Genomic DNA, 57,671 nt, shown 5'->3' on the forward strand with positions numbered 1-57,671 from the left:
CCCCTCGTGGGTGTGGGGGGCCTAACCTCACTGGCGTGGGCGGGATTGGTGGTGAGGCGGCGCGGGTCCTTGTCGTGGATGACGACGAGGTGATTCGGCAGCTGATCGCGGTCAATCTGCGGCTGGAGGGGTTCGTGGTGAGCACCGCCCGGGATGGGGAGGAGTGTCTGCGGCTCGTGCACGAGGTGCGGCCGGATCTGGTGACGCTCGACGTGGTCATGCCGCATTTGGACGGGATCGGGACGGCTGCGCGGTTGCGGGCGGATCCGCGGACCAAAGGGTTGAAGATTTTGATGATCAGCGCCTGTGCGCAGGACGAGGATTTTTCCCGGGCGCGGGCGGTGGGCGTGGACGGGTATCTGACCAAGCCGTTTCATCCCGAGCAGTTGATTCGCCTCGTGCGGGCGTTGTCGCCGGAACTGTCACCCGAATGACCTACCCCGCCCGCCGGGCGGGTCGGTCGGCGGGTCGCCTACCCTTGTGCGCGTGACCCCCGCAGAGCTTTCGCAGTCAGTGTTGTCCGCGGTTCGTGCCGCCGTCGAGGCGGGCGAGCTCGCCGTTGCCGTGCCCGAGAGCACGACGGTGGAGCGACCGAAGAACCGCGAGCACGGCGACTACGCGACGAACATCGCGCTGCAGCTCGCGAAGCCGGCGAAGCGGGCGCCGCGGGAGATCGCCGAGCTGTTGGCCGCGCGCATCGCGCAGGTGCCCGGTATCGCGAAGGTCGACGTGGCCGGTCCCGGCTTCCTCAACATCACCGTCGACACGGCCGCCCAGGGCGAGCTGGCCCGCGCCATCGTCGAGGCCGGCGCCGACTACGGCAGCAACAACGCGTTCGACGGGCTGAAGATCAACCTCGAATTCGTGTCCGCCAACCCGACCGGGCCGATCCACATCGGCGGGGTGCGCTGGGCCGCCGTCGGCGACTCGCTCGGGCGGATCCTGCGCGCGTCCGGCGCCGACGTCACGACCGAGTACTACATCAACGACGCCGGCGTACAGATCGACAAGTTCGGCAAGTCGCTGATGGCGGCGGCGAACAAGCGGCCCGTGCCCGAGGACGGCTACGTCGGCGCGTACATCAACGACATCGCCGCCGACATCCTCGCCGAGCACCCCGACGTGCTCGGCATGGACGAAGCTCTCCAGGAGAAGATCTTCCGGGCCACCGGACTGCGGCTGATGGTCGCCGAGATCCAGCGCTCGATGGAGAACTTCGGCGCGCACTTCGACGTCTGGTTCTCCGAGACCACACTGCACGCGTCCGGCGCGGTGGAGAAGGCGATCGAGCGGCTGCGCGAGCAGGGCCACGTCTACGACGACAACGGCGCGATCTGGCTGCGCACCACGGACTACGGGGACGACAAGGACCGCGTCCTGATCAAGTCCGACGGCGAGAAGACCTACTTCGCCTCCGACGCCGCGTACTACCTGAACAAGCGCGACCGCGGCAACGAGGTCGCCGTGTACATGCTCGGCGCCGACCACCACGGCTATGTCGGGCGGCTCAAGGCGATCGTGGCCTGCGCGGGCGACGACCCCGAGCACAACATCGAGGTCATCGTCGGCCAGTTCGTGAAGATGATGCGCGCCGGCGAAGAGGTCCGGATGTCCAAGCGCGCGGGCAACATCATCACCATCGACGACGTCGTGGAGTGGATCGGCGTCGACGCCGCGCGCTACTCGCTGGCCCGCTCGTCCACCGACTCCACCATCACCCTCGACATCGACATCCTCACCTCGCACAAGAACGAGAACCCGGTGTTCTACGTTCAGTACGCGCACGCGCGGATGTCCTCCGTCGAGCGCAAGGCGGCCGAACGCGGCATCGTCAAGGGCGAGTTCAAGCCGGAACTGCTCTCCACCGAGTGGGAGTCCGACCTGCTCGGCATGCTCGGCGAGTTCCCGCGCGTGGTCGCCAAGGCCGCCGAGATGCGCGAGCCGCACCACGTCGCGCGCTACCTCGAGCAGTTGGCCGGCACGTACCACCGCTTCTACGACCACTGTCAGATCCTGCCGAAGGGCGAGGAAGCGGTCACCGACCTGACGTACGCCCGAATGTGGCTGGCCGAAGCCGCGAAAACCGTGGTGGCCAACGGCCTCGCCCTCCTGGGGGTGTCCGCCCCCGAGCGCATGTGACGGATCGTCACAACGCAACAGGCGACAGGTCGAAGGCCGGGCGGAAGTACTTGCCCGGCCTTCGGTCGTATCCGCCCCGGCGCACAGACGGACAGCCGCCGACGGACGCCCACCGACACCCGCCGACGGACGCCCACCGACCCCGCCGACGGACACCCCCGACACCCACCGACGCCCTGACTCCAAGGGGAGCACCACGACATGAGCCGCTCCGCCCACCCCGCCGGTCCCCGCCACGCGGACGTCCTGCCCGACGGCGCGCCGCCCGTCGCGCCGGAGGACCTGGCCCTGCTCGACCCGAAGATCTGGCCCACCACCGCCGCGCGCGGGACCGACGGCGTGGTCACCGTCGCCGGCCTGGACGTACGCGACCTGGCCCGCGAGTTCGGCACCCCCGCCTACATCCTGGACGAGGCCGACTTCCGGGCCCGCTGCCGGGACTGGCGCGAGGCGTTCGAGGGCGCCGACGTGTTCTACGCCGGCAAGGCCTTCCTCTGCCGCGCGCTCGTGCGCTGGATCGCCGAGGAGGGCCTGAACCTGGACGTGTGCACCGCCGGCGAACTCGCCATCGCGCTGTCCGCCGGCATGGACCCGGCCCGGATCGCCTTCCACGGCAACAACAAGTCCACCGACGAACTCGACCGCGCCCTGGACGCCGGCGTCGGCCGGATCGTGGTCGACTCCTTCGAGGAGATCAGCCGCCTCGCCTTCCTGGCCGACCGGCGCGGCGTCCGGCAAAAGGTGCTGGTCCGGATCACCGTCGGGGTCGAGGCGCACACCCACGAGTTCATCGCCACCGCGCACGAGGACCAGAAGTTCGGCTTCTCGCTCGCCGACGGGCAGGCCGCCGAGGCGGTGCGCCGGATCCGCAAGCTCGACTCGCTCGAACTGATCGGCCTGCACTCGCACATCGGCTCGCAGATCTTCGACACGGCCGGCTTCGAGGTCGCCGCGCGCCGCGTGGTCGCCCTGTTGGTCGCGGTCCGCGACGAGCACGGGGTCGAACTGCCCGAGATCGACCTCGGCGGCGGCCTCGGCATCGCCTACACCTCCGCCGACGACCCGCAGCAGCCCGCCACCATCGCCGCCTCGCTCCTGGACATCGTGCGCCGCGAGTGCGCGGCGGCCGGCCTGGCCGCGCCCCGGCTCTCGGTCGAACCCGGCCGCGCGATCGCCGGACCGGGCACGTTCACCCTGTACGAGGTGGGCACCATCAAGCCCCTGGAGGGCCTGCGCACCTACGTCAGCGTCGACGGCGGGATGTCGGACAACATCCGCACCGCGCTCTACGACGCCGAGTACACCGTGACGCTCGTCTCCCGGACCAGCGACGCCGCGCCGATGCTCTCGCGCGTGGTCGGCCGACACTGCGAGTCCGGCGACATCGTCGTGCGCGACGCGTACCTGCCCGCGGACCTGGCCCCCGGCGACCTGATCGCGGTGCCCGCCACCGGCGCCTACTGCCGGTCGATGGCGAGCAACTACAACCACGTGACCCGCCCGCCGGTGATCGCGGTACGAGACGGCGAGGCGCGCGTGATCGTGCGCCGCGAGACCGAAGCGGACCTGCTGGCCCTCGACGTCGGCTGAGCGGGACACCTCGTCGGGGGCCGCCGCTCGGCGGCCCCCGCACACGGACGAACATCACGGCAGCAAATCGGCGGGAGAAAATCCCGTCGACACCGAGTCGAGCCGCAAGAATTCCCGTCTCGGATCCTGGACCGCAGCCGGTTCGGGGCCTGATCCGAGCGACACTTGTCGGCACTGCCCGTCGCCGGAAACCCGCCGGGGCGGCAGACTCGGACAACCTTTGTCTTCGAGAAGTGAGGTCGGATGATGCGTACGCAGCCGCTGAAGGTGGCGCTGCTCGGTTGTGGTGTGGTCGGCTCCGAAGTGGCCCGCATCATGACGACGCACGCGACCGACCTCGCCGCCCGGATCGGGGCCCCCATCGAACTCGCCGGCGTGGCCGTCCGCCGGGCCGGGCGCGAGCGCGCGGGCATCGACCCCGGGCTGATCACCACCGACGCCGTCGAACTCGTCAAACGCGACGACATCGACGTGGTGGTCGAGGTGATCGGCGGCATCGAGCCCGCCCGCGGGTTGATCCTGTCCGCGATGGAGCACGGCGCCTCCGTGGTCTCGGCCAACAAGGCCCTGCTCGCCGAGGACGGCTCGACGCTGCACGCCGCCGCCGCGAAACACGGCGTGGACCTCTACTACGAGGCCGCCGTCGCCGGCGCCATCCCGCTCCTGCGCCCGCTGCGCGAGTCGCTGGCCGGCGACAAGGTCGAGCGGGTGCTCGGCATCGTCAACGGCACCACCAACTTCATCCTGGACCGGATGGACTCCACCGGCGCCGGCTTCGCCGAGGCGCTGGACGAGGCCACCGCGCTCGGCTACGCCGAGGCCGACCCGACGGCCGACATCGAGGGCTTCGACGCCGCCGCCAAGGCCGCGATCCTGGCCGGCCTGGCGTTCCACACCCGGGTGACCGCGGCCGATGTGTACCGCGAGGGGATCACCGAGGTCAGCGCCGCCGACGTGGCCTCGGCCAAGGCGATGGACTGCGTGGTGAAACTGCTCGCGATCTGCGAGCGCGGCGCCGACGGACAGAGCGTGAGCGCTCGCGTACACCCCGCGATGATCCCGCGCTCGCACCCGCTCGCGTCGGTGCGCGAGGCGTACAACGCGGTCTTCGTCGAGTCGGAGGCGGCCGGGCAGCTGATGTTCTACGGCCCCGGCGCGGGTGGCGCGCCGACCGCCAGCGCGGTCCTGGGCGACCTGGTCGCGGTCTGCCGCAACAAGCTCTCCGGCGCCACCGGACCCGGTGAATCGGCCTACGCGGCGCTCACCCCGCAGCCGGTGGGCATCGCCCGCACCCGCTACCACCTGAGCCTGGACGTGGCCGACCGCGCCGGCGTCCTGGCCCAGGTCGCCGCGGTCTTCGCCCAGCACGACGTGTCCATCGACACGGTGCGTCAGCAGGGCCGGGACGGGGATGCCACACTCGTGATCGTCACCCATACCGCCACCGACGCCGCGCTCGCGGCGACCGTCGCCGATCTGCGCGGTATGGACATCGTCCGTGACATCGCAGGCATCATGCGGGTCGAAGGGGAGTAGAGGACCGTGAGCGCGCTCAAGGAAGGCGTCCGCACCATGCAATGGCGCGGGGTCATCGAGGAATATCGCGACCGACTGCCGGTCTCGGCGAGCACACCGGTGGTCACCCTGCGTGAGGGTGGCACGCCGCTGGTCCCGGCCCAGGTGCTCTCCGAGCGCACCGGATGTGATGTTCACCTCAAGGTCGAGGGGGCCAACCCGACCGGGTCCTTCAAGGACCGCGGGATGACGATGGCCATCTCCAAGGCCAAGGAGGCGGGTGCCCAGGCGGTCATCTGCGCCTCCACCGGCAATACCTCGGCCTCCGCCGCGGCGTATGCGGTGCGGGCCGGCATGGTGTGCGCCGTGCTCGTCCCGCAGGGCAAGATCGCGCTCGGCAAGATGGGCCAGGCGCTCGTGCACGGCGCGCGCATCCTGCAGGTCGACGGCAACTTCGACGACTGCCTGACCCTCGCCCGCGATCTGGCCGAAAAGTATCCGGTCGCGCTGGTGAACTCGGTCAACCCGGTGCGCATCGAAGGCCAGAAGACCGCCGCCTTCGAGATTGTGGACATGCTCGGCGACGCGCCCGACATCCACGTGCTGCCGGTCGGCAACGCGGGCAACATCACCGCGTACTGGAAGGGCTACAACGAGTACGCCGCCGACGGCCTCGCCGCCCGCCGCCCGCGTATGTGGGGCTACCAGGCGGCCGGTTCGGCGCCGCTGGTCAAGGGCGCGCCGGTGCTCTCGCCGCAGACGATCGCCACCGCGATCCGGATCGGCAACCCCGCCTCGTGGGACCTCGCGATCGCCGCGCGGGACGAATCCGGCGGCCACATAGAGTCGGTGACCGACCGTCAGATCCTGTCGGCGTACCGGCTCCTGGCCGCGCAGGAGGGCGTCTTCGTGGAGCCCGCGTCCGCCGCGAGTGTGGCCGGATTGCTCCAGGCGGCCGAACAGGGCCGGGTCGACCCGGGCCAGCGGATCGTCTGCACGGTCACCGGCAACGGCCTCAAGGACCCCGACTGGGCCGTCGCCGGCGCGCCCAAGCCGGTCGTCGTGCCGATCGACGCCGCCGCCGCGGCCGCGCAACTCGGCCTGGGCTGACCGCACACCGCACCGCGCCGCATCGACCACGACGCGTCGGCCACCCACGAAGGCGGGTGGCCGACGCGCACGCGCGACGCCGACACACGCGCCACAACGACGCGCACGCCACAACGCCACGCGCGCCACGGCGACCCGCACGCGCCACGGCCGACACGCGCGACCACGACCACCACCGACTTCGGTACCGATACGTGTAACGCCCACACAGGCCGAGTCGCACCCGCGAAGCCGATACCCGCGCGGCCGACACTCCCGAAGTCGAATTCCCTCCGAAGCCGCGCGTCCGCGGAATATCCGCCGGGAAAGCCGCCGACCAAGCGTGCGACTCGGGAAAATTCGCACGTCGAGCGACCGGGCGGGACACACCCGAGCGAGCCCCACCACGGCTCCGTCGCGCCATTCGGCGGGCGTACCCGATGCCGCCACCGCCCGGGCGCTCCGCCGACACATCCTCCCGAAGTGCCTGGTCGGCGCCCCGGCCCGACCCGCGCGACGGCCGCCCGGCGCGGCCGTTCGGGCGCGCCGCCGGCAGGAACACCCGATCGGCGCACGACCGACGACAAGATCGAATCAGGTCGGCCCATGATCGAGCGTCGACCGCCCGCGATCCTTTTCGATCCCATTTCCGGTACCAATCCCACGACGCGGTGGTTACGGTGTCCCGCGAGGGAACGCACCTTCGGTAGGCTGATCACCGGACGCGACCTTCCACTCGTTCCGCGGCGCATGCCGCCCGAGTCTCGCGTCTGTTCCTGCCGTTCCGCAGCACCCGCGATTTCCCGAATGCGTCACCGGTTCGGACCGCCCCGCGAAGGTGCCCGGAACTCCACGAGGAGGAGTGTCCACGCGTATGGCCGGCCCCGCATTCCGTGCCGCCCCCGTCCGGGTTCGCATCCCGGCCACGAGCGCCAACCTGGGTCCCGGGTTCGACGCGTTCGGACTCGCGCTCGGACTGTACGACGATGTCGCGATCCGGGTCGCGGACGAGGGCTTGTCGATCGACATCGCAGGTGAGGGCGCCGACGAGCTGTCCCGTGACGAGAACCACCTGGTCGTTCGCGCGGCCCACGCCGCGTTCGAGGCGATGGGCGGCCGTCCGCCCGGCCTGGACGTCGTCTGCGCCAACCGCATCCCGCACGGCCGTGGCCTGGGCTCGTCGGCCGCCGCCATCTGCGCCGGGGTGATCGCCGCCCGGGCGCTGACCATAGGCGGCGCCGAGCGGCTCGACGACGAGGCCGCGCTCGCCCTGGCCACCGAACTCGAAGGCCACCCCGACAACGTCGCGGCGTGTCTGCTCGGCGGCTTCACCATCGCGTGGACCGACGAGGACGGGCCCCGGGCGGTGCGATCGAGCCCCGACCGGGGTATATCTCCCGTCGTGTTCGTACCTTCCACCCCGCTGTCCACCGAGGTCGCGCGCGGTCTGCTGCCGGCCAAGGTGACCCATCGCGACGCCTCGGCGAACGCGGCGCGCGCCGCGCTGCTGGTCACCGCGCTCACCTCGCGGCCCGACCTGCTCTTCGCCGCGACCGAGGATCGACTGCACCAGACATACCGGGCGCCCGCGATGCCGGCGAGCGCCGAATTGATCGACAAGCTGCGCGCACAGGGGATGGCCGCGGTCGTCTCCGGCGCGGGGCCGACCGTACTCGCCCTGGTCACACCGGACCGCGTGGACGAGGCGATCGGCACTGCCGGGCCCGATTGGGTGGTTCGGCAATTGGACGTGGACGGGGCCGGAGCAAGCGTCATGCCACTGGCGTGACCTGCGTACTCGCCGTTCGTTGGCAGTACGCCCGGTAGGTCGGAACCGGACCGGCGGCATACTCGGCGCAGCCGGGCGGCGGGTCGGCGACGACGGTGGATCCGTTCACTCCACTGCACTACCGCAGGAAAAATGGGCTGCGCCGGGGGAGCGATGGGGTGGGGGAATGTCTCTTGGGTCCGGTAGTGTTAGCGTCATCACCGCACCAGATCCCCCGCCCGCACAGGGTTGGGCGCGTTCGGTGCTCTGTGGCCACGATCCTTTGGGAGTTTCCCCTCCTGTCTGTCCTTCGTGACGAACGTGGCTCCCCGATACAGACCGGCGGGACCACCGCGCCGCGTCGAGCTCATCCCGGGGACCCGAGGGCTGTTCCTTCGCAGGAAATCGAGCCCCTACAGGAATACGAGCCCCCACAGGCATACATGAGCCCGATCCTCGCAGTACCGGGCACATTTTCGACGATTCCCGCCATCCGGCGGACCACCGCACCGGACCGCACTGGAAGCGGGACGGACAGCACAACCGGTCGCCGAGCCCCCTCAAGGCCGACGCCCGCTCCAGGGAAGGACCCTTCGTGAGCGACACCACCGAACTCATGGACGCAACGCCGCAGGCCGCGTCCGCCTCGGGTGACGCGGCTGCCACCGCGGACGCCCCCGCTCCCGCCACGCGGCGCCGCCGCTCGACGGGCACCGGCCTCAACGGCATGGTGCTGGCGGAGCTGCAGCAGGTCGCCACCGGTCTCGGCATCAGCGGCACCGGCCGCATGCGCAAGAGCCAGCTGATCGAGGCCATCCAGGCGAAGCAGGGTGGTTCGGACGCCGCTCCCGCCGCCGCTGCCGCCACGAAGCCGGCCCGGGCGACCAGGGCCAAGGCCGCCGCCGCCACCGCGGCGGACAACGGCGCGGCGCCCGCCGAGGCCCCCGCCGTCGCCGCCGAGGCGCCGGCCGCGGAGGCGCCCACCCGGACCCGCCGGGCCGCCCGCACGCGGGTGGCGGTCGAGACCGCCGCGCAGATCGAGATCCCGGAGCAGGCCGCCGCCGAGGCGCCCGCCAACGGGCGTGGGCGGCGTGAGCAGGGCGAGCCGACCGCCGAGGTCGCCGAGACCGGCACGCGCCGTCGTGGCGAGCGCACCGAGCGCGCCGAGCGCCCCGCCGAGGAGCAGGGTGAGCAGCGCGAGGGCGGCGAGCGCGAGGGCCGCCGCGAGCGGCGCGAGCGCGGCCAGAACCGGCGCGACCGCGGCGAGCGGGGCAACGAGCGCGGCGAGCGGGCCGAGCGCGGTGAGCGTGCGGAACGCGGCGAGCGTGGCGACCGCGGCAACGAGCGCGGCGAGCGCGGCAACGACCGCGGCGACCGGGCCGAGCGCGGCGAGCGCGGCAAGCAGCAGCAGCAACAGCAGCAGCAGGACAACGGCCCGCTGGACGACGACGACTTCGAGGGCGGCGGCCGTCGGCGTCGTGGCCGCTACCGCGACCGCAACCGTCGTCGCGGCGGCCGTGAGGGCTTCGAGACCAACGAGCCCGTGCTGGCCGACGACGACGTCCTGGTCCCCGTCGCGGGCATCCTGGACATCCTCGACAACTACGCCTTCGTGCGGACCTCGGGCTACCTGCCCGGCTCCAACGACGTGTACGTCTCGCTCGCCCAGGTCCGCAAGAACGGCCTGCGCAAGGGTGACGCGATCGTCGGCGCGGTGCGTCAGCCGCGCGACGGCGAGCGTCGGGAGAAGTTCAACGCCCTCGTGCGGCTGGACACGGTCAACGGCATGGAGCCGGAACAGGCGCGCCAGCGCGCCGACTTCAACAAGCTGACCCCCCTGTACCCGCAGGACCGGCTGCGCCTGGAGACCGACTCCAGCGCGCTGACCACGCGGATCATCGACCTCGTGTCGCCGATCGGCAAGGGCCAGCGCGGTCTGATCGTCGCGCCGCCGAAGGCGGGCAAGACGATGGTGCTCCAGGCGATCGCCAACGCGATCACCGTGAACAACCCCGAGTGCCACCTGATGGTCGTGCTCGTGGACGAGCGCCCCGAAGAGGTCACCGACATGCAGCGGTCGGTGAAGGGCGAGGTCATCTCCTCGACCTTCGACCGCCCCGCCGAGGACCACACGATCGTCGCCGAGCTGGCCATCGAGCGGGCCAAGCGCCTGGTCGAGCTGGGCCACGACGTGGTCGTGCTGCTCGACTCGATCACCCGCCTGGGCCGCGCGTACAACCTCGCGGCGCCCGCCTCCGGCCGCATCCTGTCCGGTGGTGTCGACTCGACCGCGCTGTACCCGCCGAAGAAGTTCTTCGGCGCCGCGCGCAACATCGAGAACGGCGGCTCGCTGACCATCCTCGCCACAGCGCTCGTCGAGACCGGCTCGCGCATGGACGAGGTGATCTTCGAGGAGTTCAAGGGCACCGGCAACATGGAGCTCAAGCTCGACCGCAAGCTCGCCGACAAGCGCATCTTCCCGGCGGTGGACGTGGACGCGTCCAGCACCCGCAAGGAAGAGATCCTGATGGCGCACGACGAACTCGCGGTGGTCTGGAAGCTGCGCCGGGTGCTGCACGCGCTCGACCAGCAGCAGGCGATCGAACTGCTCCTGGACAAGATGAAGAAGACCAAGAGCAACGGCGAGTTCCTCATGCAGATCCAGAAGACCACGCCGATGCCGAACGACTAGCAGGGCCCAGGCGTGGGGTCCGGGGGTCGCTCCCGGATCGGCACAGTCAGAAGACCACGCCGATGCCGAACGACTAGCAGGGCCCAGGCGTGGGGTCCGGGGGTCGCTCCCGGATCGGCACAGTCGGAAGACCACGCCGATGCCGAACGACCAGTCGATCCGACTGCTCGTCGTACGTAAGACATGGCAGCGCGTCCGCCGGGAGGGAATGCCGCGACCCCGGTCGTGGTTGGGCGGTACAGACCCTGATTTGGGTCCGGTCGCCCCCTCCTGGCAGACTGCTCTGTCGGCCCCGGTTCACGTGATGCCCATTCGGGCGTACGACCCGGCGCCCTCCCGAACCTCAAGGAGACTCCCGTGAAGCCCGACATCCACCCCGAGTACGTGGAAACCACCGTCACCTGTGGCTGTGGCTCGACGTTCACCACGCACAGCACCGCGACGAGCGGCCAGATCCGCGTCGAGGTCTGTTCGCAGTGTCACCCGTTCTACACGGGGAAGCAGAAGATCCTCGACACGGGCGGCCGGGTGGCGCGCTTCGAGAAGCGTTTCGGTACGCAGCCGGTGGCCGGCAAGAAGTAGCGACCCTGCGGCGCCGGAGGAGCGGTGGGCCTTGTCCAAGGTCCGCCCCGCCCCTCCGGCGCCGTTCGTTTGTCTCCGGAAGCCGTACTCCGGAAGCCGGTCCCGAAATCCCGTCCGGCTCCGGTAGCCCCGTCGTCACCGATCCCGCCGAGTTCGCGGCCACAACCAGAGGAGCCCCCAGTGTTCGAGGCGATGGACGACCTGCTCGCCGAGCACGCCGACCTGGAGCGGCAACTCGCCGACCCGGCCGTGCACACTGACCAGACGCGCGCCCGCACCCTCGGGCGGCGCTACGCCGAACTGGGGCCGATCGTGGATGCCTACCGGCAGTGGTCGAGCGCCGCCGACGACGTCGAGGCGGCCCGCGAACTGGTCGCCGAGGACCCGGACTTCGCCGCCGAGGCGGCCGAGGCCGAGGAGCGCCGCGAGGAGTGCGCGGAGAAGCTGCGCCGACTGCTCGTGCCGCGCGATCCGGCCGACGACAAGGACGTGATCCTGGAGGTCAAGGCGGGCGAGGGCGGCGAGGAATCCGCCCTGTTCGCGGGCGACCTGCTGCGGATGTACCTGCGCTACGCCGAACGCGCGGGCTGGAAGACCGAGATCCTCGAGTCCAACGAGTCCGACCTCGGCGGTTACAAGGACGTTCAGGTCGCGGTGAAGACCAAGGGCAACCCCGCGCCCGGCGAGGGCGTCTACGCCCGGCTGAAGTTCGAGGGCGGCGTGCACCGCGTGCAGCGGGTCCCCGCCACCGAGTCGCAGGGCCGCATCCACACCTCGGCGGCCGGCGTCCTGGTCCTGCCCGAGGCGGAGGACGTCGAGGTCGAGATCAACGCCAACGATCTGCGCATCGACGTGTACCGCTCGTCCGGTCCCGGCGGCCAGTCGGTCAACACCACCGACTCCGCGGTGCGCATCACGCACCTGCCCACCGGCATCGTGGTCTCCTGCCAGAACGAGAAGAGCCAGCTCCAGAACAAGGAGTCGGCCATGCGCATCCTGCGCGCGCGGATGCTCGCCGCGGCCCAGGAGGAGGCCGACAAGGAAGCCTCCGATGTGCGTCGCAGCCAGGTCCGCACGGTGGACCGCTCCGAGCGCATCCGGACGTACAACTTCGCGGAAAACCGGATTTCCGACCACCGCGTGGGCTACAAGGCGTACAACCTGGACCAGGTGCTCGACGGCGATCTGGATCCGGTCATCCAGGCGTGTGTGGACGCCGACATGGCCGCCCGGCTCGCCCACCAATAACGGAGACGAGATGAATCTGCTGCTCGCCGAGGTGGCCCAGGCCACCCTGCGACTGGCCGACGCGGGCGTTCCCTCTCCGCGCTTCGATGCCGAGGAACTGGCGGCGTACGTGCACGGCGTCAAGCGCGGCGCCCTGCACACGGTTGCCGACGGGGACTTCGACGCGCGGTTCTGGGAGGCCGTCGCGCGCCGCGAGGCCCGCGAGCCGCTGCAGCACATCACCGGGCGCGCCTTCTTCCGCTACCTCGAACTCGAGGTGGGTCCGGGCGTGTTCGTACCCCGCCCGGAGACCGAGGTGGTGGTCGGGTGGGCGATAGACGCGCTGCGCGCGATGGACGTGGCCGAGCCGCTCGTGGTGGACCTGTGCACCGGCTCCGGCGCGATCGCGCTCGCGGTCGCGCAGGAGGTGCCGCGCTCCGTGGTGCACGCGGTCGAGCTGGACCCGGGCGCCTATGCCTACGCCGAACGCAACGCGAGCGGGTCGCGGGTGATCCTGCACCGGGGCGACGCGCTCTCGGCGCTGCCGCTGCTGGACGGCACGGTCGACCTGGTGATCAGCAATCCGCCCTACGTGCCGCTGGAGGAGCGGGACGAGATGGCGCCCGAGGCGCGCGACCACGATCCGGAGCTGGCGCTGTTCTCCGGGCCGGACGGGCTCGACTTCATCCGGGTCCTGGCCAAGACCGCCTACCGCCTGTTGCGGCCCGCGGGGCTCGTGGTGGTCGAGCACGCGGACACCCAGGGCGGCGCGGTGCCGTGGATCTTCAACGAGGAGGCCGGCTGGGTGGACGCGGCCGACCACCGCGACCTGACCAACCGCCCCCGCTTCACCACCGCGCGCAAGGAAGGCGCGTGAACCGCGCGCCCCGCCCGGCGGCCGGACCCGCGCGGCCCGCATCACCCGCAGCACCCGTATTGCCCGCATCACTCGTACCCCCCGCTTCGCCCGTACCGTCTGTACCGTTTCTGGAGGTAAGTGCCCGATGAGCCGACGCTACGACTGCTCCGACGCGATGGACCGCGGGCTCGGGCTGCGGGAGGCGACCGGGTCGATCAAGCGCGGTGATCTGGTCGTGCTGCCGACGGACACCCTGTACGGCATCGGCGCGGACGCCTTCACCCCGCACGCGGTGCACGCGCTCCTGGACGCCAAGGGCCGCGGTCGCAACATGCCCTCGCCCGTCCTGGTCGGCTCGCCCAACACGCTGCACGGGCTGGTCACCGGCTTCCCCGAGGTCGGGTGGGAACTGGTCGACGCGTTCTGGCCGGGCGCACTGACCATCGTGGCCTTCCACCAGCCGTCGCTGATGTGGGATCTGGGCGATACGCGCGGCACGGTCGCGGTGCGTATGCCGCTGCACCCGGTGGCGATCGAGCTGTTGACCGAGACCGGGCCGATGGCGGTCAGCAGCGCGAACCGTTCCGGCAACCCGGCGGCGACCACGGTCGACGAGGCCGAGGCGCAGCTCGGCGATTCGGTGTCGGTGTACCTGGACGGCGGCAGTTGCCCCTCCACCGCGCCGTCCTCGATCGTCGATCTGACCGCCGGCCGCCCCCGGCTGCTGCGTGAGGGTGCCCTGTCGTTGGAGACGTTGCGCGAGGTCGTTCCCGACCTGGAGGGCGTGAATTGACCGCGCCCCCTCCGGTCGGCCGGCCCCTCGGGCACACCTACGGGCCCTACGGCTCCGCGGCCGACTCGTTCCGGATCCTGTTCGTGTGCACGGGGAGCATCTGCCGCTCCCCGATCGCCGAACGGCTGGCGCGGCTCGGCCTGCAGCGCCGGCTCGCCGCGGACGACGCGGTGCGGCTGAGCGTGCAGAGCGCCGGGACCTGGGGCCACGAGGGCGCCCCGATGGAGCCGCACGCGGCCGAGGTGCTGCTCGAATACGGCGCCGACCCGGGCGACTTCCACGGGCGCGAGCTGCTCGACGAACATGTCGCCGAGGCGGACCTGGTGCTCACCGCGACCCTGGACCATCGCGCGCACGTGGTGTCCATGGGGCACGCGTCGGGCCTGCGTACCTTCACGCTGAAGGAGTTCACCCGGCTGGTCGCGGTGCTGGAACGGGCCCCCTACCCCGAGCGCGACCTGGTCCAGCGCGGGCGTTCGCTCGTGCGGGCCGCCGCGGCGCTGCGCGGGCGGTTGGCCGCGCCCGATCCGGAGTGGGACGAGGTGGCCGATCCGTACGGCGCGCCGCTGAGCGTGTTCCGGGCCTGCGCCTCCGACATCGGCTCGGCGCTGGACCCGGTGCTGACCGCGCTCACCGGGCACCCCGCGCACACGCACTGACCGGCGCGCCCCCACGGGCCCCGGAGCGTTCGCGCGCACGGCCCGACAACGGCGCGGAATCGCCCCCGGAAGGCCCTGTCCGTGTCCGGACCCCCGCCCTATCGTGGAGAGGTCCCTGCGGCCTTGAGGAGCGATGCCATGGGCACTCCCGACGCCTCGTCAACTCCCTTCTGGGGACCGGACTTCCTCGCGCTGCGGCGAGAGGATCCGGAGATCGCCGAGGTGTTGCTCGGCGAGTTGGCCCGGCAGCGCGGCGGCCTCCAGTTGATCGCCGGGGAGAACTTCACCTCCCCGGCCGTGCTCGCCGCGCTGGGCAGCACGCTCGCGAACAAGTACGCCGAGGGTTATCCCGGGCGGCGCTACTTCGGCGGCTGCGCCGAGGCGGACCGGGCCGAGCGGCTCGCAGTGGGCCGGGCGCTGGCCCTGTTCGGCGCGGAACACGCCAACGTGCAGCCGCACTCGGGTACCGCCGCGAACCTGGCGGTGTACGCGGCGCTGCTGAGCCCGGGCGAGACGATCCTGGCCATGTCGCTGCCGCACGGCGGGCATCTGACCCACGGCTCGCGGGTGAACTTCTCCGGTCGTTGGTTCCACGCGGTGGCCTACGGGGTCCGCGAGGGCGACGAGCGGATCGACTACGAGCAGGTCCGGGACCTGGCCCGGGCGCATCGGCCCCGGCTGATCGTGTGCGGTGCGAGCGGGTATCCGCGCCTGGTCGACTTCGCCGCCTTCCGCCGCATCGCCGACGAGGTGGGCGCCTACCTGATGGTGGACGCGGCGCACTTCGCGGGACTGGTCGCGGGCGACGCGACGGCCTCGCCGATCCCCTGGGCCGACGTGGTCACCGCGACCACGCACAAGGTGCTGCGCGGGCCGCGCGGCGGGCTGATCCTGTGCCGCGAGGAGTTCGCCGAGCGGATCGACCGCGCGGTCTTCCCGTTCAGCCAGGGCGGCCCGCACATGCACGCGGTGGCCGCGAAGGCGGTCGCGCTGCGCGAGGCGGGCACCCCGGCGTACCGCGCCTACGCGCGCCGGGTGGTGGCCAACGCGCAGGCCCTGGCACAGGGTCTGCAGGCCGAAGGGTTGCGGCCGGTCACCGGCGGCACCGACACCCACATGGCGCTGCTGGACCTGCGGGGGATCGGGGTGAGCGGTCGGGACGCGGAGCGCCGCTGCGAGCGGGCCGGGATCACCCTGAACAAGAACGCGATCCCGTTCGACCCGGCCAAGCCGATGATCGCGTCCGGGATCCGGGTCGGCACGGCCGCGGTGACCACGCAGGGGATGACCGAGACGGACATGAAGGAGATCGCCCTGCTTCTGGGTCGGGCGGTGCGCGAGGACGATCCGGCGGTCCTGGGCGAGGTGCGGGCGGCGGTCGGCGAGCTGGTGGCCACACATCCGGCCTACCCGGGGCGGTGAGAGCCGGCGGGAGTGTTCACGCCGGCGGGCCCGATGAGACCTATGCGACCGACGGGCCGCAATCGCCCTCCGGGGTGGCTGGGATCAGGGTGTTTGTGGTTACGTGTGGGGCGACGGGCCGGTGGTGGCGCCACCGAGCTTGGTGCGATCGTCCCTCGCCGGTGCAGGTTCGGCGATTCTCCCGGTGAGCGGCGGCACGTCTAGTCTGATGCCCGTGCTGCCGCTGGGATGTGCCGAAGCCGGGGACGGTTGAGTCTTGCGCGAATACCTGCTCACGCTGTTCGTCGCCGCCGCGGTGACCTACCTGCTGACGGGCGCCGTCCGCCGCTTCGCGATCGCCGCCGGGGCGATGCCCGAGATCCGTGCGCGCGACGTGCACAAGGAGCCGACGCCGCGCCTGGGTGGGTTGGCGATGTTCGGCGGATTGTGCGCGGGCCTGCTGATGGCCCGGCATCTGCCGGTGCTCTCCGAGGTGTTCACCGCCTCGACCGACGTGCAGGCGCTGCTGTCCGGGTGCGCGCTGATCTCGGTGCTCGGGGTGATCGACGACAAGTGGGGCGTCGACGCGATCATCAAGCTGCTCGGCCAGGCGCTTGCCGCGGGCGTGATGGTCTGGCAGGGCATCGTGATCCTGTGGTTGCCGATCCCCGGCTACGGCCCGGTCAGCCTGACGCCGACCCAGGGCACGCTGCTGACCATCGGGATAGTGGTCATCACGATCAACGCGGTGAACTTCGTGGACGGCCTGGACGGCCTCGCGGCCGGGATGGTGTGCATCGCCGCACTCGCGTTCTTCGGATATTCGTACCGCTTGTGGTTCGGTTACGGTGTGTCGTCGGCCGCGGCACCGACGCTGTTCAGCGCGCTGTTGATCGGTATGTGTGTCGGCTTCCTGCCGCACAACCTGCATCCGGCGCGCATCTTCATGGGGGACTCGGGGTCGATGCTGATCGGCCTGATGCTCGCCGCGTCGGCGGTCACCCTCACCGGGCGGATCGACCCGGAGGCGATCACCGCGCAAAACGGCGGTTCGATGGCCTTCACCACGCACAAGCTGGTCCCCGTCTACATCCCGCTGGTGTTGCCGTTCGCGGTGCTGATAGTGCCGCTGATGGACCTGGTGATGGCGGTCGGCCGGCGCGGCTGGGCCGGGCGCTCGCCGTTCGCGGCGGACAAGGGACACCTGCACCACCGGCTCCTGGAGATCGGCCACTCGCACAGTCGCGCGGTGCTGATCATGTACTTCTGGTCCGGGCTGATCGCGTCGTTCACGGTGCTCATCTCGGTGCGGCCGGAACGGCGTCCGATCGTCTACGCGGGACTGGGGCTGATCGCCATCGGCCTGGTGTTCCTGATGCTCCCGCGGTTCAAGCCGCACGTGCCGACGGAGCTGCACAACGTGGTTCCGCCACGCTATCGGCGGCTCCGGCGCGGGAGGCGCGGCGCGAACGTTCCGGTCGACACGATGGTTCCCGGCGAATCAGACGGCGTACGGCTGAACGGAGCAACCGCCACACCCGCAACAGAGTCCTCGACAAATCCCACGGACCCCTCCCGACCTGCGCATTTGCCTGCGGGAAGAGGGGCGCGAAAGGGTGGGGCAGGGCTGTGAGCTTGTACACACGAACGGGTAAAGCTCTGCTCAAATAGTTTGTGATATCGTTCACGAACCAGGATCAATGGCCGATGAACCCCCAGCAACGAGGGTTCTGGTCCTTCACGGCCAATCCCGAGCGTTGCGTCGCCCCGAGCCCTGCTCGGACGACTGATCCGCCCCCTGCCCCCCACTGATGCCGGAGTCACCGACATGCAGGCCAACGACGTCCGCCTTCTCCGTGGTTCGGTCGTGCCCACGACCGCGGCCGGAGTGATCGCGGCAGTCGCGGCTTTGCTCGCGGCCGGTGGCAAAGGACTTCTCGGCGCGGTGTTCGCCACCGTCGTCGTCCTGGCCTTCTTCGTGATCGGCCAGGTCGCGATCGGTCGGATCTCGCGCGACAACCCCATGATGATGATGAACATGGCGTTGTTCACCTACATCGTGCAGATCCTGCTCCTGGGGTTGGTTCTGTTCCTGTTCAAGGACACCGAGGCGTTCGACACGAAGGTGTTCGGGCTCACCATCCTCGGGGCCACGCTGGTCTGGGTCGCCTCGCAGGTGTGGGTCTTCACCCGGCTGAAGATCGCCTATGTCGAACCGGATGGAGAGCGATGACATACGCACAGCGCCCTTCCGGGCCGGCGCGGTGTTCAGCCTCGCCGCCGGTACTGCTAATGTCCGGGGCGTCATGAGCGAGAGAGGCCCCCGTCCACCGGACCGAGAGAATCGGGCGATGGACGGTGCCGCATGGTCGAGTGTCGGTTATCTGCTGAGCGGCATGCTCATCTACGGCGGCATCGGCTGGCTGATCGACCGGTGGACCGGCCACTCCGCACTGTTCCTGCCGATCGGCCTGGTCGTCGGAATCGCTCTGGCCCTTGTTCTGGTCTTTGTCCGCCACGGCAGGTCCTCCTGACCGGGCCCTGTTGCGTGCCGCTCCGTGGCCCCTCGCCACGCCGACACATCGAGGTAGCCGAAAACATGCTTCACGACGAAGGAGTCGGTGGTGACTGCTGACGTCCAGACGCTCGCCAGCGAGAGCGGATGTCACCTGTTCTCCGGGTGCGGCTTCCCCTCGCCCGGGCTGAACGTCTTCGAGTTCAAGCCGATCTTCTCCATCGGGGCCTTCGACTTCACGAAGCCGATGTTGCTCGCGCTCATCTCGATGCTGCTGGTGATCGGCTTCTTCTGGAGCGCGTTCGCCAAGCCCAAGATGGTGCCGCGCGGCGCGCAGAACGTCGGCGAGTTGGGCTACCTGTTCGTTCGCGACAACATCTCGCGGGAAACGATCGGCAAGAAGGGCGACCCCTACGTCCCCTTCCTGTTCTCGATCTTCTTCTTCGTCTGGGTCATGAACGTGATGGCGATCATCCCGTTCGCCCAGTTCCCCGCGACCTCGCGCATCGCCTTCCCGGCATCGATCGTCGGCATCGTGTGGGTGACCTACCTGGTCCTCGGCATCAAGAACCAGGGCTTCGTCGGTTACTTCAAGAACATGATGTTCCCGCCCGGTCTGCCGAAGGCGATCTACTTCCTCCTCGCCCCGATCGAGCTGCTGCAGGGTCTGATCACCCGGCCGTTCACGATGGCGGTCCGACTGTTCGCGAACATGTTCGCCGGACACATGCTGATCGTGACGTTCAGCGTCGGCGCCTGGTATCTGCTCGGCTTCCACATCGGGGCGCTCTACTCGGCCACCTCGTTCCTCGTGGTCGTCGTGCTGACCGCGTTCGAGCTGATGATCCAGGCGCTGCAGGCGTACATCATCACGCTGCTCGCGGCGTCCTACATCTCGACGTCGCTCGAAGCCGAGCACTGAGAGACCCGCAGACCTTTCTCTCCTCGACCGTCGTCCGGTGGATCGTCCATCGGCCTCGAAAAAAGGATCAGTTCCCATGATGAACCTCGCCGCCGACGGCGTTTCTGGCAGCCTCGGTTCCATCGGTTACGGCCTCGCCGCGATCGGCCCCGGCATCGGTATCGGCATCATCTTCGGTAACGGTGTCCAGGCGATGGCCCGTCAGCCCGAGGCCGCCGGCCTGGTTCGCCAGAACATGCTGCTCGGCTTCGCCCTCGCCGAGGCGCTCGCCCTCATCGGCGTCGTCATGCCGTTCGTCTACGGCACCTGATCAACCCGCTACGGACGGAAGGTCCTCACACCGTGATTGACTTCGCCAACAGCGAGGAGAAGATGAACCCTCTTCTCCCGCCGCTCGACGAGATCATCATCGGTGGCGTGGCGTTCCTCATCGTTTTCGGTTTCCTGTGGAAGGTTCTCCTTCCCAAGATCGCGAAGACGCTGGCGGACCGTACGGACGCCATCGAGGGCGGTCTCAAGCGCGCCGAAGAGGCGCAGGCCGAGGCCCAGGCCGAGTTGGAGCGCTACCGCACCCAGCTCGCCGAAGCCCGTCGCGAGGCCGGTCGCCTCACCGAGGACGCCCGCGAGCAGGGTGCCGTCGCCATCGCGGAGATGCGCGCCGAGGGCCAGCGGATCAAGGACGAGATCGTCACCGCCGGCCACACCCAGATCGAGGCCGACCGCAACCAGGCCCAGAACGCGCTGCGTCAGGACGTCGGCAAGCTCGCCGTCTCCCTCGCGTCGCGCATCGTCGGGGAGTCGCTCGAGGACGAGGCGCGTCAGCGTCGGGTCGTCGACCGCTTCCTGGAGGAGCTGGAAGTCAAGGCTTCCGCCGGAGCGAGCTCGGAGAAGGTGCGCTGATGCAGGGCGCCAGCAGGGAATCCCTCGCCGCGGCTCGTGAGCGCCTGGACGCGCTCGCGACCGCGACCGGTACCGACATGGTCGCGTTGGCCCAGGAACTCCACTCCGTGGTGATCCTGCTCGACAAGAACGTGTCGCTGCGTCGGGTCCTCACCGACTCGACGCGCTCCGGGGAGGCCCGCGCGGCCTTCCTGGCAGAGCTTCTGTCCGGTCAGATCTCCGGAACCGCGGCGGATCTGCTCGGCGGACTCGTGCGTACGCGCTGGTCGCGGCCGACCGACCTGGTCGACACGATCGCCGAACTCTCGGTGTCCGCCGAGCTGATCGCCGCAGAGCGTGACGGCAGGCTCGACGAGCTGGAGGACGAGCTCTTTCGTTTCGGCCGGATCGTGGCGGGCGAGCGCGAACTGCGCTCGACCCTGACCGACCCGGGCGTGGCGAACGAGCGCAAGGCGGAGCTGGTCTCCGGTCTGCTGGAGGGTCGGGCCCAGCCCGTCACCCGGCGACTGGTCGCCAGGCTTGTCGCACACCCGCGCAGCCGTAATCTTGAACACGGGCTCGAGTCGTACGCGCGCCTCGCCGCCGATCGCCGGCGTCGCATGGTCGCGTTGGTCACGGTCGCCCTGCCCCTCACCGAGGAGCAGCGCACCCGTCTGGCCGCGGCGCTGGGCCGGATGTACGGCCGCGAGATCCACCTCAACGTGGAAATCGATGCCGACGTCATCGGCGGGGTCCGCGTGGAGATCGGTGACGACGTCATCGACGGCACCGTGACCACACGTCTCGAAGAGGCGGGCCGACGGCTCGCCGGTTGAGACACCGGACGACAGGGGTGTCGTCGACCATCCGGGAAAACCCCCGGACCGGACCGGCGATCCCCACAGCAGCACCGCGGTTCCGTACGACAAGCGACGGACAGCGGACCGTTAACCCCACCACCTAGGAGAGCAGGGACACCAGATGGCGGAGCTCACGATCCGGCCGGAGGAGATCCGGGACGCGCTGGAGCGCTTCGTCGCCTCGTACGAGCCGGAGACTGCCGCGCGCGAAGAGGTCGGTACCGTCACCGAGGCGTACGACGGCATCGCCAAGGTCGAGGGCCTGCCCTCGGTCATGACGAACGAGCTGCTCAAGTTCGAGGACGGCACCCTCGGTCTGGCGCAGAACCTCGACGTCCGCGAGATCGGTGTCGTCATCCTCGGTGACTTCAGCGGTATCGAAGAGGGCCAGAAGGTCCGTCGTACGGGCGAGGTTTTGTCGGTTCCGATCGGTGACGGCTACCTGGGTCGCGTCGTCGACCCGCTGGGCCAGCCGATCGACGGCCAGGGCGAGATCGAGTCCGAGGGCCGTCGTGCCCTGGAACTGCAGGCCCCCGGCGTCATGATGCGCAAGTCGGTCCACGAGCCGATGCAGACCGGCATCAAGGCGATCGACGCGATGACCCCGATCGGCCGCGGCCAGCGTCAGCTGATCATCGGCGACCGGCAGACCGGCAAGACCGCGGTGTGCCTGGACACGATCATCAACCAGCGCGACAACTGGCGCTCGGGCGACCCGAAGAAGCAGGTTCGCTGCATCTACGTCGCGATCGGCCAGAAGGGCACGACCATCGCGTCCGTGCGCCGCTCGCTCGAAGAGGCCGGCGCGCTGGAGTACACCACGATCGTCGCCGCCCCGGCCTCCGACCCGGCCGGCTTCAAGTACCTCGCCCCGTACACCGGTTCGGCCATCGGCCAGCACTGGATGTACCAGGGCAAGCACGTGCTCATCGTGTTCGACGACCTGTCGAAGCAGGCCGAGGCGTACCGCGCCGTGTCCCTGCTGCTTCGTCGTCCGCCGGGGCGCGAGGCCTACCCCGGTGACGTCTTCTACCTGCACTCGCGTCTGCTCGAGCGTTGCGCGAAGCTCTCGGACGAGCTCGGCGGCGGTTCGATGACCGGTCTGCCGATCATCGAGACCAAGGCCAACGACGTGTCGGCGTACATCCCGACCAACGTCATCTCGATCACCGACGGCCAGTGCTTCCTGGAGTCCGACCTGTTCCTGCAGGGCGTGCGCCCCGCGGTCAACGTCGGTATCTCGGTCTCGCGAGTCGGTGGCTCGGCGCAGATCAAGGCGATGAAGAGCGTCGCGGGTCGACTCCGCGTCGACCTGGCCCAGTACCGCGAGCTGGAGGCGTTCGCGTCCTTCGGTTCCGACCTGGATGCCACCTCCAAGGCTTCGCTCCAGCGTGGTGCGCGCATGGTCGAACTGCTCAAGCAGGGTCAGTTCGAGCCGTTCGCGATCGAGCTCCAGGTCGTCTCGATCTGGGCCGGTACCACCGGCAAGCTGGACGAGGTGCCGGTGCAGGACATCCGCCGCTTCGAGAAGGAGCTGCACGACTACCTGCAGCACAAGCACGCGGGCCTGCTGACCGGGATCGTCGAGACCGGCAAGCTGGAAGACGACACCGTGATGGCGCTCACCGACGCGGTGGACTCCTTCAAGCAGACGTTCACCAAGTTCGACGGCGAGCCGTTGATCCAGGACGTGGCGCCTGCCGGTCTGACGAAGGAAGACGTCGGCCAGGAGAAGATCACCCGTCACGTGGCCAAGTCCGAGTAAAGAACGGAGAACCCTGACCAATGGGAGCCCAGCTTCGGGTCTACCGGCGTCGGATCCGTTCCGTGTCGGCGACCAAGAAGATCACGCGCGCCCAGGAGCTCATCGCGGCGTCGCGGATCGTGAAGGCGCAGCAGCGCGTCGCGGCCTCCAAGCCGTACGCCGACGAGCTGACGCGCGCCGTTTCCGCGGTCGCCACCTTCTCCAGCACGCAGCACCCGCTGACCACCTCGGTGGAGCGGCCCACCCGGGCCGCGGTGCTGCTGGTTACCAGTGACCGCGGTTTCGCGGGCGGCTACAACTCGAATGCCATCAAGGCCACCGAGCAGCTGGTCAAGCTGCTCGAGGACGAGGGCAAGACGGTCGACCGCTACGTGATCGGGGCCAAGGGCATCGGATTCTTCCAGTTCCGCGATGTGGACCTGGCCGGGCAGTGGAAGGGATTCTCCGACCGCCCCGAGTACTCCGACGCCAAGAAGGTGGCAGGTGAGCTGATCGACGCGTTCGTGACGCCCACCGACGAGGGCGGTGTGGACGAGATTCACCTCGTCAGCACCGAGTTCGTCTCCATGCTCACGCAGAACCCGGTCGCGGTGCGGGTGCTCCCGTTGGCGGTCGAGGAGACGGACGAGCCGCCGGCCGGCGGTCCCTTCCCGCTCTACGACTTCGAGCCCTCGGCCGAGGGTGTTCTCGACGCACTGCTGCCGCGGTACGTGGAAAGTCGCATCTTCAACGCCCTGTTGCAGTCCGCCGCTTCCGAGCACGCGGCCCGCCGGCGGGCGATGAAGTCGGCGACCGAGAACGCCGAAGACCTCATCCGGACCCTCTCTCGACTGGCGAACAATGCCCGCCAGGCCGAGATCACCCAGGAAATCAGCGAGATCGTCGGTGGCGCCAACGCCTTGGCCGACGCGACCGCGGGGAGTGATTAGACATCATGACTGCCACTGTTGAGACGGCCGCTGCCACGGGCCGCGTCGCCCGCGTCATCGGCCCGGTCGTCGACGTGGAGTTCCCCGTCGACGCGATGCCGGATATGTACAACGCGCTGCACGTCGACCTGGACCTCGAGGGCCAGGGCGAGGGGGAGGGCAAGACCACGCTCACCCTCGAGGTCGAGCAGCACCTTGCCGACGGCATCGTGCGCGCGATCTCGATGCAGCCCACCGACGGCCTCGTCCGCGGCGCGGTCGTCACCGACACCGGCTCGCAGATCTCCGTCCCCGTCGGCGATGTCACCAAGGGCCACGTGTTCAACGCCCTGGGCGAGGTCCTGGACGTGGACCGGGCGACCTTCGAGGTCACCGAGCGCTGGCCGATCCACCGCCAGGCGCCGGCCTTCGACCAGCTCGACTCGAAGACCGAGATGTTCGAGACCGGCATCAAGGTCATCGACCTGCTCACCCCGTACGTCAAGGGTGGCAAGATCGGCCTGTTCGGTGGTGCGGGCGTCGGCAAGACGGTGCTCATCCAGGAGATGATCGTCCGTGTCGCCCGTCTGCACGAGGGTGTCTCGGTGTTCGCCGGCGTCGGCGAGCGCACTCGTGAGGGCAACGACCTGATCGAGGAAATGAAGGAAGCGGGCGTCTTCGAGCAGACGGCGCTCGTCTTCGGCCAGATGGACGAGCCCCCGGGCACCCGTCTGCGTGTGGCGCTGTCCGGTCTGACCATGGCGGAGTACTTCCGCGATGTGCAGAAGCAGGACGTGCTGCTCTTCATCGACAACATCTTCCGGTTCACCCAGGCCGGTTCCGAGGTGTCGACGCTGCTCGGCCGCATGCCCTCCGCGGTGGGTTACCAGCCGACGCTCGCCGACGAGATGGGCACCCTCCAGGAGCGCATCACCTCGACCCGCGGTCACTCGATCACCTCGATGCAGGCGATCTACGTCCCCGCGGACGACCTGACCGACCCGGCCCCGGCCACGACGTTCGCGCACCTCGACGCCACGACGGTGCTCTCGCGTCCGATCTCCGAGCTGGGCATCTACCCGGCCGTGGACCCGCTGGACTCGACGTCCCGGATCCTGGACCCGCGCTACGTCGCGCAGGACCACTACGACTGTGCGATGCGCGTCAAGAGCATCCTGCAGAAGTACAAGGACCTCCAGGACATCATCGCGATTCTGGGTATGGACGAGCTGTCCGAAGAGGACAAGCTCACCGTGCACCGCGCGCGTCGCATCCAGCGCTTCCTGTCGCAGAACACCCACGTGGCGAAGCAGTTCACCGGGCTCGACGGATCGGACGTCCCGCTGTCCGAGACCATCGAGGCGTTCAACGCGATCGCCGACGGCAAGTACGACCACGCTCCCGAGCAGGCGTTCTTCATGCTCGGTGGGCTGGACGACCTCGAGAAGAAGATCGCCGAGCTCAACAAGGGCTGACGATCGCCTGATCGACGAGGGGCGGTCCCGCACGGGTCCGCCCCTCGTGTCGGTTCCCGGTACCCGCCGCGTGGCGGGTGCCGGAAACCCGCCGGCGTTCGAGCCGGTTGGAGCCAGGCCCGTCCGGGCCACTATCCTTGGACACCACCCGCCCCTCGAGGGCGGAGGCGAAGACCCGCGTGTCTTCGACCCGACATGAGGAGCCACGTTGGCTGAGCTGCACGTCGAGCTGGTCGCGGCCGACCGCAAGGTGTGGTCCGGCGAGGCCACCATCGTCATCGCACGCACCGCGGACGGTGACATCGGCATCCAGGCCGGTCACCAGCCGGTTCTCGGAGTGCTCGAATCCGGCCCGGTGACGATCCGTCAGGCCGACGGTTCGGTCGTCATCGCGGCGGTCCACGGCGGGTTCATCTCGTTCGCGGACAACAACCTCTCGCTGCTCGCCGAGATCACCGAGCTGGCCGACGAGATCGATGTCGCCCGCGCGGAGCGGGCGCTCGAGCGCGCCGGCGCGGCGAAGGACGCGGGCGCCGAGCGGCGCGCGGAAACGCGTCTGCTCGCCGCCCAGCGGCGCTAGATCCGGTAGCGGCACCAGAGCCCGGACCGACACACGGCCGGGACCACTGCTCAACGCGCGAACGAGGAGGTCGATCGGGATGGTCCTCGTCGTGCTGAGCGTGGTGTCGGCCGTCGTCGTGGTATTGGTCGTCGGTGTCGCGGCGTTCGCGTTGCGTCGTCGACTCATCCAGCGACCGGGCGGCACCTTCGACTGTTCGTTGCGTACGCGCCCACCGGTATCCCCGGCCGGCGCAGCCGGTTCCACCGCCGCGGCGTCCCCCGGACAGACTCCGGGAGGCGCCGCGTCGTCGTCCCCGGAGGGTGCCGGAAAGGCACCGGCCGACGGCGATCCGGCCGCGCCGTCGGCCGATCCGGACCACGGCAAGGGCTGGGTCTTCGGGATCGCCCGCTACAGCGGCGACCGGATCGAGTGGTTCCGGGTGTTCAGCTACGCGCCGCGCCCGCGTCGGGTATTGCAGCGCGCGGGCATCCATGTGATCGGTCGGCGGGAGCCGGCCGGCCAGGAGGAGTTGGCGCTGCTCGCCGGCGCGGTGATCCTGGTCTGCGAACACGCCGGCGACCGGATCGAACTGGCCCTGAGCGACGACGCGTTGACCGGCTTCCTGGCCTGGCTGGAAGCGGCACCGCCGGGACAACGGGTCAACGTCGCCTAGGCTCCGTCCGACCGGTTCAGCGGTTGGCGCCCGGTACCCACAGCACGTCGCCGACCTCGCGGTTGGCGTGTCGGGCCAGGATGCTGTGTCTGTTCCGGGGGCGACCCCCGGACCCCACGCCCGCGCGAGTTCGCGTCAGCGGTTGGCGCCCGGTACCCACAGCACGTCGCCGACCTCGCGGTTGGCGTGCCGGGCCAGGATGAACAGTAGGTCGGACAGGCGGTTGAGGTATTTCACCGTCAGCGGGTTCATCGAGTCGCCGTGCACCTCCAGGGCCGCCCACGTGGTGCGCTCGGCACGGCGGGCGACGGTGCGGGCCTGGTGCAGCAGGGCCGCGCCCGGGGTGCCGCCGTTGAGGATGAAGCTGCGCAGCTTCTCCAGGTTCTCGTTGTATGCGTCGCAGGCCGCCTCCAGGGCGTCGATGTAGCTCTGCTCGACCCGCAGCGGCGGATACTTCGGGTCCTCGACCACCGGGGTGGACAGGTCGGCGCCCAGGTCGAACAGGTCGTTCTGGACACGGGTGAGCAGCGTGACGACGTCCTCGTCGAGGTTGCCGAGCGAGAGCGCGACGCCGATCACCGCGTTCGTCTCGTCCACGTCGGCGTAGGCCGCGAGCCGCGGGTCGGTCTTGGCCGTGCGCGACATGTCGCCGAGGGCGGTGGTGCCGTCGTCGCCGGTGCGGGTGTAGATCCGGGTGAGGTTGACCATGTACGCACCCTAACGGCGCGCCTGCGCCCGGCTTTGTCTCGGCTTGGTGCCGTCCGTAAGCGGGTCCCGGAATCAGTACGATTCTCCGATGGACAGGTTCCGGGTGACAGGTGGTCAGCGGCTCGCCGGCGAGGTGCGGATCACGGGCGCGAAGAACAGCGCGCTGAAATTGATGGCAGCCGCGTTGCTCGCGGAGGGCACCACGGTGCTCGAGGAGGCTCCCCGGATCCTCGACGTCGAGATCATGAGCGAGTTGTTGCGGCGCCTCGGGTGCGAGGTCGAGGGCGAGACCACCGGAACGGTGCGGATCGACGTGCCGGCCGCGCCGCGCTTCGAGGCGGACTACGACCTGGTGCGCAGCATGCGGGCGTCGATCTGCGTGCTCGGGCCGCTGCTCGCGCGCTGCGGCGAGGTGCACGTCGCCTACCCGGGTGGCGATGCGATCGGCTCGCGCGGTCTGGACATGCACATCGAGGGCCTGGTCAAGCTCGGCGCGACCGTGGAGAACTCGCACGGCGTGCTGATCGCCAAGGCGCCGAAGGGATTGAAGGGCACCACGGTCTGGCTGGACTTCCCCAGCGTCGGCGCGACCGAGAACATCCTGATGGCCGCGGTCCTGGCCGACGGGCGCACGGTGATCGACAACGCGGCCCGCGAGCCGGAGATCGTGGACATCTGCGCGATGCTCACCGAGATGGGCGCGCGGATCGAGGGCGCGGGCTCGTCCACCCTGGAGATCGAGGGCGTCGACGGGCTCAAGCCGGTGCGCCACCGCACCGTCCCGGACCGGATCGTGGCCTGCACCTTCGCGGTCGCGGCGGCGATGACGCTGGGCGATGTGACGGTGCGCAACGCGCATCCGGAACATCTGGAGATCGCGCTCGACAAGCTGACCCTCGCCGGCGCCGAGGTCTCGCACGTGCGGGACGGCTTCCGCGTGGTGATGGACCGGCGGCCGAAGGCGGTGGACGTGGTGACGCTGCCGTACCCGGGGTTCGCGACCGACATGCAGCCGTTCTTCGCGGCGATGAACTCGATCGCCGAGGGCTCGGCGATGATCACCGAGAACCTCTTCGAGGCACGGTTCGTATTCCTCCAGGAACTGCTCCGGCTCGGCGCGTCGATTCGCACCGACGGGCACCACGCGATCGTGCGCGGGGTGGAACAGCTGTCCGGCGCCCCGGTGTTGACCGCCGACATCCGCGCGGGCGCGGGTCTGGTGCTGGCCGGTCTGGTGGCCGACGGGGACACCACGGTGAGCGGGGTGCACCACATCGACCGCGGCTACACGGGCCTGGAGGTACAGCTCCAGTCGCTCGGCGCGAAGATCGTCCGGGAGCCGGAGCCGGAGAGTACCTCGCGTTTCTGACGGATCGTCAGGTGGGGGTGCGCGGATCCCGGGGCCGCTGCGGCTACGCTCCGGGCGAAGGGCGTTCGCGCGCGGACGCCGGCTCGGGATCGTGTACTGGAGAGGTTGCGCAGTGACCAAGAAGATCGCCGTCATCGGGGCCGGGTTGATGGGATCGGGCATCGCCCAGGTCGCCGCCCGGGCGGGCCACACCGTCGTGCTGCGCGATGTCACCGACGCCGCGCTGGCCCGTGGTCTGAGCGGGATCGAGGCCTCGTTCGAGAAGTTCACGGCCAAGGGCGCGCTGAGCGCGGAGGACGCCTCGGCGGCGCTCGCCCGGATCACCACCACCATCGACCTGGACGCGGTGGCGGACGCGGACGTCGTGGTCGAGGCGGTGTTCGAGAAGGTCGAGATCAAGCAGGGCGTCTTCCGCGAACTGGACCGCATCTGCAAGGCCGACGCGGTGCTCGCGACCAACACCTCGGCGATCCCGATCACCGAGATCGCCGCGGTCACCGGCCGCCCGGAGGCGGTGGTCGGCATGCACTTCTTCTCCCCGGTGCCGCTGATGAAGTTGTGCGAACTGGTCCGCGGCTTCAAGACCTCGGACGAGACGCTGGCCGCCGCGCGGGAACTCGCCGAGGAGATGGGCAAGACCTGCATCGTGGTCAACCGGGACGTGGCCGGCTTCGTGACCACCCGGCTGATCACCGCGCTCACCGTCGAGGCGGTCAAGCTGTACGAGGCGGGTGTGGCCACCGCCGAGGACATCGACATCGCCTGCCGGCTCGGTTTCGGACACGCGATGGGCCCGCTGGCCACCGCGGACCTCACCGGCGTGGACATCATGCGCAACGCGACGAGCAACATCTACACCGAGACCAAGGACGAGAAGTTCGCGCCGCCGGAGCTCCTGAACCGCATGGTGGCCGCGGGCGACCTGGGTCGGAAGTCGGGCAAGGGCTTCTACGCCTACTGAGCGGGTGGCGCAACGGGTGGTGCGCAATCGGCGCATCATCCGACCACTCGTCACCGGTACGAGTGAAGTCCACTGTGATGAGTGAGGATTATCGGGTTTTGGGTGTTCTGCTGGGGAGTCGAACCGTCATCGATCGGACGGACTCCCCAGGAGGAGACGATGCGCGTTTGGGGCGACCCGCGTGAGCTGCACTTGGAAGGCGTGCTCGACGTGCGGTCCACCACCGACGTCCGGTTGGCGCTGCACGACGCGCTGGACCACGGCGACGGCGATCTGATTCTCAACCTCACCCACGTGCCCATGCTGGACACCACCGGCCTGGGTCTGATCGTCGGCGCGCATCGGCGCGCGGGCCGACGCGAGCGCCGACTGGTGCTGATCGGCGTCAATCCCGACGTGCATCGCGTCCTGGTGCTGACTCGATTGCACCGCATCCTCACCCTCCGCCAACCCACCGCGGCCTGATGGGACGGTGCGTCGACCGGCGCCGACACACTGTCAGGCAGGCCGGGAAACGACTTGCGGGCTGTGGTCGATCACACCTGTCCGGAGCGGTTACCCGTCAGTACACTCCGTGGTAAGCAGGGCCGAACCAGGCGCGGTGACAGCGGACCAGCGGGGTTGCCCAGGCCGGTAGTCGCCGAGATCCGGTCGGCCCGGAACCTCCGGAGGTATTCCGTGGCGAGCCAGACGCCCTCAGCTCAGCCCTCGCAGCCGACCCCGGTCGAGCGCGACCGCCCCTGGGTCATGCGCACCTACGCCGGTCACTCCTCGGCCGCCGCGTCCAACGCGCTGTACCGCCGCAACCTGGCCAAGGGCCAGACCGGTCTGTCCGTGGCCTTCGATCTGCCCACCCAGACCGGCTACGACCCCGACCACGAACTCTCCCGCGGCGAGGTGGGCAAGGTCGGCGTACCGATCTCGCACATCGGCGACATGCGCGAACTCCTGGACGGCATCCCCGTCGAGGGCATGAACACCTCGATGACGATCAACGCGACCGCGCTGTGGTTGCTCGCGCTGTATCAGGTGGTAGCGGAGGAGCAGGGCGCCGACGTCGCCAAGCTCACGGGCACCACGCAGAACGACATCATCAAGGAATACCTCTCGCGCGGGACCTATGTCTTCCCGCCCGGCCCCTCGCTGAAGCTGATCACCGACACGGTCGCCTACACCGTCTCGCACCTGCCCAAGTGGAACCCGACCAACATCTGCAGCTACCACCTCCAGGAGGCGGGCGCGACGCCGGTGCAGGAGATCGCCTACGCGATGTGCACCGCGATCGCCGTGCTGGACGCGGTCCGCGACTCCGGGCAGGTGCCGCAGGAGCGCATGGGCGACGTGGTCCAGCGCATCTCCTTCTTCGTCAACGCCGGTGTGCGCTTCGTCGAGGAGATGTGCAAGATGCGGGCGTTCGTGCAGCTGTGGGACGAACTCACGCTGGAGCGCTACGGCGTGCGCGATGCCCGACAGCGCCGATTCCGCTACGGCGTACAGGTCAACTCGCTCGGGCTGACCGAGGCGCAACCGGAGAACAACGTCCAGCGCATAGTGCTGGAGATGTTGGCCGTGACGTTGTCCAAGGACGCCCGGGCCCGGGCGGTACAGCTGCCGGCCTGGAACGAGGCGCTGGGCCTGCCCCGGCCGTGGGACCAGCAGTGGTCGTTGCGGATCCAGCAGGTGCTGGCCTACGAGTCGGACCTGCTGGAGTACGGCGACATCTTCACCGGCTCGCATGTGATCGAGGCCAAGGTCGCGGACCTGGTGGCGGGCGCGCGCGAGGAGATCGACCGGGTACAGGCGATGGGCGGCGCGGTAGCGGCGATCGAGTCGGGCTACATGAAGTCGCAACTGGTCGGCTCGCACGCGGCCCGGCGGGCCCGGATCGAGGCGGGCGAGGAGGTGGTGGTCGGGGTGAACCGGTTCGAGACCACCGAGGAGAACCCGCTCACCGCGGACCTGGACGCGGCGATCATGAGCGCCGACCCCGACGCCGAGCGCTCGGCGATCGAGAAGGTCCGGGCGTGGCGGGCGGCCCGCGATCCGCAGGCGGCGGAGGCGGCGATGACGCGGCTGCGCGAGGACGCCCGGTCGTGGAAGGCGGCCGACGCGGTCAACCTGATGCCGGCCACGCTGGCGTGTGTACGGGCCGGGGTGACCACGGGGGAGTGGTCGCAGGCGCTGCGCGAGGAGTTCGGCGAGTATCGCGCGCCGACGGGGGTGTCCGGGGTGGTCGGCGTGCAGGATGGCGCCGGGCTCGGCGAGGTGCGGGGGGCGGTGCGCCGGACCGGGGAGGAACTGGGCGGGCGGCTGCGGTTGTTGGTCGGGAAGCCGGGGCTGGACGGGCACTCGAACGGGGCCGAGCAGATCGCGGTTCGGGCGCGTGATGTCGGGTTCGAGGTGGTGTACCAGGGGATTCGGCTGACGCCGGCGCAGATTGTCGCGGCCGCGGTGGAGGAGGACGTGCACTGTGTGGGGCTGTCCATCCTGTCGGGGTCGCATCTGGAGTTGATCCCCGACGTGCTCTCGCGCATGCGCGGCGCGGGGATCGGTGATGTGCCGGTGGTGGTGGGCGGGATCATTCCTGCCGCGGATGCGGCGTCGTTGTTGGCGCAGGGGGTGGCGGCCGTGTTTACGCCGAAGGACTTCGGGATCACGGAGATCATGGGGCGGATCGTTTCGGTGATCCGGGAGGCGAACGGGCTGTCCGCCTGAGTGGTGGGCTCGTGTTGTGGGCCGAGGTCGGCTTGCCGTCCTCAAGCGCCGGACGGGCTGGGGTTGGTGGGCTTGGGCTTGTGGTCGACTTTGTGAGGTCGGTGGCTTTCCTGTGTCCTCAAGCGCCGGACGGGCTGGGGTTGGTGGGCTCGGGCTTGTGGTCGACTTTGTGAGGTCGGTGGCTTTCCTGTGTCCTCAAGCGCCGGACGGGCTGGGGTTGGTGGGCTTGGGCTTGTGGTCGACTTTGTGAGGTCGGTGGTTTTCCTGTGTCCTCGAGCGCCGGACGGGCTGGGTTTTGGCCCGGCCGGCGCTTGGACGGTGGTCCGTGTTTTCGGTTATGGGATCGGGGTGGTCATGTCTGTGGTGATTTCTGTGGGGGTCAGGGCTCGGTTGTAGATGCGGATGTCGTCGATCAGGCCGGCGAAGTGTTCGCCCCAGATGGTGTTTCCGCCGATTTTGAGGGCGCCGCCCTCGTCGATGATCGGGCCGGTGTGTGGGGTGGCCCGGACCTGGATGCCGTTGACGTAGAGGCGCAGGGTGGTGCCGTCGTACGTGGCGGTGAGGTGGGTCCAGGTGTTGGTGGGTAGTGGTGAGGTGCCGTCCGCGTAGGTGTCGTTGTTGGTGCCCGTGGTGTTGATGGACGTGTTGGGCGCGGTGGTGCCGTTCGCGTACAGGGCGTAGGACAGGCCGCCCCCGCGTTCCTTGAGCAGGATCGAGCGCCAGCCGGTGATCGCGGTGGGTTTGACCCACGCCTCCAGGGTCATGCCCGTGGTGAGGGTCAGGCGGGCGCTGTGCGGCACCGTGACCATCGATGAAGTGCCGTTGAAAGACAGGGCGTTGCCGGTGCGGCCGGGTACCCATGTGGCGCCGGCGACGGTGCCGTTGTTGCCCTGTCCGGTGCCGTCGACCAGGACCGTGCCGCCGGCGGCGTTGAAGCCGTATTGCGCCATCAGCCCGGGTACCGGCCCGTCGACCTCGCGGAACGTGGCGGTCAGGGTGAGCGGTGTCGCGGGTGCGGTGATGTTGTGTGCCGCCGCGCCGCCGTCGGACCAGGACGCGAACTCGTAGCGTTTGCCGTTCAGCGTCTGCGGCGACGGCGCCGCGATCGACGAGGTGCCGCCGACGATCACCGTGCCGGTGAACGGTGCCGGGCGCTGGGACGAGAACAGGCCCAGGGTCAGGCCGGGCGGATTCGAGGCGAGGGTGATGTCCACCGTCCGCGGATCCAGGCGCACGCTCGTGGTCCCGGTCAGGCCGCCGGAGTCGGTTGCGGTCAACCGCAGTTCCAGCCAGGACGGATACTCGTGGTCGACCGCGGTGAAGGTGCCGGAGGCGCCGTCCTGTGCGGTGATCTGGTGCTCGTGGCAGTTGGTCGGCGTGGTGCAGTGGTGCATGACGATGCGCCAGTTCAGGCCGCTGCCGGGAATGGCGCCGTCCTGGGGGTCGCTCGCGTGCCCGGTGAAGGCGATCGGGTCGCCCACCTTCCAGGTCAGCGTCGACGCGGGGGAGTCGATCACCGGTACCGGTGGCGAGTTGCCGGCGGTGACGGTGATCGGGGCGGAGTCGCCGGTCAGCCCGACCGGGTCGGTCACCCGCAACCTGGCGCGATAGGTGCCGGGCACGGTGTACGTGTACGACGGGTTCGCCGCGGTCGAGTCGTCGAACGCGCCGTCGCCGTCGAGGTCCCAGGCGTACGTGAGGGTCTCGCCCGGATCCGGGTCGGTGGAGGCGGATCCGGTGAAGGCCACGGTCAGCGGGGTGCTCCCGGTGGTCGGCGTGGCCGAGGCGACCGCGGTGGGCGCGCTGCCGGTGTAGCGGATCCGGTGGATCGCGCCGTCCTCGAAGCCGACGTAGTACACGTCGCCCTCGGGGCCGGTGGTCAGCTGCACCGGATTGCTGTTGGTGACGAACGCCTGGCGCGTGGCCGGGTCCGGGAGGCCGTCGGCGCCCGCGCGCATGCTCCAGATGCACCGCCGACTGTGGTCGGCGAAGAACATCGCGTCGCGGTAGGCGGCGGGGTAGCGCTGTCCGCTGTAGAAGGTCACCCCGGAGATCGCCGAGCCGTTGCCGGTCGGGCAGCCGTCGCCCGGCGCCACCACCGTGCCGTGCCGGTACGCGTAGTAGGGCGCCTTGACCGCGCCCGCGCCCTCCGCGTACAGGTCGGCGCACAGGTTCAGGCCGATCGACTCGTAGCCGCCCTGGCGGGCCGAGCCCTCGTAGCAGGGCCAGCCGAAGTTGGCCACGGCCGTGCTCGACGGGGTCAGCCGGTCGATCTCCTCCCACGTACTCCAGCCCACGTCGCCGAGCCAGACCTCGTTGGTGCCCGGCCGGAAGCCGAACCGGAACGGGTTGCGCAGGCCGGCCGCCACCAGCCGACGGGCGTTGGCGTCGGCGTTGCCCGCGAGCGGGTTGCCGGGCGCGCCGGCGCCGGTGGCGGGGTCGATCCGGATGATGCTGCCGTTGAGCGCGAACGGGTCGCCCGCGGTACGGAAGTCCTGGGCCCGCAGCGCGCCGCCCTCGGCGTTCGGCGCGGTCAGTACGGTGCCCACCGCGGCGGTGCCGTCGGCGCACGGATTCGCCGGGATCGGCTCCTTGCCCGGGATCGCGCCGCTCGCCGGGGTCTGCCCGTAGTCCGCCCAGTCGAAGCTGGCCCCGTCCCCCGCGGACGCGTACAGGTAGCCGTCCGGGCCGAAGGCGAGCGAACCGACCGAGTGCGACGGGAACTGCTGGCACCAGCCCTCGACCAGCACCTGCTCGGGACCGGCGGTGTTCCCGGTCGCGGTCAGCCTGCTGATCCGGCCGGTGATCAGACACCCCTTCGCCTGGGCGCCGGGCGGATCGGGGCACCCGTCGTCGGCGCCGGTGGCGGTGCCCCAGTAGGGCGCGGAGCCGCCGGGGCGCGCGTCGTGCGCGTACATCACGTACACCGACGGGTCGGTCGGGAAGTTCGGGGCCAGGGCCAGGCCGAGCAGGCCGCGATCCCAGAAGTTGTGCACCTGCGCCCGCAGATCGGTGAACACCGTGGGTGTGGTGTCGGTGAGCGAGTCGAACACCTTGACGACGCCGGACTTCTCGGCGACGAAGATCCGGCCGTCCTTGGCGAAGGCCACGTCGATCGGCTGGGACAGCCCGGTCAGTATCGGTTCGTCGGCGAACTTCGGCGGTACGGCGGCGGCTCGGGCCGTCGCGTCGCGCGCGGTCGGCGGGGAGCCGAAGAGTTCGGGGCCGGGTGGGCGCGTGGATGTGCTCGACGTATTCGTGGTCGCGGCCGGCGATGCGCCGGCCGAGGGTATCGACAGTGCCAAGGAGGCGAACAGCGCGACGGCGCACGCAAGCCGGGTTCGTCCCCGGTGCACCTGCCGTCCCGCGTATCGCGAGTGTATGGAACCGGACATATATGTCCCCCTGTTCCCCCTGTGCGCCCGGCAGTTGTGGCGCCACATCTGCACCATAGGGTGACTCGCCGGGCGTAGACCGACTTTTCGGCAGCCTCATCCGCCCCCGGTCACCCGCGTGCGCCGGATCCCGTGACCACTTGCGGACGCGCGCGTTGTTGTTGTGAAGAGGGAGCGAAGGTCGACCCGGAGACGGTCCGCTCGACGGCGGGAGGTGGCAAGGTGGAACGTGGTACGACGGGGACACACGATGCCCATGCGCGGCCGCCTCGGTGCGCGCCGCGTCGGTGCTCAACGATCTTGTCACGAACCCGGCGCCGGGTATCGGTGCGCCGGCCGCGCCCGGCACACTGATCACCGGTTTCCGCCCCCGGGTGCCCGGACTCGTCCCAGGTCGCGCCGGTGCGTCGAGGAACCACGACGGGGAGCACAGGGAGTGGCATGAGCGGCGGCGGCAGGCAACGGCCGGAAGAGGACGGGGAGCAGCACCTCGGGGACGAACCGCCGCGGCCGTCGGCCGGCGACCGGGAGGTCTCCGGGGGCGACCCGTGGAGCGACTCCTGGGGTGACGACGCCTATCTGGACGAGCTGTTCGGGCCGCGCCCGGGGCGAGGCGCCTCGGCGCCTCGGCAGAATGCGGATGATTCGCGCGAGTTCGCGACGGGCGGCGCGGGCGGGTTCGGGACCGACGACTCCGGCGGGTTCGGCGGGAGCGCGGCGGGCCTCGACGCCGCGAAGTCGGGTGGGAGCGCTCCCGGGTTCGGGACGGACGGGTCGGGCGGGCCGTCTTCGGGGCGGGGCCAGTCGATGCGCGGCGAGCCGATCCGGATCGACGACGACTGGTCGGACCCGGCCCCGAGCGGGCGGGCCGGCAGCGACGAACCCGGGCCGAGCGTGCTGCGGCTGTACGCGGGCGACCTGCTCCTGACCTTCGGCGGCGTGGACGGCACCGACGTCGTGCCGGTGCCCGCCGGCGCCCGGCCGCCGCGCCCGTCCAGGCTGCCCGGTTCGGTGCCCTCGACCGACCCCGAACCGCTGGGTCGCGGCGTCGAGATCGCCGAACTCACCGGGCTGCTGCAACGCGGTACGTCGGTGCGGATCGGCGGACCCGCCTCCAGCGGGCGCACGACGCTGCTGCGCCGGCTCGCCGCGCTCGATCCCGCCGACGCGCCGGACGGGGTGATCCTGCTCGACGGGCGCCGGCGCGGCCTGGACGACCTGCTCCAGCAACTGCACGACGCGTGCTTCGCCGGACCCGCCTACCGGCCGACACGTGTGCAACTGGCCCGGACCCTCGCGGACGTGGCCGCCCTCGTGGTGATCGACGACCTGGACATCGGCCCGGAGGACATCGCGGAGCTTCTGCGTATCGCCCCGGAATGCGCTTTCCTGGTGGCCGGGCCCGAGCTGGTCGACCCGATCGCGCGCCGGGATTCGCCGCTGCACGAGATCACCCTGCGCGGCCTGCCGCAGGAGGCGTCCTTCGATCTGCTGCGCCGGGTCGCCGGGCGCGAACTCGACGACGAGGAGCTGTCCTGGGCCTCCGCCCTGTGGTTCCAGGTGGGCGGCCACCCGGGGCGGTTCGTCCAGGCGGGGGCACTCCTTGCGCGGCGCGAGCGCGGCCGTTACGGGCTGCTCGACGACGGCGCGGCGGACGGCGCCGGCGAGTTGCCCTCGCCCGGGGACCCCAGGCAGTTCGTACCGCGTCTGGTGCCGCTGGTGTCCGCGTCGGCCCAGCAGGTGTTGCGGCTGGCCTCCGCGCTGGACGGCGAACTCCCGGACCCGGTACACCTGCCGGCCCTGACCGGCGCGGTGGACGCGGTGGGCGCCGCCGACGAGCTGGTCGAAGCCGGGCTCGCCGCCTGTGAGTTCGGCCGCTATCGGCTCACCGGAGGTACCGCCGAGGCGGTCGCCTCGATCGTGCGCGGGCCGTCCTCGTGGGCGGTGGCGGCCATACAGCACTTCACCTGGTGGGTCTCCCACCCGTCGGTGACCCCGGCCGAGATCGCCCGCGAGGCGGACACCATCCTGGCCTGCCTGCGCGAGTCCGAGCGGCTGGGCAAGGCCGGTTCGGCGCGGGCGCTGGCCCGGGCGTCGGCGCCCGCGTTCGGCGCCTCGGCGCGGTGGGACACCTGGGGCGAGGTGCTGGAGCTGGGCTTGGCCTCGGCGCGCGAGGCGGGCGCCTCGGCGGCGGCGGAACACGCCTGGTTCCGCCACGAGTTGGCGATCCTGGCGTTGTGCACGGGCGATCCGGAGGGCGCGCGCGAGGAGGCGGTCGCCGCCACCCGGATGCGCGACGTCGGCTCGGACAAACGTGGACTGGCCGCGGACCGGCGGGTGTTGGCGCTGGCCGGGGGCGACCGGGCGGCGGTCGCGGCGGTCGGCCGGGAAGGCGCGGCCGGGGCCGAGCGGGGTGGGATCGGTCGGCGCGGCGTGTTGATGACGGCCGGCGCGGCGGTGGTCCTGGTGGTCACCCTGGCGGCGGTGGTCGCGATGGGCTCCGACTCGCCGGATCGGGGCGATCATCGTAATCCGGTGGGTTCGACGGGCTCGGCGACGCACGACCCCAACACGCCGAACCGGGGGCCGGAGGCCGACCCCAGGGTGGACCGGGACAAACCGCCGCCCCCGGCGGGCAGCCGCAAGCCCGGGGCGAGTGGGGCGACGTCCTCGGCCGCCACGACGGCCCGCGAGACCACGGCGCCGAACACGAGCGCCCCGGCCACCGCGCCGCGCTCGTCGGCTCCGGCCGGCTCGGCGTCACAGAGCACGACTTCCGCCCCGACGAGCGCTCCACCCCCCACCACGCGCGCGCCGTCGCCGACCTCGACCGCCCCGCAGTCCCCTGTCGGCGACGTGAACGTGCCGGTCGGGGGCTGACCGCCACCCGCGCCGGCCGGGGCGGGCGGGTCCGGACTCGGGTCAGTGTGCCGCCTCGCGCAGGACAGGGAGCACCTCCTTGCCGAGGCGGGCCACGTTCTCCAGGGTGCTCGCGCCCACTCCGGCGCCCTCGGCGAACAGCAGGAAACGGTTGATGCCGGTGCGCTCGGCGGTGCGCGAGAGGCGGCGGATGCAGTCGGCCGGCGCGCCGATCGGGTGGATGCGACACAGGAAGTCGGTGTACTCGACCGGGTCCCGCATGTGCCGCTGCCGGCCGTCCACCGTCACGTGCGCCGACAGGCCCCGGCGCAGCCACTTGGGCATCGCGTGACGCAGTACCTCGACCGCCTCGCGCCGGGTGTCCGCGACGTAGGCGACCGCCGCCGCGGCGTGCTCGACCGCCTTCGGGTCCCGCCCGCACGCGGACGCCGCGCACTCGTAGGTGCGGACCATCGCCGCCTTCTCCGCGTCGTCCGCGTGCATCCCCAGGAGCATCGGCAGCCCGTGCCGCGCGGCGAGCGACGCGGTCTCCCGGGAGGTGCACGCGACGATCACCGGAGGGTGCGGGTAGGTGCGCGGACGGGGCACCACCGGCACCTTGCGGAAGGAGAAGTGCTCGCCCTCCGCGCCCACCCGCTGGTGGGTCAGCCAGCGCATCAGCAGGTCCAGCGACTCCGCGAACGCCTCGTCGTGCCGTCGCAGCCCGGTGCCGAAGACCTCCAGGTCCACCCACGGCCCTCCGCGCCCCACGCCGAGGGTGAAGCGCCCCCCGGACAGCTGGTCGAGCAGCGCGGTCTGCTCGCCCAGGGCCACCGGATGCTGGTTGGACAGGACGCTGATCGCCGTACCCACCCCGATCCGATGGGTACGCCCCAGTAGCATGGAGGCGAAGGTGACCGCCGACGGGCACAACCCATACGGCACGAAATGGTGTTCGGCGATCCACGCCTCGTCGAATCCGGCCTCCTCCGCGGCGATTCCCGCATCCATGGCGGCGGTGAGCACCGCACCGTGGTCGCCCGCGTCGAACTGCGCCGCCAGCAGGAAGATGCCCACCCTCATCGCGTCCTCCTCGTCATGTCGTGGCCGATGCCGATCGGCCGGTCCCGCCGGACGTCGCCGGCGGGGGCGGGTGTGGGGGACAGGGCGCCCACACGACAACACAACGCGTGAAGGCGCGTGTAGGTAATCCTTCACGCGTGATGGTTTTTTTACCCGATCGGGCGGATATCGGCGCCCACGACGTCATCCGTCGAACATGAGGCCGAATGTCCGAACGTACGTTCGGGACGGATCGAGGCGAACGGCACATCCCACCGGCCTGTGCCTGTTCGGCAGGGACTGCGATACTCCCTGGAAACCCGCGGTACTACTTCGCAGTAACCAAGGCGTACTCCCGGTCGGGAGACGCCATTTCAGCAGCGAGGAGCACAGCAGATGAGCCGTGACATCAGCACGGTCGGCGTAGTCGGCCTGGGCACCATGGGCGCCGGCATCGTCGAGGTCCTGGCCCGGGCCGGACTGACCGTCGTGGGCGTGGACGTCTCCGCCGCGGCCGTCGCGCGCGGCCGGGCCCGGATCGCCGAGTCGACCGCCCGCGCCACCGCGCGCGGAAAGCTCACGGAAGAGCAGCAGCACGACATCTTCGAGCGGGTCACCCTCGGCACCGACCTGACCGCGGTGGCCTCGGCCGACCTGGTCCTGGAGGCCATACCCGAGCAGCTGGCGCACAAGCAGGCGCTCTTCGCCGAGCTGGACAAGATCTGCGGCCCGGAGACGATCCTGGCCACCAACACCTCTTCACTGTCGGTCACCGAGTTGTCGGTGGCCACCACCCGCTCCTCGCGCGTGGTCGGGCTGCATTTCTTCAACCCGGCGCCGGTGATGAAGCTGGTCGAGGTGGTCCGCACCGTGGTCACCGAGCCCGACGTGCTCGCCGACGTGGTCGCGCTCGCCGAACGCCTCGGCAAGTCGCCGGTGGTGGCCGGCGACCGGGCCGGGTTCATCGCCAACGGGTTGTTGTTCGCCTACCTCAACCACGCGGCGTCGATGTACGAGCAGAAGTACGCGACGCGCGAGGACATCGACGCGGCCATGCGCTTCGGCTGCGGCCTGCCGATGGGTCCGCTCGCGGTGCTCGACCTGGTCGGGATCGATACGGCGTACGAGATCCTGGAGCAGATGTATCGCCAGTCGCGCGATCGCCTGCACGCGCCCGCGCCGATCCTCAAGCAGATGCGCACCGCGGGGCTGCTCGGGCGCAAGAGCGGTCGCGGCTTCTACACCTACGAGCAGGCCGGATCCCCGGTCGTGGTGGCCGAGCCGGGCGGGGCCGCGGCGGTCGCCGGCACCCCGCGCGAGGTGCACGCGGTGGGCGTGGTCGGCACCGGGACGATGGCCACGGGCATCGTCGAGGTGTTCGCCAAGTCCGGCTACGACGTGGTCTATGTGGCGCGCAGCGAGGAGAAGGTCGAGCGGGTGCGCGGGGCGCTGGTGCGCTCGCTGGACAAGCAGATCCAGCGCGGTCGGCTGACCGAGGAGGCCAAGGCCGAGGCGCTGGCCCGGGTGACCGGTACCACCCGGCTCGACGATCTCGCCTTCGCCGACCTCGTGGTGGAGGCGGTGGTCGAGGAACTGTCGGTGAAGCAGGCCCTGTTCGAGAACTTCGACGAGATCTGCAAGCCCGGCGCGATCCTGGCCACCACCACCTCCTCGCTGCCGGTGATCGACTGCGCGGTGGCCACCTCGCGGCCCGCCGACGTGGTCGGCATGCACTTCTTCAACCCGGCGCCGGTGATGAAGCTGGTCGAGGTGGTGCGGACGGTGGCCACCTCCGACGACGTGGTGGCGACCATCCACGAGGTGTGTCGACGCACCCGGAAGCATGCGGTGGACTGCGGGGACCGGGCGGGCTTCATCGTCAACGCGCTGCTGTTCCCGTACCTGAACGACGCGGTGCGCATGCTCCAGGCCAACTACGCCGGCGCCGACGACATCGACACCGCGATCAAGCTGGGCGCGGGTTATCCGATGGGACCGTTCGAACTGCTCGACGTGGTCGGGCTCGACGTCTCGCTGGCCATCCAGAAGGTGCTGTTCGCGGAGTTCCGCGAGCCGGGCTGGTCGCCGGTGCCGCTGCTCGAACACCTGGTCACGGCGGGCTATCTCGGGCGCAAGACCGGGCGGGGCTTCCGGGACTACGCGAAGCGGTAGGCGCTCGCCGGGCGAGCGGGCGGCCGGACCGTGCCGGGCGGCGCGCCGGGCGGAAGTAAGTAGTACGAGAGGGGTACGGGCGCATGCGGTGCGTGCACCCGTACCCTTTTTGTGTGCCGCGTCGTAACAAGCCAACCAGCCGCTCCCGGTCCGTCGACCGGGGCGAGCCCCGCGATCCCGGCCTCGGTTTCGAGGAGCGCGAGTCGGGGGCCGACGGGGAGTGGCTGGTGCGCCCGATCAGCGGGCAGGCCGCGACCAAGACCTATCGGTGCCCGGGGTGCGACCACGAGATCGCCCCGGGTGTGCCGCACGTGGTCGCGTGGTCCGCCGACGGGCGGGTCGAGGAGCGTCGGCACTGGCACCGGCCGTGCTGGAACAGCCGAGGGCAGCGGCGGATCACCCGGCGGCGGTAGCGGCCTCGTCGACGGCCGGCATCCGGGTGCCCCGCGCGGGTCGGGTGGCGGCGGTGGCGGTGCCCAGGAGGGCCAGCGCGGGTACGGTCACCGCGAGGACGAGCGGGACGAGCAGTGCGGCGGCGGAGACGGCCACGTGCAGGCCGGCCGAGCCGACCAGGCCGGCCCGCGAGCGGGCGCCGGTACGCAGCCGGTCGCGCAGGTTGAGCGCGGCCCAGACCGACCAGATCGCGACGACCAGGCCGAGCACCGCGAAGAAGCCGATGCCGACCGTGCCGACCAGCGCGCGGTTGTCGGTGCCGCGGTCGTCCAGGGTCTTCAGGACCAGGATCGGCGCGACCACGCCGCAGCCGAGGACCGCGGCCACCGCTTCGGCGAACAAGGTCGTGATGGCCGCGTACGTCACGATCCCCCGGGTGAACGTCATAACGCGCGATCGTGCCGGTTGGGCGAGGGTTTGTCGAGAGTGCGTTCGATAGGTCGGGCCGATCGGGCCGATCGGGTCGGTCGGGTGGGTCGGATCGGTCGGGTCGGTGGGGTGGGTCCGGCCGGGTCGGTCGGGTGTTCGGGGCCGGGGCTTCAGCCGCCGCGGCGGCCAACTCCTTTCCCGTGGCCGGGGCCGGCGACGCGAAGGTCTCCTTGGTCGGATTCACCACCGGCTCGTTCTTTCGCGCAGCACGGATTTGCGGACCTTGCCGGCCGCCGTCAGGGGGAGCGCGTCGACGAACTCGACGCTCCTGGGCGCCTTGTACCCGGCGATCAGCGTCTTGACGTGGTCCCGGAGCCGTTCGGCGGTCAGCTCGTGTCCGGGGTGCGGCACCACGACGGCGTGCACCCGCTCGCCCCACCGGGGGTCGGGCACCCCGATCACCGCGCAACAGGCCACGTCCGGATGGGCGTTGATGGCGTTCTCCACCTCGGCGCTGTACACGTTCTCCGCGCCCGTGACGATCATGTCCTTGAGTCGGTCGACCACGGTGAGGTAGCCGTCGGCGTCCATGAAGCCGAGGTCGCCGGTGTGCATCCAGCCGTCGCGCAGGGCCTGTTCGTTCTCCTCGGGCCGGTTCCAGTAGCCCGTCATCACGTGGTCCCCGCGCGAGACGATCTCGCCGATGTCGCCGCGCGGCAGCTCGTTTCCATTCGGCCCGACCACACGTACGTCGGCGTGCGGGCAGGGGCGGCCCGCCGAGCGCAACTTCGCCGGGTCGCCGGCCAGGTGGTCCTCGGGCAGCAACAGGGTGGCCAGCGGCGACAGTTCCGTCTGTCCGTACGCCTGCACCAGGGCGACGCCCGGCAGCGCGGCCAGGACCTGGTCCAGGAGCGCGCTGGTGATCGGCGAGGCGCCGTAGGTCAACATGCGCAGCGAGGACAGGTCGTGGTCGGCGAACTTCGGGTGGTCCAGCATCATCCGGAGCATGGTCGGCGCGAGGAAGACCTCGGTGATCCGCTCCCGCGCGATGATCGCGGCGGCCCGCTCGGGGTCGAAGGCCGGCAGTACCACCTGGGGGATGCCGAGGATCGAGGTCATCAGCGACACCCCGAACCCGGCGATGTGGAACAGCGGGGCGGCGTGCAGCACGCGGGCGTTCGGGGTGATCCGGTAGGCGGCGGTGGCGACCAGGCCGCCCATGGCGGAGGCGAGCAGGTTGTCGTGGGAGAGCATCACGCCCTTGGGGAAGCCGGTGGTGCCGCCGGTGTAGAAGACACCCGCCAGGTTGCCGCCGCCCCGCTGCGCGTCGGGGACCGGGGCGGTTGCGGCGATCAGGTCCTCGTAGCCGTGCATGCCGGAATCGGCCGGCGGATCGCCCATGTGCACCACCACGCGCAGACTCGACGAGGCCGCACGCAGCGCGGGGACCAGGGCGGCGAAGGCGTCGTCGACGATCAGGACGCCGGTCCGCGAGTCGTCGAGGGAGAAGGCGATCTCGGCCGGGCTCCAGCGGATGTTGACCGGGTTCAGCACGCCGCCGGCCCAGGGGACGGCGCTCAGGCACTCCAGGTAGCGGGCGGAGTTCAGGGCGAGGACGGCGACCCGGTCGTCGGGGCCGACGCCGAGGTCGCGCAGCGCGCCCGCGAGCCTGGCTACCCGCTCGCGGAGGTCGCGGAACGTGGTCCACGCGGCGCCGTCGACGACGGCTTCGCGGTCGGGGGTCTGCTGGGCCCAGCGGTGCAGCGGCAGGGTGATGCCCATGGGACGACTCCTCGCGCGGGGGAGGGGAGGGGTGGCCGACGGGGTGTGGTGGAGGCGGCGGCCGGTTCGCGGGCTCCGGCGCCGGGCGGGAATGCGGCGGCGCGGGCGTGCCGTGGGGCCCGCCCGCGCCGCCGAAGCCTGCCGATGCGGGATCAGCAGTCGCGCAGGGTCGGTGACTGGTTGAGCAACTGGCCGCGGATCGAGGTGAACTTCGCGTACCGGTCCGCGTCCAGGCCCTCGATCGGGAAGACCGCGACCCGGTGGCAGTTCTGGAACGCGAGTTTGACCCCGAAGTGCCGTTCCATCGAGCCGCGGATCGCGTCCGAGGCCAGGGCGCGCAGCAGCTGCCCGCGCTCGGTCTCGGTGGCGGGCGGCACCTGGTTGTCCGCGAACGCGCCGCCATCCACCCGCAGTTGTGTCGCCAGGGCGGCGACGAGATTCCAGGCGTAGGGCAGCGAGTCACGCACGCAGTCGACGAACTCCGCCTCGTCGACCTCACCCTGTTCGGCCTGCTCCAACAGCTTCGGAGGCACATCGAGCGACATCGGTGCTCCTTCCGGCCGGGACGTACGCAAGTTCGCCCGGCGGTTCGGGTCGTGTCTCGTACGTGGCAGTGGCTGATGGCACCCGTGCATAGCCCACGGCACGCCCCGAACGCGCATCCGCCCGGCCCGCACCGTCTCCGGACTCACCGTAAGTCATCGCCTACGCATTGCTCCAGAGCGAACCGGAGGTGAACGCGGTTCGGGAGAGGGCATGCGCCCGGCGGGCCGCTCCCCCGTTCGATCATCGCGCCGTGTCCGCGACGGCGGTCATGCGCGGTGTTCGACGTGGTCGAAGGTCGGCACGATGAGGTGCGTCACACGGGGTGCGGCCCGGGGCGGGGGATGGCCGGGGGAGGGGCTTCGGAGGCGGTAGCGTCGGGGCATGCGTCTCGTCATCGCCCGTTGCTCCGTGGACTACGTCGGGCGACTCACCGCCCACCTGCCGTCCGCCCCCCGGCTCATTCTGGTCAAGTCGGACGGGAGCGTGTCCATTCACGCCGACGACCGCGCGTACAAGCCGCTGAACTGGATGAGTCCGCCGTGCACCCTCAAGGAGGGGGACGGGGTGTGGACGGTGATCAACAAGGGCGGCGAGAAGCTGATCATCACGATCGAGGAAGTCCTCCACGACACCTCGCACGAGCTGGGTATCGACCCCGGCCTGGTCAAGGACGGCGTCGAGGCGCACCTCCAGGAACTGCTGGCCGACCGCCTCGATGCGCTCGGCGCGGGCTGGACGCTGATCCGCCGCGAATACCCCACCCCGATCGGCCCGGTGGACATCCTGTGCCGGGACGCGGACGGCACCACCGTGGCGGTGGAGATCAAGCGCCGGGGCGAGATCGACGGCGTCGAACAACTCACCCGCTACCTCGAACTCCTCAACCGGGACACGCTGATCGCCCCGGTCAAGGGCGTCTTCGCGGCCCAGGAGATCAAGCCCCAGGCGAGGGTCCTGGCGGTCGACCGGGGCATCACGTGCGTGACGCTGGACTACAACGCGCTGCGCGGCACCGAGGACGACAAGCTGAAGCTGTTCTGAGCGCGGGCGGGGCCTCGCCCGCCGGCGCGTCACGCCTGTGAGGTTCGACCGGCGGGTGGCTCCTGAAGGCTGCCGCCCGCCGATGCCCTCGGCCGGGCCAGGCACGGGCCGGCGACCATGATCATCACTTCCTCCGCCGATGCCGTCGATTGCAAAGTAATCGAGAATCCATCCGCGGGCTTCATCGCCGTCAGGTTGCCCGCACCCTTTCCGGCGGCCGTCGCCGTCTCGAATTTTCGGATTCGGAATCCCATTTCTTCGATGGTGGCGCGAGCCCGCCGGAATACCGACTCCTGCTGCTGTGACGGCACCGTGATGTTTTGGATGCGCAGCGCGGTGAAGGTCTTCTCGATGGAATCCTTCCCGCTCATCACCTCTCCGCACGGGGATACAGTGAACGACGGCGCACGATCGACGACGGGAGCCCTGATTCCCTCGATGACCAGCCGCGTGTATTCCTCGGCGGTGGCCCTGGCCTGATCCTCGGACATTTCGGGGACTTTGACGTCCTGCTTGTTGATGGAATCTCCACATCCCGAAGCCAGAATCAATACCAACACCGCAGACAAGGCTGCGGCTATACCGGACAGGCGGTGTGCGATCACGATGTGCGCCCTACTTGACGTGGGGTCGGTTCAGCGGATTCGGATCGTTGTACATACCCGCCACGATCTTGCCCTGGTTGAGCAGGCTTTCGCTGCCGGTATCCCAATAGCCGCTGTGGCCGTCGGCATCGCCTTGCAGGCGCTTCCCGCCGAACGCCTCGTCCGTCGGGCTGACCCGGTCGTCGCTGCCGATGGCGGCGTCGGCGGCCATGTCGAATAGGCTCGGCTCCTTGTCGGTGCCGTGTTTTGCGCTTCCCAGGTCGACGACGGCCTGGTCTTCGTCGAGCTTTACCGGTGAGCGGTCCGCCCACACGTGGCCCGGGTCGATTTTCAGGTCCTCCGCGTGCTTGACGTGTATTCCGGGACTGCCCAGGGCGACGATCTCGTCGGCTGCCAGTCCACCGGTCTTTGCCGCGTCGCCGACGAGTGCGGTTCCGTAACTGTGGCCGATGACCGTGATGTGATGATCGTTGCCTTGGGCGCGGACTCCACCGACGAAGGAGTGCAACCGTGGCGCCCCCTCCTCGGAGCGCGCCCATCCGGCCATGCTGCCGATCCCCTTTTTCTCGGGTGCGTCGTAGTCGAGCCAGAAGACCGACGCCACACCGCTTTTTCCGTCCGTCAAACCCACCGCGGTGTCCCGGATCCTGTCCGCCCTGGTAATCCCGCCCGCGAGATTGTCGGCCACCGTGGCGCCGGTCCCGGGGACCAGCACGGCGACGTGCTTTGCCTTGTCGGGATCGCCGACGGACATGATCACCTGGCCGTCGAGGAATTTGTCCCCGAACTTCAGCAGCATCAATTCCTTGCCGGGCGGTCGAGCGTATCCGGCGACCAACACCTTCTTGATCTTCGTGAGGTTTTCCCACTCGCGTTCGTCGTGGTCGGGGGATCTGCCGCCGGCCAGTGCCGGGGCGAGTTCGGTCAGACGTTGGTCCAAGGCGGTGCGGTTGGCCGTGTCGCGAACGGCTGCCGGAAGGCCGTCCATGCTGCCGAGTCGGCGCGGATATGCGGCCAGGTACAGGGCTCGCTGTTCCTCGGACAGGCCGCGCCACCAGGCCGCCGCCTGCGTGGGATCCAGGTTCGGGACCGGGCCCACGCCGTACAGGCCGGCCACGCGCCGGGTGTCCTCGACGCTGTTCTGCCAGGAGTCCGGCCGGGTTTCCGCGACGTCGGCCGGCATCAGCGTGGTCAGTGTCGCGGCGAATTTGGCGTCGGCCTCGCTCGCCTGGCGAAGCAGTGTGTCGAAGCGGGCCACGAAGCCGTCGATGGTGCTCTGTTGCCGTGCCGCGTCCGCCGGAGTGGGATTGCCGGTCGCGGCGGGCGGGGCGGCGGCCTGCACGGTGTATCCGCCCGGGGTTTCCACGATCCGGAGACCGGAGGTCTCGGCCTCCTGGATGGCCGCGCGGAACGTGGTCTGAATCGCGGGCAGTTCGGATGCCGCACGTTCGGCCGCGATACCGATGGTCTGCGCCTGGCTTGCGGAGACGGCGATCTGTCGAACCGTCACTTCGAGATCCCGGTCGGCCGTTCCGGCGGCCTGCCCCCTCCATCCGGCCGCCGCCACACCGTCGTTGACCCCGGTCCGGAACGTGTTCTCCAGTTCGGCGAGTTTGCCGGCGGTGGTCCTCCAGGTGCGGGCGGCTTCCCGCCAGCTCTCGAAGTTCGCGGCCCTCAGCTCGGTGAAGCCGACCATGGTTACGACCCCGCCGTGAAGTCGGTGGCGACGTTCGTCTCGGTTTGGGCGTACTTCGTTCGCGTGCGGTAGATCCTGTCGGCCCCCGCCTGCGCCCGGTCGGCGAGGTGGGCGATCGCGCCGCCCCACTCGCGGCTCAGCTCGCCCAGTTGGAAACCGGTCATGAACCCCGGTGTTCCCGCCGGCGGGCCGTGGTTGATGTCCGCGCCCAGACTCCTCAGTTCCATGGCTACCGAGACCGCCTTGCCGGCGGCCGGGGCCAACTCTTCGATTTTGACCCGGAAGGAGGAATCCGAGGGTGCCGCCAAGGTGGCGTGAGAGGGCTCCGCCGGCGGAATGATGCTGCTCTTCAGAGCGCCGCTCATCGGATCGGCACGAAAATACTCCGGCGACAGGGCTCGATTTACGGCTGTGTCGGCGATTTCCTGCTCGGGCATGCCGGTATTCTCCCGCGTGCCCTCCGTATGGATTTGTCAGTAAATCCGACAATTCAGCGGAAGGTGGGTCGGTCGAGTATGCGACGGCGCCGCCGGGGCGGCGTCGGAGCCCGACCGGTGTTGACCTTCGAGTCGGATGAAGCCCAAGGATGTCGGGATGCCGGATACCGAGTTGATGCCGATCGGGGCCTTCGCCCGACACAGTGGTCTGACCTCGAGTGCGCTGCGGTTCTATGCGGACTCCGGGTTGCTGCACCCTGCCGAGGTCGATCCCGTCTCGGGCTACCGCTACTACAGCGCCGACCAGGTGGCGCGGGCCACGGCGCTGCGCCGACTGCGTGAGATCGCGATGCCGCTTGCCGAGGTCGACGCCGTCCTCGACGCCGGACCCGTGGAGGCGTCGCGGCTGATCGACGAGCATGTCGCCAAGGTGCTCGCGGATGCGGAGGCGGCGCGGCGCAAGGCCGCCGTGGTCAAGTCCTCGTTGGCCGGGGCGTCGACCGGTGTGCCGATCGCCGCCCTGAAGGGGCCGGTACTGGCCGACGCGATCGAACAAGTCCTGACCGCGACCGTACGGGAGTCGGGCGTGCCGGTGCTCGGCGGAGTGCGCGTCGAGGCGACCCGGGAGGCGATCACCCTGACCGCAACCGACCGATACCGCCTCTCGATACGAACCCTGGTGCCCGCCGAGGCGCCGACGACACCGTGGGCGGCGACGGTCGCGGGCGATGATCTGCGGGCCGCCGCCGCGGCCGTCCGGCGCAGCGCGATGGTGCGGGTCGAGGCGACCGCGCAGGGGATGTGGCTACGGCCGGCGGGCCGTGAGGACCGGCATTGCCGGTTGTTGTCCGAGGAGTTCCCGGACTACCGGTCGATGCTCGCCTCGCTGCCCGAGGCCGGCACCCGCGTGACGATCGGGAAGGACATACTCCTGCGCGCCCTGGCGGAGCATCCCGGCGAGCGGATCACGTGGCACGTGACCCGCCGCGGGATCGATGTCCCATCGATCGGCGACGGGCATCCGGATGTCGCGATCCCGGCCGCCGTGACGGGGCGGGAGCTTCGCATCGTGTTCGAACTGACCACCCTCTACCCGGCCGTCGGCACCGCGATCGGCCCCGATGTGATGCTCGACCTGAGGGGACCCGACCAGCCCGTCACGATCCGCTCCGCCGACCGCGGTGATCTCACCACCCTGGCCATGCCGGTCGGGCCCGACCACGCCGGCTCCGCCTGAAGGCGGCGCCGGCGACTCGGCCGGTATGGAATCTGCACTGCGCGGATAAAAATCAACGCTGTGTAGACTTTGGCGTGGGGAGTCGGTCGGCTCCCGGTGCGGATGTGTTCAGGAGGGGCCATGCAGCAGCGGAATTGGCTTGTCACCGGTGTCGGATCGGGGCTTGGGCGGGCGATTGCGGAGGCTGCTCTGGGGGCCGGGCATACCGTGGTCGGCACGGTGCGCTCCGAGGGGGATGTGCGGGAGTTCGAAGGGCTTGAGGCCGATCGTGCCCACGGTCGTCTTCTGGAGGTGACCGACGACCGGGCCGTCTTCGACGTGATCGCGGAGGTGGAGCGCGGCGTCGGGCCCCTTGACGTCGTCGTCGCCAATGCCGGCTACGGCCTGGAGGGGACCTTCGAGGAGACTTCGCTGGACGAGGTGCGGCGGCAGTTCGAGGTCAACGTGTTCGGGGCGATGGCCACCCTGCAGGCGGCGCTGCCGCACATGCGTCGGCGTCGCCGGGGCCATCTGATGGCCGTCACCTCCATGGGCGGGCTCATGGCCGTGCCCGGCATGTCCGCCTACTGCGGCAGCAAGTTCGCCCTGGAAGGCATCCTCGAAGCGCTGGGCAAGGAGGTGGCGCAGTTCGGGATCCATGTGACAGCGATCGAGCCCGGCTCCTTCCGTACCGACTGGGCCGGCCGGTCCATGACCCGGGCCGAACGCACCGTCGACGACTACGACGAGCTGTTCGAGCCCATCCGGGAGGCGCGCCGGAAGGCGAGCGGGAACCAGCTCGGTGACCCGGCCCGGGCCGGGGACGCCGTCGTACACATCGCCTCGGTCGACCGGCCGCCGGCCCACCTCGTCCTGGGTTCGGACGCGTTGCGCCTGGTCACCGCCGCACGCACCGCCGTCGACGAGGACATCCGCGCGTGGGAGACACTGTCCCGGACGACCGACTTCGCCGAGGGTGCTCAGCTCTGATGTCCGGCCACCCCGCGCGGAGCAGGCGCACCACGGAACGTAAGGGCGATGTCCGGGAGCGGGCCATCCTGGACACCTGCGAGGCCCTGCTGGCGGACAAGGGCTACGACGCCATGACCGTCGGGGACATCGCCCAGGGCGCCGGCATCACGCGCGGCGCGCTCTACTTCTACTTCGGGTCCAAGCATGAAGTGGTCACGGCACTCGTGGCCCGGACCGTCGAGCATCTGTGGGAACGCTCGCGGGCCACCGCGCGGCACGACGAGCCGCGAGCAGCCGTCGCCACGGCCATGCGGCGCACGGTCGAACTGTGGAACGCGCACGGCACGGTCATGCGCACCGCGATCGACCTGTCGTTGACCGTGCCCGAGATCGGCGAACTGTGGAGTCACACCGCCGACTTGTTCATCGAGGCGATCACCGCCGTCCTGGAACGCGCCGGTGTGCCGGCCGGCACCGAACCGCAACAGGCCTCGGCGATGGCGCGCGCCCTGTGCTGGATGATCGAGCGCACCTTCTATCACGCCTCGCGGGAGTCTTTGGACAAGTTGCCGGAGGCCGCCGCGACCTGCGAGCACATCTGGCTGATCAGCGCCGGCCTCAGCGGCTGAGGAGGCGGCCGGCGCAGCGGGTGCCCAACCTTTTCCGGCCGGTGACCATGTACGCGACAGCATCGACCCGGCCACCATGGAGAGGGCCGACGAAAGCGGGCGCGCGGCGACCGACGCGACGTTGCGCGCGGCGGGTTCGAGTGCCCCGCCGGCCACCGAGTTCTACCTCGTCCGGCCGTATCGGCCCTGACGTCAAGGGGGTCGGCGATGCCGGGGACGGTGATCATCGGGGCCGGGTTCGCCGGGATCTGCATGGCGATCCGGCTGCGCCGCGCCGGCATCGAGGACTTCACCGTCTACGAGAAGGCCGACGACCTCGGCGGCGTCTGGCGCGACAACACCTATCCGGGCGCGGGTTGCGACATCCCGTCGATGTTGTACTCGTACTCGTTCGCGCAACGGGCCGACTGGTCCCGGGTGTTCCCCGAGCAACACGAGATCCTGCGCTATCTGCACGAGTGCGCCCGGACGTTCGGTATCCGGGCCCACCTGGCACTCGGTACCGAGGTGAACGCCGCGCGCTGGGACGAGACGGCCGCGGTGTGGCGGATCGAGACCTCGCGCGGGTCGGCGACCGCCCGGGTGCTGGTCTCGGCCGTGGGCCAGCTCAACCGGCCGCGCTATCCCGACCTGCCCGGCCTGGACTCGTTCGCCGGCACCGCGTTCCACTCCTCGCGGTGGCGGCACGACCACGACCTGAACGACCGCACCGTCGCGGTGATCGGCACCGGGCCCAGCGCGGTGCAGTTCGTGCCGCGCATCGCCGCGCGGGTGCGCCGGCTGTACCTCTTCCAGCGGTCCGCGAACTGGGTGGTGCCCAAGCCGGATCGGGCCTACGGGCGGATCGCGCACCGGGTCTTCCGCCGGTTCCCGCCGGCTCGGACCGCAGTGCGCGCGGCGACCTATCTGCGCGGCGAGACCGCGGTCTACTGGGCGGTGCGCGGCAACGTCGGCGCCCGCCTGGCCCGGCACGCGGCACGCCGGCACCTGGCCGCGCAGATCGCCGATCCGGCGCTGCGGGCCCGGTTGACCCCGGACTTCCCGATCGGCTGCAAACGCATCCTGATCTCGGCCGACTTCTACCCGACCCTGACCCGGGACAACGTGGAACTGGTCACCGACCCGATCACCGAGATCACCCCGAGCGGACCGCGCACCGCCGCGCGGGACTACCCCGTGGACACCCTGATCCACGGCACCGGGTTCCTGGCCACCGAATTCCTGCGGCCGATGGACATCGTCGGGCGCGCCGGCGTGCGGCTGCAGGACGTGTGGCGGGAGGGGGCGGCGGCCCGACTGGGGATGACCGTGCCGCGCTTCCCGAACCTGTTCCTGCTGTACGGGCCGGGGACGAACCTGGGCCACAACTCGATCATCTACATGATCGAGAGTCAGGTGGCGTACGTGGTGCGCAGGATCCGCGACGGGCGGGTCCACGAGGCGGGCGCGGCCGAGTACGAGGCGGACCGGCGGGCGCTCGCGGCCGGCGTGGCGGGCACCGTGTTCGGGGCGGGCTGTACGAGCTGGTACAAGGGCGCCGACGGGCAGGTGACCACCAACTGGCCCTGGCACACCTACCGATACCGGTGGGCCACCCGACGCGCTTGACCACCACGACCCGACACTGCCGGCCGTTCGGCGGGCCCGAACCCGCCGCGCTCAGTCGGCGTAGTAGTCGGCCATCAACTCGCTCGACCACGCCGCCTGGCGAAGCTCGCCGCGCGGGCCGAACTCGGCGAGGTAGGGCTTGAGATCGAGCACCGGCGTGCCGTCGACCGCGTCGAGGCCGCGCACGTGGACGTCCAGGCCGTCCACCCGCTCCAGCGCACACCGGGAGACGGCGAGACGGTTCGGGCGGTTCTTGCCGCGCTGGGCGAAGATGCCGACGAGCGGCCAGGCCGGATTGCCGCGCGGCCGGCGGGCGCCGGTCTCGACGGCGGTGTCCGGGACCCGGTGGAAGTGGAAGACCACCTCCAGGTGGGAGAAGTCGTCAAGACCGAACAGCGCCTCGGGGCCGAAGCGTTCCCCGTCCAGGCGGATCACCGAGGACACGTTCCCCCAGTGATCGTCCACGAGTTCCACGCGCGGGGCGGACACCCGCCCGATCGCACGCAGGGTGACATCGGGCAGCGGCTCCACGGGTGTGCTCCCTCCCGTTACGGTGTCAGGTCCATGGCGTGCACGACCAACTCGGCCAGCGCGTTCACCGCGCTCTCCCGGTCCCGCGCGTCACATTCGGTCATCGGCGTGCGTGGGCCGATCGACAACGCGTCGCGCAGGTCCTCCTCCGGATAGCGCGGCGCGCCGTCGAAGAGATTGACCGCGACCACGAACGGGATCCCGGACCGCTCGAAGTAGTCCACCGCCGGGAAACTGTCCTCCAGTCGGCGGGTGTCCACCAGGACGATCGCGCCCACCGCGCCGCGCACCAGGTCGTCCCACATGAACCAGAACCGGTTCTGCCCCGGGGTACCGAACAGGTAGAGCACCAGGTCGGCTTCCAGGGTGATCCGGCCGAAATCCATCGCGACCGTGGTGGTGCGCTTCTCCGGCAGACCGGACAGGTCGTCGACGTCCTCGCTCATCACCGTCATGACCGACTCGGTGGTCAACGGCGGGATCTCCGACACGGCGGCCACCAGCGTGGTCTTGCCGACGCCGAAACCGCCCGCGACCACGATCTTGGTCGAGGTGATCGGCGGCCCCTCGCCGATCCGCCGACCGGACGCGCCCGCGGCCGGCATCGGGATGGCCGGGACCTCGTCGCCGAGACCGCCGACACCGCCGAGGTCAAATCTTGCGTAGTCCACCGAGCACCCTCTCCAGCAGCGCACGATCGGGTCGGCCGGCCTCGTGCTCGGCCTGGTACACACTGATCCGGCCCTGCGAGGCCAGGTCGCTGATCAACACCCGGACCACGCCGAGCGGCATGTGCAGGATCGCCGCCACCTCCGCCACCGACCGCACGCCGCGGCACAGGTGCACGATGCGGGCCACCTCGGGCATGTCGCCGGTCTCGTCCTGCGGGCAGTCCAGGGTGGTGACGAGCGTTTCGACCAGCAGCACGTGGCCGTAGCGGGTCCGGCCGCGGGTCAGCGTGTAGGGACGCACGCGCGAGGTGCGACCGCCCGGTTCGGGACGGGCCGGAAAACCCCCTGCGTCGTCGTAGTCGGAATAACCGCCGTCAGGAGCCAACGCGACCACCTCCACGGTCCTGGTGCATCTGTGCGCGCAGGGCCGGCGTCAGGACGTGGCCGGCGCGCCGAACAAACGAGGTCATCTGGTAGGCGATCACGCCCAGATCGGCGGACCCGCCCGCGTGCACGCCCAGACAGGAGCCGTCGCTGATCGACATCGCCACGACGTAGCCCTCGGCCATCGTGACGATCTCCTGGCGGACCGCGCCCATGTCGAGCACCCGCGAGGTGCCCTCGGCCAGGGCCACCAGGCCGCTGACGATCGCGCCGAGTTGCTCCTCGGCGTCACCGGCGGCGCCGGCCGCCTCCGGGCCGCGCGCGCTGGCCAGCATCAGGCCGTCGGAGGAGACCAGGACGACCTCGCGGACCCCCGGGACGTCCCCGGCCAGCCCGGCCACCAGCCAGTCGACATCGCGGGCCGTGGTGCCATTCGATCCGGTCACCGGTCTCCACCTCCTGTCTCCTCCCGCACGTCCGGCGGGAAGGTGGGTTCTTCGTCGGTCGCCACGATCGGCCCGGACGGGCGGATCGGACCGGTCGGTTCGTCCTCCCGGCGGGCTGCCTCCAGACCTTCCTGAAAGCCTGTCAGCCGTCGGCGCAGTTCGGCGGCCGAGAGCGTTCCGGTGTCCCGGGCGGGGTCCGCGGCGGGCGGGATTGCGAACGCGCCGCTGTCGTCGCCCGCCGTCAGTCGCTTGGGCAGACCACGCCGGGTACGACCGACCGCGGAGGCCGCGGGGCCCGTGCCGTCCCCGCCGATCGCCGGCCGTGGCGCGACGGGCGGCGTCGCGGCGGTGGTCTTCGCCGTCGCGCCCTTCACCGTCGCACTCTTCGGCGCCACGCTCTTCGCCGCCGTGCCCTTGCCCGCCGCGGTCCCCGCCGCCGTGCCTTTCGCCGCAGCGGTCCTCGGCGCCGCGGCCGCGTTGGCCACCGGCGTCGGGTTCGCGCGACGCGCGGGCGGCGCGACCTCGGGGCGTGTCGTCGACCCGGTTGCCTCGAACAGCGCGCCCGGCGCGACCAGTTTCGCGGCCGGCGCCTCCGGGGCGGGCGGATTGGCCGCCGGGGTGCGCTTGGGCAGGCCCTTGGGCGTCTTGACCGGCGGCGCGGCGTCCTCGCGGGGCACGATCGGCCCACGCGGCGCGGCGGCCGCGGACCGGGGGCGTTCGGCGGCGGGGGCAGCGGCCGGCGCGGTGCCGGCCGGCGCGGGCGTCTCCGTCGCGGGCAACGCGAGCCGGGCCGCGCCGGGCGGGATGGCCCGGGCGCCGGGCGTCACGCCGGGGATGGCCATCCGGTCCCGCTCGCGCTCCTGCTCGCGGTCGCGCTCGGCGGAGAACTCGGCGGGCGAGGGCCCCAGGCCGTGGAAGGTCGAGGCGGGGATCACCACGACGGCGCTCAGGCCACCCTGCGGGCGGGGCCGCAACTGCACCCTGATCCCGTGCCGTCGGGCCAGCCGGCCCACCACGAACACGCCCAGGCCGCCGGCGCCGCCGGCCGCCTCCTCCTCGGTGCTGTCCCGCTCGATCTGCGAGTTCAACTCGGTGAGCCGGTCCGCCGGTACGCCGATCCCGTTGTCGTCCACCGACAACACGACCTCGCCGTTCTCCAGCGTCCAGCCGCCGATCTCCACCCGGGACTCCGGCGCCGAGTAGGCGGCGGCGTTCTCCAGCAGTTCGGCCAGCAGGTGGCCCACGTCGTCGGCGGCGCGCCCGAGCACCTCGACGCGCGGCACGTGGCCGACGTCGATCCGCTCGTAGCGCTCGATCTCCGAGACACCGGCGCGGACCACGTCCAGGAGTGGGATCGCCGGTCGCCGGCCGCGCCGTTCGTCCGCGTCCGCGAGGACCAGCAGGTTCTCGCTGTTGCGGCGCATCCGGGTGGCCAGGTGGTCGAGCCGGAACAGGTCCTGCAGGCGCTGCGGTTCGTCCTCGCCGTGTTCCAGCTTCTCGATCAGGTCCAGTTGGCGCTCGACCAGGGTCAGCGTGCGCATCGACAGGTTGACGAACACGTCGTGCACCCGGCCGCGCATCAGTGTTTCCTCGTCGGCGAGTGCCGCCCGCCCGCGCAACAGCTCGGTGTGCTCCGCTTCGAGCCGGGCGCGTTCGGCCTCCAGGCGGGCGCTCTCCGCGGCCTGACGTACGGTCAACTCACGGAGTCGGGCGATGCGCTGCTCGGCGACCCGATGCCGCAACCACGCGGCGATCGAGGACAGCGCGACGGCGGTGGTCAGCAGCGTGCCAGCGAGGGCCGACTCCCACAACGTGTCGGTGTCGCCCAGCAGGACGATGGCGGTCGCGATCCCCGCCAACGCGAAGACGGCCGCCGCGGAACCGAACCCGGCGGCCGGTCCGCCGGCCGTGCGCCGGCTCCGGTGAACGGGTTCCGGAACGCGTACGGGTGCCGCGTCCGCCGCCTCGGGTGTTCCTGGATCCCCCTGCCCATACATGAGACGTGAGCATATCGTCGGACCCTCTTTTGATGTGGTTTCCGAAGCTACGCGAGTCGGCCCGAAAACGGCCGAAAAGGCCCCGCCCGGCACATGTCGGGTGAGACCTTTTCGGTATACGGAGCAACTTTTTTGACGATCGGTCAGGCAAATGCCCCAACCGACCCGATCACA

The 57,671-nt window shown here is 70.5% G+C and carries 52 protein-coding genes (1 of these 52 cut by a window edge); 37 read left to right on the top strand and 15 right to left on the bottom strand.

Annotated features, from left to right (window positions below):
• The first annotated feature begins 35 nt into the window (after positions 1–35).
• The 25 genes from ACFXKZ_RS00780 (at position 36) to ACFXKZ_RS00900 (ending at position 26,873) form a co-directional block, all read left to right on the top strand.
• Positions 36–434: a response regulator gene (locus tag ACFXKZ_RS00780; protein WP_379994952.1), complete on the top strand. Its 399-nt coding sequence runs from the start codon at positions 36–38 to the stop codon at positions 432–434.
• A 52-nt stretch (positions 435–486) separates the two neighbouring features.
• Entirely contained in the window at positions 487–2,139 is a 1,653-nt protein-coding gene (gene argS / locus ACFXKZ_RS00785) for an arginine--tRNA ligase (protein ID WP_379994955.1), read from the top strand.
• 201 nt (positions 2,140–2,340) lie between these two features.
• A complete protein-coding gene (gene lysA, locus ACFXKZ_RS00790; protein ID WP_379994957.1) occupies positions 2,341–3,729 on the top strand; it encodes a diaminopimelate decarboxylase in 1,389 nt (462 codons plus the stop codon).
• A 243-nt stretch (positions 3,730–3,972) separates the two neighbouring features.
• On the top strand, positions 3,973–5,265 hold the full coding sequence (locus tag ACFXKZ_RS00795) for a homoserine dehydrogenase (protein ID WP_379994960.1): 1,293 nt from the start codon (positions 3,973–3,975) through the stop codon (positions 5,263–5,265).
• 36 nt (positions 5,266–5,301) lie between these two features.
• The gene (thrC, locus tag ACFXKZ_RS00800; protein ID WP_379997246.1) at positions 5,302–6,354 is read left to right on the top strand and encodes a threonine synthase; all 1,053 of its coding nucleotides are present in this window, start codon (positions 5,302–5,304) and stop codon (positions 6,352–6,354) included.
• An 853-nt stretch (positions 6,355–7,207) separates the two neighbouring features.
• Positions 7,208–8,122 carry a homoserine kinase gene (gene thrB, locus ACFXKZ_RS00805; protein ID WP_379994962.1) on the top strand — a complete coding sequence of 305 codons (915 nt, stop codon included), beginning with the start codon at positions 7,208–7,210 and terminating at the stop codon, positions 8,120–8,122.
• A 574-nt stretch (positions 8,123–8,696) separates the two neighbouring features.
• A complete protein-coding gene (gene rho / locus ACFXKZ_RS00810) occupies positions 8,697–10,793 on the top strand; it encodes a transcription termination factor Rho (RefSeq protein ID WP_379994964.1) in 2,097 nt (698 codons plus the stop codon).
• Between the two features lie 357 nt (positions 10,794–11,150).
• Positions 11,151–11,375 carry a 50S ribosomal protein L31 gene (gene rpmE, locus ACFXKZ_RS00815; protein WP_078975440.1) on the top strand — a complete coding sequence of 75 codons (225 nt, stop codon included), beginning with the start codon at positions 11,151–11,153 and terminating at the stop codon, positions 11,373–11,375.
• Positions 11,376–11,555: 180 nt separating this feature from the next.
• Positions 11,556–12,623 (top strand): peptide chain release factor 1, encoded by a 1,068-nt coding sequence (gene prfA, locus ACFXKZ_RS00820; protein ID WP_078975439.1) that lies wholly within the window; start codon positions 11,556–11,558, stop codon positions 12,621–12,623.
• Positions 12,624–12,633: 10 nt separating this feature from the next.
• Positions 12,634–13,479, top strand: coding sequence for a peptide chain release factor N(5)-glutamine methyltransferase (prmC, locus tag ACFXKZ_RS00825; protein ID WP_379994967.1), 846 nt, complete (start codon positions 12,634–12,636; stop codon positions 13,477–13,479).
• 127 nt (positions 13,480–13,606) lie between these two features.
• The gene (locus tag ACFXKZ_RS00830) at positions 13,607–14,254 is read left to right on the top strand and encodes an L-threonylcarbamoyladenylate synthase (protein WP_078975437.1); all 648 of its coding nucleotides are present in this window, start codon (positions 13,607–13,609) and stop codon (positions 14,252–14,254) included.
• Positions 14,251–14,913: a low molecular weight phosphatase family protein gene (locus ACFXKZ_RS00835; protein WP_379994970.1), complete on the top strand. Its 663-nt coding sequence runs from the start codon at positions 14,251–14,253 to the stop codon at positions 14,911–14,913. Before ACFXKZ_RS00830 ends, ACFXKZ_RS00835 begins: the two co-directional genes overlap by 4 nt.
• A gap of 138 nt (positions 14,914–15,051) precedes the next feature.
• Positions 15,052–16,335 carry a serine hydroxymethyltransferase gene (glyA, locus tag ACFXKZ_RS00840; protein WP_379994972.1) on the top strand — a complete coding sequence of 428 codons (1,284 nt, stop codon included), beginning with the start codon at positions 15,052–15,054 and terminating at the stop codon, positions 16,333–16,335.
• 256 nt (positions 16,336–16,591) lie between these two features.
• The gene (locus tag ACFXKZ_RS00845; RefSeq protein ID WP_379994974.1) at positions 16,592–17,947 is read left to right on the top strand and encodes an MraY family glycosyltransferase; all 1,356 of its coding nucleotides are present in this window, start codon (positions 16,592–16,594) and stop codon (positions 17,945–17,947) included.
• Between the two features lie 234 nt (positions 17,948–18,181).
• Positions 18,182–18,547, top strand: a complete 366-nt coding sequence (locus tag ACFXKZ_RS00850) for a hypothetical protein (RefSeq protein ID WP_379994976.1) — start codon at positions 18,182–18,184, stop codon at positions 18,545–18,547.
• 118 nt (positions 18,548–18,665) lie between these two features.
• A complete protein-coding gene (locus ACFXKZ_RS00855) occupies positions 18,666–18,848 on the top strand; it encodes an AtpZ/AtpI family protein (RefSeq protein ID WP_078975432.1) in 183 nt (60 codons plus the stop codon).
• Positions 18,849–18,935: 87 nt separating this feature from the next.
• Complete coding sequence (gene atpB, locus ACFXKZ_RS00860; RefSeq protein ID WP_379994978.1) at positions 18,936–19,751, top strand: F0F1 ATP synthase subunit A; 816 nt, start codon at positions 18,936–18,938, stop codon at positions 19,749–19,751.
• Positions 19,752–19,827: 76 nt separating this feature from the next.
• Positions 19,828–20,061 carry an ATP synthase F0 subunit C gene (gene atpE, locus ACFXKZ_RS00865; RefSeq protein WP_174861358.1) on the top strand — a complete coding sequence of 78 codons (234 nt, stop codon included), beginning with the start codon at positions 19,828–19,830 and terminating at the stop codon, positions 20,059–20,061.
• Between the two features lie 62 nt (positions 20,062–20,123).
• Positions 20,124–20,651 (top strand): F0F1 ATP synthase subunit B, encoded by a 528-nt coding sequence (locus tag ACFXKZ_RS00870; protein ID WP_235618905.1) that lies wholly within the window; start codon positions 20,124–20,126, stop codon positions 20,649–20,651.
• Positions 20,651–21,466, top strand: coding sequence for a F0F1 ATP synthase subunit delta (locus ACFXKZ_RS00875; protein ID WP_379994980.1), 816 nt, complete (start codon positions 20,651–20,653; stop codon positions 21,464–21,466). Before ACFXKZ_RS00870 ends, ACFXKZ_RS00875 begins: the two co-directional genes overlap by 1 nt.
• A gap of 145 nt (positions 21,467–21,611) precedes the next feature.
• Positions 21,612–23,255 (top strand): F0F1 ATP synthase subunit alpha, encoded by a 1,644-nt coding sequence (atpA, locus tag ACFXKZ_RS00880; protein ID WP_379994982.1) that lies wholly within the window; start codon positions 21,612–21,614, stop codon positions 23,253–23,255.
• Between the two features lie 20 nt (positions 23,256–23,275).
• The gene (locus tag ACFXKZ_RS00885; protein ID WP_078975427.1) at positions 23,276–24,184 is read left to right on the top strand and encodes a F0F1 ATP synthase subunit gamma; all 909 of its coding nucleotides are present in this window, start codon (positions 23,276–23,278) and stop codon (positions 24,182–24,184) included.
• Positions 24,185–24,189: 5 nt separating this feature from the next.
• Entirely contained in the window at positions 24,190–25,638 is a 1,449-nt protein-coding gene (gene atpD, locus ACFXKZ_RS00890; protein ID WP_379994985.1) for a F0F1 ATP synthase subunit beta, read from the top strand.
• Positions 25,639–25,846: 208 nt separating this feature from the next.
• Positions 25,847–26,218 carry a F0F1 ATP synthase subunit epsilon gene (locus tag ACFXKZ_RS00895; protein WP_078975425.1) on the top strand — a complete coding sequence of 124 codons (372 nt, stop codon included), beginning with the start codon at positions 25,847–25,849 and terminating at the stop codon, positions 26,216–26,218.
• 79 nt (positions 26,219–26,297) lie between these two features.
• Positions 26,298–26,873: a DUF2550 domain-containing protein gene (locus tag ACFXKZ_RS00900; protein WP_101897034.1), complete on the top strand. Its 576-nt coding sequence runs from the start codon at positions 26,298–26,300 to the stop codon at positions 26,871–26,873.
• A 135-nt stretch (positions 26,874–27,008) separates the two neighbouring features.
• On the opposite strand, the gene ACFXKZ_RS00905 is transcribed toward ACFXKZ_RS00900, so the two are convergent.
• A complete protein-coding gene (locus tag ACFXKZ_RS00905; RefSeq protein ID WP_078975424.1) occupies positions 27,009–27,581 on the bottom strand; it encodes a cob(I)yrinic acid a,c-diamide adenosyltransferase in 573 nt (190 codons plus the stop codon).
• An 88-nt stretch (positions 27,582–27,669) separates the two neighbouring features.
• Here ACFXKZ_RS00905 and murA point away from each other — a divergent pair, with 88 nt between their 5' ends.
• The 4 genes from murA to ACFXKZ_RS00925 all read left to right on the top strand — a co-directional run bounded on the left by murA (position 27,670) and on the right by ACFXKZ_RS00925 (position 32,626).
• A complete protein-coding gene (gene murA, locus ACFXKZ_RS00910; protein ID WP_379994988.1) occupies positions 27,670–28,950 on the top strand; it encodes a UDP-N-acetylglucosamine 1-carboxyvinyltransferase in 1,281 nt (426 codons plus the stop codon).
• A gap of 112 nt (positions 28,951–29,062) precedes the next feature.
• On the top strand, positions 29,063–29,911 hold the full coding sequence (locus tag ACFXKZ_RS00915) for a 3-hydroxyacyl-CoA dehydrogenase family protein (RefSeq protein WP_379994990.1): 849 nt from the start codon (positions 29,063–29,065) through the stop codon (positions 29,909–29,911).
• A 159-nt stretch (positions 29,912–30,070) separates the two neighbouring features.
• A complete protein-coding gene (locus tag ACFXKZ_RS00920; RefSeq protein WP_379994992.1) occupies positions 30,071–30,376 on the top strand; it encodes an STAS domain-containing protein in 306 nt (101 codons plus the stop codon).
• Between the two features lie 282 nt (positions 30,377–30,658).
• Positions 30,659–32,626, top strand: coding sequence for a protein meaA (locus tag ACFXKZ_RS00925; protein ID WP_379997249.1), 1,968 nt, complete (start codon positions 30,659–30,661; stop codon positions 32,624–32,626).
• Between the two features lie 335 nt (positions 32,627–32,961).
• Here ACFXKZ_RS00925 and ACFXKZ_RS00930 read toward each other — a convergent pair whose 3' ends face one another.
• Positions 32,962–35,931: a LamG-like jellyroll fold domain-containing protein gene (locus ACFXKZ_RS00930; RefSeq protein WP_379994994.1), complete on the bottom strand. Its 2,970-nt coding sequence runs from the start codon at positions 35,929–35,931 to the stop codon at positions 32,962–32,964.
• A gap of 531 nt (positions 35,932–36,462) precedes the next feature.
• On the opposite strand from ACFXKZ_RS00930, the gene ACFXKZ_RS00935 reads away from it, so the two are divergent.
• Entirely contained in the window at positions 36,463–38,901 is a 2,439-nt protein-coding gene (locus tag ACFXKZ_RS00935; protein ID WP_379994996.1) for a hypothetical protein, read from the top strand.
• Positions 38,902–38,943: 42 nt separating this feature from the next.
• Here ACFXKZ_RS00935 and ACFXKZ_RS00940 read toward each other — a convergent pair whose 3' ends face one another.
• Positions 38,944–39,963, bottom strand: coding sequence for an LLM class flavin-dependent oxidoreductase (locus tag ACFXKZ_RS00940; protein WP_379994998.1), 1,020 nt, complete (start codon positions 39,961–39,963; stop codon positions 38,944–38,946).
• 375 nt (positions 39,964–40,338) lie between these two features.
• Between ACFXKZ_RS00940 and ACFXKZ_RS00945 the strand changes: the two genes are divergently transcribed.
• Entirely contained in the window at positions 40,339–42,114 is a 1,776-nt protein-coding gene (locus ACFXKZ_RS00945) for a 3-hydroxyacyl-CoA dehydrogenase family protein (RefSeq protein ID WP_379995000.1), read from the top strand.
• Between the two features lie 113 nt (positions 42,115–42,227).
• Positions 42,228–42,527 (top strand): hypothetical protein, encoded by a 300-nt coding sequence (locus ACFXKZ_RS00950; RefSeq protein WP_126637299.1) that lies wholly within the window; start codon positions 42,228–42,230, stop codon positions 42,525–42,527.
• Here ACFXKZ_RS00950 and ACFXKZ_RS00955 read toward each other — a convergent pair.
• From ACFXKZ_RS00955 to ACFXKZ_RS00965, 3 genes are all read right to left on the bottom strand, one after another.
• Complete coding sequence (locus ACFXKZ_RS00955) at positions 42,511–42,954, bottom strand: hypothetical protein (RefSeq protein ID WP_379995003.1); 444 nt, start codon at positions 42,952–42,954, stop codon at positions 42,511–42,513. The two genes, ACFXKZ_RS00950 and ACFXKZ_RS00955, sit on opposite strands and share 17 nt — an antisense overlap.
• Before the next feature lie 222 nt (positions 42,955–43,176).
• The gene (locus tag ACFXKZ_RS00960) at positions 43,177–44,718 is read right to left on the bottom strand and encodes a long-chain-fatty-acid--CoA ligase (RefSeq protein WP_379995005.1); all 1,542 of its coding nucleotides are present in this window, start codon (positions 44,716–44,718) and stop codon (positions 43,177–43,179) included.
• Positions 44,719–44,870: 152 nt separating this feature from the next.
• A complete protein-coding gene (locus ACFXKZ_RS00965; protein ID WP_379995007.1) occupies positions 44,871–45,263 on the bottom strand; it encodes an SCO5389 family protein in 393 nt (130 codons plus the stop codon).
• A gap of 382 nt (positions 45,264–45,645) precedes the next feature.
• On the opposite strand from ACFXKZ_RS00965, the gene nucS reads away from it, so the two are divergent.
• The gene (gene nucS / locus ACFXKZ_RS00970; protein WP_078975413.1) at positions 45,646–46,305 is read left to right on the top strand and encodes an endonuclease NucS; all 660 of its coding nucleotides are present in this window, start codon (positions 45,646–45,648) and stop codon (positions 46,303–46,305) included.
• A gap of 29 nt (positions 46,306–46,334) precedes the next feature.
• On the opposite strand, the gene ACFXKZ_RS00975 is transcribed toward nucS, so the two are convergent.
• From ACFXKZ_RS00975 to ACFXKZ_RS00985, 3 genes are read right to left on the bottom strand one after another with little or no spacing between them, the layout of a single operon-like run.
• Positions 46,335–46,910, bottom strand: a complete 576-nt coding sequence (locus ACFXKZ_RS00975; protein ID WP_379995009.1) for a hypothetical protein — start codon at positions 46,908–46,910, stop codon at positions 46,335–46,337.
• 10 nt (positions 46,911–46,920) lie between these two features.
• A complete protein-coding gene (locus tag ACFXKZ_RS00980) occupies positions 46,921–48,606 on the bottom strand; it encodes an alpha/beta hydrolase (protein ID WP_379995011.1) in 1,686 nt (561 codons plus the stop codon).
• Positions 48,607–48,608: 2 nt separating this feature from the next.
• Positions 48,609–49,043, bottom strand: a complete 435-nt coding sequence (locus ACFXKZ_RS00985; RefSeq protein WP_379995013.1) for a hypothetical protein — start codon at positions 49,041–49,043, stop codon at positions 48,609–48,611.
• A gap of 157 nt (positions 49,044–49,200) precedes the next feature.
• On the opposite strand from ACFXKZ_RS00985, the gene ACFXKZ_RS00990 reads away from it, so the two are divergent.
• The 4 genes from ACFXKZ_RS00990 (at position 49,201) to ACFXKZ_RS01005 (ending at position 53,468) form a co-directional block, all read left to right on the top strand.
• Entirely contained in the window at positions 49,201–50,280 is a 1,080-nt protein-coding gene (locus ACFXKZ_RS00990) for a MerR family transcriptional regulator (RefSeq protein ID WP_379997251.1), read from the top strand.
• A gap of 120 nt (positions 50,281–50,400) precedes the next feature.
• Positions 50,401–51,249, top strand: a complete 849-nt coding sequence (locus ACFXKZ_RS00995; RefSeq protein WP_379995015.1) for an oxidoreductase — start codon at positions 50,401–50,403, stop codon at positions 51,247–51,249.
• Positions 51,249–51,860 (top strand): TetR/AcrR family transcriptional regulator, encoded by a 612-nt coding sequence (locus tag ACFXKZ_RS01000; RefSeq protein WP_379995017.1) that lies wholly within the window; start codon positions 51,249–51,251, stop codon positions 51,858–51,860. Before ACFXKZ_RS00995 ends, ACFXKZ_RS01000 begins: the two co-directional genes overlap by 1 nt.
• Before the next feature lie 207 nt (positions 51,861–52,067).
• Positions 52,068–53,468 (top strand): flavin-containing monooxygenase, encoded by a 1,401-nt coding sequence (locus ACFXKZ_RS01005; protein WP_379995019.1) that lies wholly within the window; start codon positions 52,068–52,070, stop codon positions 53,466–53,468.
• 51 nt (positions 53,469–53,519) lie between these two features.
• On the opposite strand, the gene ACFXKZ_RS01010 is transcribed toward ACFXKZ_RS01005, so the two are convergent.
• The 6 genes from ACFXKZ_RS01010 to ACFXKZ_RS01035 form a co-directional block, all read right to left on the bottom strand.
• Entirely contained in the window at positions 53,520–53,999 is a 480-nt protein-coding gene (locus ACFXKZ_RS01010) for an SAM-dependent methyltransferase (protein WP_379995021.1), read from the bottom strand.
• Positions 54,000–54,016: 17 nt separating this feature from the next.
• Complete coding sequence (locus tag ACFXKZ_RS01015) at positions 54,017–54,604, bottom strand: ATP/GTP-binding protein (protein WP_379997253.1); 588 nt, start codon at positions 54,602–54,604, stop codon at positions 54,017–54,019.
• A 46-nt stretch (positions 54,605–54,650) separates the two neighbouring features.
• Positions 54,651–55,055: a DUF742 domain-containing protein gene (locus ACFXKZ_RS01020; RefSeq protein WP_078979221.1), complete on the bottom strand. Its 405-nt coding sequence runs from the start codon at positions 55,053–55,055 to the stop codon at positions 54,651–54,653.
• Positions 55,045–55,500, bottom strand: a complete 456-nt coding sequence (locus tag ACFXKZ_RS01025) for a roadblock/LC7 domain-containing protein (RefSeq protein ID WP_078975402.1) — start codon at positions 55,498–55,500, stop codon at positions 55,045–55,047. The genes ACFXKZ_RS01020 and ACFXKZ_RS01025 overlap by 11 nt, the downstream gene beginning before the upstream one ends.
• Complete coding sequence (locus tag ACFXKZ_RS01030) at positions 55,497–57,497, bottom strand: sensor histidine kinase (RefSeq protein ID WP_379995024.1); 2,001 nt, start codon at positions 57,495–57,497, stop codon at positions 55,497–55,499. Before ACFXKZ_RS01030 ends, ACFXKZ_RS01025 begins: the two co-directional genes overlap by 4 nt.
• A gap of 169 nt (positions 57,498–57,666) precedes the next feature.
• Positions 57,667–57,671: the 3' portion of an ABC transporter permease gene (locus ACFXKZ_RS01035; protein WP_379995026.1), read on the bottom strand. It continues 976 nt past the right edge of the window; only the last 5 of its 981 coding nucleotides appear in the window; its start codon lies off the right edge, out of view — the gene reads right to left on this strand; its stop codon occupies positions 57,667–57,669.

The organism is Embleya sp. NPDC059237 (assembly GCF_042754105.1).
Taxonomy (GTDB): Bacteria; Actinomycetota; Actinomycetes; order Streptomycetales; family Streptomycetaceae; genus Embleya.

Coding starts and splice junctions, on each gene's coding strand:
- atpA (WP_379994982.1), top strand. CDS start 21,612: ATGGCGGAGCTCACGATCCGGCCGGAGGAGATCCGGGACGCGCTGGAG.
- nucS (WP_078975413.1), top strand. CDS start 45,646: ATGCGTCTCGTCATCGCCCGTTGCTCCGTGGACTACGTCGGGCGACTC.
- thrC (WP_379997246.1), top strand. CDS start 5,302: ATGCAATGGCGCGGGGTCATCGAGGAATATCGCGACCGACTGCCGGTC.
- ACFXKZ_RS00875 (WP_379994980.1), top strand. CDS start 20,651: ATGCAGGGCGCCAGCAGGGAATCCCTCGCCGCGGCTCGTGAGCGCCTG.
- ACFXKZ_RS00955 (WP_379995003.1), bottom strand. CDS start 42,954: ATGACGTTCACCCGGGGGATCGTGACGTACGCGGCCATCACGACCTTG.
- ACFXKZ_RS00925 (WP_379997249.1), top strand. CDS start 30,659: ATGCGCACCTACGCCGGTCACTCCTCGGCCGCCGCGTCCAACGCGCTG.
- glyA (WP_379994972.1), top strand. CDS start 15,052: ATGGGCACTCCCGACGCCTCGTCAACTCCCTTCTGGGGACCGGACTTC.
- ACFXKZ_RS00960 (WP_379995005.1), bottom strand. CDS start 44,718: ATGGGCATCACCCTGCCGCTGCACCGCTGGGCCCAGCAGACCCCCGAC.
- ACFXKZ_RS00990 (WP_379997251.1), top strand. CDS start 49,201: ATGCCGGATACCGAGTTGATGCCGATCGGGGCCTTCGCCCGACACAGT.
- ACFXKZ_RS01000 (WP_379995017.1), top strand. CDS start 51,249: ATGTCCGGCCACCCCGCGCGGAGCAGGCGCACCACGGAACGTAAGGGC.
- atpE (WP_174861358.1), top strand. CDS start 19,828: ATGATGAACCTCGCCGCCGACGGCGTTTCTGGCAGCCTCGGTTCCATC.
- ACFXKZ_RS00885 (WP_078975427.1), top strand. CDS start 23,276: ATGGGAGCCCAGCTTCGGGTCTACCGGCGTCGGATCCGTTCCGTGTCG.
- ACFXKZ_RS00995 (WP_379995015.1), top strand. CDS start 50,401: ATGCAGCAGCGGAATTGGCTTGTCACCGGTGTCGGATCGGGGCTTGGG.
- ACFXKZ_RS00870 (WP_235618905.1), top strand. CDS start 20,124: ATGAACCCTCTTCTCCCGCCGCTCGACGAGATCATCATCGGTGGCGTG.
- ACFXKZ_RS01005 (WP_379995019.1), top strand. CDS start 52,068: ATGCCGGGGACGGTGATCATCGGGGCCGGGTTCGCCGGGATCTGCATG.
- ACFXKZ_RS00905 (WP_078975424.1), bottom strand. CDS start 27,581: ATGGTCAACCTCACCCGGATCTACACCCGCACCGGCGACGACGGCACC.
- thrB (WP_379994962.1), top strand. CDS start 7,208: ATGGCCGGCCCCGCATTCCGTGCCGCCCCCGTCCGGGTTCGCATCCCG.
- ACFXKZ_RS00935 (WP_379994996.1), top strand. CDS start 36,463: ATGAGCGGCGGCGGCAGGCAACGGCCGGAAGAGGACGGGGAGCAGCAC.
- ACFXKZ_RS00795 (WP_379994960.1), top strand. CDS start 3,973: ATGATGCGTACGCAGCCGCTGAAGGTGGCGCTGCTCGGTTGTGGTGTG.
- lysA (WP_379994957.1), top strand. CDS start 2,341: ATGAGCCGCTCCGCCCACCCCGCCGGTCCCCGCCACGCGGACGTCCTG.
- ACFXKZ_RS00830 (WP_078975437.1), top strand. CDS start 13,607: ATGAGCCGACGCTACGACTGCTCCGACGCGATGGACCGCGGGCTCGGG.
- atpD (WP_379994985.1), top strand. CDS start 24,190: ATGACTGCCACTGTTGAGACGGCCGCTGCCACGGGCCGCGTCGCCCGC.
- ACFXKZ_RS00920 (WP_379994992.1), top strand. CDS start 30,071: ATGCGCGTTTGGGGCGACCCGCGTGAGCTGCACTTGGAAGGCGTGCTC.
- ACFXKZ_RS00940 (WP_379994998.1), bottom strand. CDS start 39,963: ATGAGGGTGGGCATCTTCCTGCTGGCGGCGCAGTTCGACGCGGGCGAC.
- ACFXKZ_RS00985 (WP_379995013.1), bottom strand. CDS start 49,043: ATGCCCGAGCAGGAAATCGCCGACACAGCCGTAAATCGAGCCCTGTCG.
- ACFXKZ_RS01030 (WP_379995024.1), bottom strand. CDS start 57,497: ATGTATGGGCAGGGGGATCCAGGAACACCCGAGGCGGCGGACGCGGCA.
- ACFXKZ_RS00980 (WP_379995011.1), bottom strand. CDS start 48,606: ATGGTCGGCTTCACCGAGCTGAGGGCCGCGAACTTCGAGAGCTGGCGG.
- ACFXKZ_RS00965 (WP_379995007.1), bottom strand. CDS start 45,263: ATGTCGCTCGATGTGCCTCCGAAGCTGTTGGAGCAGGCCGAACAGGGT.
- murA (WP_379994988.1), top strand. CDS start 27,670: ATGGACAGGTTCCGGGTGACAGGTGGTCAGCGGCTCGCCGGCGAGGTG.
- ACFXKZ_RS01015 (WP_379997253.1), bottom strand. CDS start 54,604: ATGCCGGCCGCGGGCGCGTCCGGTCGGCGGATCGGCGAGGGGCCGCCG.
- ACFXKZ_RS00945 (WP_379995000.1), top strand. CDS start 40,339: ATGAGCCGTGACATCAGCACGGTCGGCGTAGTCGGCCTGGGCACCATG.
- prmC (WP_379994967.1), top strand. CDS start 12,634: ATGAATCTGCTGCTCGCCGAGGTGGCCCAGGCCACCCTGCGACTGGCC.
- ACFXKZ_RS00855 (WP_078975432.1), top strand. CDS start 18,666: ATGGACGGTGCCGCATGGTCGAGTGTCGGTTATCTGCTGAGCGGCATG.
- ACFXKZ_RS00900 (WP_101897034.1), top strand. CDS start 26,298: ATGGTCCTCGTCGTGCTGAGCGTGGTGTCGGCCGTCGTCGTGGTATTG.